This is a genomic window from Neisseria dentiae (assembly GCF_024580525.1).
Lineage (GTDB): Bacteria > Pseudomonadota > Gammaproteobacteria > Burkholderiales > Neisseriaceae > Neisseria > Neisseria dentiae_A.
Genome location: NZ_JANIKQ010000013.1, coordinates 1 through 57,541, shown reverse-complemented (window position 1 = coordinate 57,541; position 57,541 = coordinate 1). Strand labels below are relative to the sequence as shown.

General features: G+C 55.6%; 53 protein-coding genes and 1 pseudogene (1 of these 54 cut by a window edge). 19 read left to right on the top strand and 35 right to left on the bottom strand.

Features of this window, described 5'->3' with window-relative positions:
* Positions 1-275 carry the 5' portion of a transcription elongation factor GreB gene (greB, locus tag NQ012_RS08845; protein ID WP_257067243.1) on the bottom strand. It extends 217 nt beyond the left edge of the window, so the window shows 275 of its 492 coding nt (coding positions 1-275); it begins with the start codon at positions 273-275; its stop codon lies off the left edge, out of view.
* Positions 276-420: 145 nt separating this feature from the next.
* Here greB and NQ012_RS08840 point away from each other — a divergent pair, with 145 nt between their 5' ends.
* Positions 421-693, top strand: a complete 273-nt coding sequence (locus NQ012_RS08840) for a PepSY domain-containing protein (protein WP_257067242.1) — start codon at positions 421-423, stop codon at positions 691-693.
* Between the two features lie 208 nt (positions 694-901).
* Here NQ012_RS08840 and NQ012_RS08835 read toward each other — a convergent pair whose 3' ends face one another.
* From NQ012_RS08835 to NQ012_RS08820, 4 genes are all read right to left on the bottom strand, one after another.
* Positions 902-1,474, bottom strand: a complete 573-nt coding sequence (locus NQ012_RS08835; protein ID WP_257067241.1) for a DUF4126 domain-containing protein — start codon at positions 1,472-1,474, stop codon at positions 902-904.
* Between the two features lie 88 nt (positions 1,475-1,562).
* Positions 1,563-1,883, bottom strand: a complete 321-nt coding sequence (locus NQ012_RS08830; protein WP_257067240.1) for a rhodanese-like domain-containing protein — start codon at positions 1,881-1,883, stop codon at positions 1,563-1,565.
* A 136-nt stretch (positions 1,884-2,019) separates the two neighbouring features.
* Positions 2,020-2,670: a protein-L-isoaspartate O-methyltransferase family protein gene (locus NQ012_RS08825; RefSeq protein ID WP_257067239.1), complete on the bottom strand. Its 651-nt coding sequence runs from the start codon at positions 2,668-2,670 to the stop codon at positions 2,020-2,022.
* Between the two features lie 88 nt (positions 2,671-2,758).
* Positions 2,759-3,247 carry a GAF domain-containing protein gene (locus tag NQ012_RS08820; protein ID WP_257067238.1) on the bottom strand — a complete coding sequence of 163 codons (489 nt, stop codon included), beginning with the start codon at positions 3,245-3,247 and terminating at the stop codon, positions 2,759-2,761.
* A 359-nt stretch (positions 3,248-3,606) separates the two neighbouring features.
* On the opposite strand from NQ012_RS08820, the gene recJ reads away from it, so the two are divergent.
* Positions 3,607-5,328 carry a single-stranded-DNA-specific exonuclease RecJ gene (gene recJ / locus NQ012_RS08815; protein ID WP_257067237.1) on the top strand — a complete coding sequence of 574 codons (1,722 nt, stop codon included), beginning with the start codon at positions 3,607-3,609 and terminating at the stop codon, positions 5,326-5,328.
* A 211-nt stretch (positions 5,329-5,539) separates the two neighbouring features.
* Here the strand turns inward: recJ and NQ012_RS08810 are convergent, their stop codons facing one another.
* On the bottom strand, positions 5,540-6,223 hold the full coding sequence (locus tag NQ012_RS08810; protein ID WP_085366221.1) for an OmpA family protein: 684 nt from the start codon (positions 6,221-6,223) through the stop codon (positions 5,540-5,542).
* Between the two features lie 196 nt (positions 6,224-6,419).
* The gene (locus NQ012_RS08805; RefSeq protein ID WP_257067236.1) at positions 6,420-7,274 is read right to left on the bottom strand and encodes a YoaK family protein; all 855 of its coding nucleotides are present in this window, start codon (positions 7,272-7,274) and stop codon (positions 6,420-6,422) included.
* Positions 7,275-7,504: 230 nt separating this feature from the next.
* Between NQ012_RS08805 and copM the strand changes: the two genes are divergently transcribed.
* Positions 7,505-8,200 carry a CopM family metallochaperone gene (gene copM, locus NQ012_RS08800; RefSeq protein WP_257067235.1) on the top strand — a complete coding sequence of 232 codons (696 nt, stop codon included), beginning with the start codon at positions 7,505-7,507 and terminating at the stop codon, positions 8,198-8,200.
* Between the two features lie 342 nt (positions 8,201-8,542).
* On the opposite strand, the gene moaA is transcribed toward copM, so the two are convergent.
* The 5 genes from moaA to NQ012_RS08775 form a co-directional block, all read right to left on the bottom strand.
* Entirely contained in the window at positions 8,543-9,517 is a 975-nt protein-coding gene (gene moaA, locus NQ012_RS08795; protein ID WP_085366219.1) for a GTP 3',8-cyclase MoaA, read from the bottom strand.
* Between the two features lie 166 nt (positions 9,518-9,683).
* A complete protein-coding gene (locus tag NQ012_RS08790) occupies positions 9,684-10,379 on the bottom strand; it encodes an LrgB family protein (RefSeq protein ID WP_257067234.1) in 696 nt (231 codons plus the stop codon).
* Complete coding sequence (locus NQ012_RS08785; RefSeq protein ID WP_257067233.1) at positions 10,376-10,714, bottom strand: CidA/LrgA family protein; 339 nt, start codon at positions 10,712-10,714, stop codon at positions 10,376-10,378. Before NQ012_RS08785 ends, NQ012_RS08790 begins: the two co-directional genes overlap by 4 nt.
* Positions 10,715-11,237: 523 nt before the next feature.
* Positions 11,238-11,456, bottom strand: a complete 219-nt coding sequence (locus NQ012_RS08780) for a hypothetical protein (RefSeq protein ID WP_085366216.1) — start codon at positions 11,454-11,456, stop codon at positions 11,238-11,240.
* Positions 11,457-11,466: 10 nt separating this feature from the next.
* Positions 11,467-12,039 (bottom strand): C40 family peptidase, encoded by a 573-nt coding sequence (locus NQ012_RS08775; RefSeq protein ID WP_257067232.1) that lies wholly within the window; start codon positions 12,037-12,039, stop codon positions 11,467-11,469.
* 275 nt (positions 12,040-12,314) lie between these two features.
* Between NQ012_RS08775 and NQ012_RS08770 the strand changes: the two genes are divergently transcribed.
* Entirely contained in the window at positions 12,315-13,964 is a 1,650-nt protein-coding gene (locus tag NQ012_RS08770; RefSeq protein ID WP_257067231.1) for an ABC1 kinase family protein, read from the top strand.
* A gap of 332 nt (positions 13,965-14,296) precedes the next feature.
* Here NQ012_RS08770 and NQ012_RS08765 read toward each other — a convergent pair whose 3' ends face one another.
* The 3 genes from NQ012_RS08765 to pyrE all read right to left on the bottom strand — a co-directional run bounded on the left by NQ012_RS08765 (position 14,297) and on the right by pyrE (position 16,633).
* The gene (locus NQ012_RS08765) at positions 14,297-14,860 is read right to left on the bottom strand and encodes a pilin (protein ID WP_306440835.1); all 564 of its coding nucleotides are present in this window, start codon (positions 14,858-14,860) and stop codon (positions 14,297-14,299) included.
* Between the two features lie 158 nt (positions 14,861-15,018).
* A complete protein-coding gene (locus NQ012_RS08755; RefSeq protein WP_257067230.1) occupies positions 15,019-15,513 on the bottom strand; it encodes a pilin in 495 nt (164 codons plus the stop codon).
* Positions 15,514-15,991: 478 nt separating this feature from the next.
* Positions 15,992-16,633, bottom strand: a complete 642-nt coding sequence (gene pyrE, locus NQ012_RS08750) for an orotate phosphoribosyltransferase (protein ID WP_257067229.1) — start codon at positions 16,631-16,633, stop codon at positions 15,992-15,994.
* A gap of 139 nt (positions 16,634-16,772) precedes the next feature.
* On the opposite strand from pyrE, the gene NQ012_RS08745 reads away from it, so the two are divergent.
* Both NQ012_RS08745 and NQ012_RS08740 read left to right on the top strand, forming a co-directional pair.
* Positions 16,773-17,549, top strand: a complete 777-nt coding sequence (locus NQ012_RS08745; RefSeq protein WP_257067228.1) for an exodeoxyribonuclease III — start codon at positions 16,773-16,775, stop codon at positions 17,547-17,549.
* Positions 17,550-17,630: 81 nt separating this feature from the next.
* The gene (locus tag NQ012_RS08740; RefSeq protein ID WP_257067226.1) at positions 17,631-18,164 is read left to right on the top strand and encodes an alpha/beta hydrolase; all 534 of its coding nucleotides are present in this window, start codon (positions 17,631-17,633) and stop codon (positions 18,162-18,164) included.
* Between the two features lie 439 nt (positions 18,165-18,603).
* Here the strand turns inward: NQ012_RS08740 and bamC are convergent, their stop codons facing one another.
* Positions 18,604-19,737: an outer membrane protein assembly factor BamC gene (gene bamC / locus NQ012_RS08735; protein WP_257067225.1), complete on the bottom strand. Its 1,134-nt coding sequence runs from the start codon at positions 19,735-19,737 to the stop codon at positions 18,604-18,606.
* A gap of 17 nt (positions 19,738-19,754) precedes the next feature.
* Positions 19,755-20,630, bottom strand: a complete 876-nt coding sequence (dapA, locus tag NQ012_RS08730; RefSeq protein WP_257067224.1) for a 4-hydroxy-tetrahydrodipicolinate synthase — start codon at positions 20,628-20,630, stop codon at positions 19,755-19,757.
* Positions 20,631-21,071: 441 nt separating this feature from the next.
* Between dapA and NQ012_RS08725 the strand changes: the two genes are divergently transcribed.
* The 9 genes from NQ012_RS08725 (at position 21,072) to NQ012_RS08685 (ending at position 32,369) form a co-directional block, all read left to right on the top strand.
* Entirely contained in the window at positions 21,072-22,463 is a 1,392-nt protein-coding gene (locus NQ012_RS08725) for a nucleobase:cation symporter-2 family protein (protein WP_257067223.1), read from the top strand.
* A gap of 111 nt (positions 22,464-22,574) precedes the next feature.
* Positions 22,575-23,156: an azurin gene (azu, locus tag NQ012_RS08720; RefSeq protein ID WP_257067221.1), complete on the top strand. Its 582-nt coding sequence runs from the start codon at positions 22,575-22,577 to the stop codon at positions 23,154-23,156.
* A 168-nt stretch (positions 23,157-23,324) separates the two neighbouring features.
* The gene (locus tag NQ012_RS08715; protein WP_257067220.1) at positions 23,325-25,643 is read left to right on the top strand and encodes a NosR/NirI family protein; all 2,319 of its coding nucleotides are present in this window, start codon (positions 23,325-23,327) and stop codon (positions 25,641-25,643) included.
* A 66-nt stretch (positions 25,644-25,709) separates the two neighbouring features.
* Positions 25,710-27,668: a TAT-dependent nitrous-oxide reductase gene (gene nosZ / locus NQ012_RS08710; RefSeq protein WP_257067219.1), complete on the top strand. Its 1,959-nt coding sequence runs from the start codon at positions 25,710-25,712 to the stop codon at positions 27,666-27,668.
* 65 nt (positions 27,669-27,733) lie between these two features.
* Positions 27,734-29,017, top strand: a complete 1,284-nt coding sequence (locus NQ012_RS08705) for a nitrous oxide reductase family maturation protein NosD (protein WP_257067218.1) — start codon at positions 27,734-27,736, stop codon at positions 29,015-29,017.
* Positions 29,018-29,025: 8 nt separating this feature from the next.
* A complete protein-coding gene (locus NQ012_RS08700; RefSeq protein ID WP_257067217.1) occupies positions 29,026-29,919 on the top strand; it encodes an ABC transporter ATP-binding protein in 894 nt (297 codons plus the stop codon).
* Positions 29,916-30,746: an ABC transporter permease gene (locus NQ012_RS08695; protein ID WP_257067216.1), complete on the top strand. Its 831-nt coding sequence runs from the start codon at positions 29,916-29,918 to the stop codon at positions 30,744-30,746. The genes NQ012_RS08700 and NQ012_RS08695 overlap by 4 nt, the downstream gene beginning before the upstream one ends.
* 15 nt (positions 30,747-30,761) lie before the next feature.
* Complete coding sequence (locus NQ012_RS08690; RefSeq protein ID WP_257067215.1) at positions 30,762-31,310, top strand: nitrous oxide reductase accessory protein NosL; 549 nt, start codon at positions 30,762-30,764, stop codon at positions 31,308-31,310.
* Between the two features lie 63 nt (positions 31,311-31,373).
* Entirely contained in the window at positions 31,374-32,369 is a 996-nt protein-coding gene (locus NQ012_RS08685; protein WP_257067214.1) for an FAD:protein FMN transferase, read from the top strand.
* 177 nt (positions 32,370-32,546) lie between these two features.
* Here NQ012_RS08685 and rpoH read toward each other — a convergent pair whose 3' ends face one another.
* The 4 genes and pseudogenes from rpoH to NQ012_RS08665 all read right to left on the bottom strand — a co-directional run.
* Positions 32,547-33,407 carry an RNA polymerase sigma factor RpoH gene (gene rpoH, locus NQ012_RS08680; RefSeq protein ID WP_085366224.1) on the bottom strand — a complete coding sequence of 287 codons (861 nt, stop codon included), beginning with the start codon at positions 33,405-33,407 and terminating at the stop codon, positions 32,547-32,549.
* A gap of 267 nt (positions 33,408-33,674) precedes the next feature.
* Positions 33,675-35,219 (bottom strand): apolipoprotein N-acyltransferase, encoded by a 1,545-nt coding sequence (gene lnt, locus NQ012_RS08675; RefSeq protein WP_257067213.1) that lies wholly within the window; start codon positions 35,217-35,219, stop codon positions 33,675-33,677.
* A gap of 64 nt (positions 35,220-35,283) precedes the next feature.
* Entirely contained in the window at positions 35,284-36,162 is an 879-nt protein-coding gene (locus tag NQ012_RS08670) for a DUF808 domain-containing protein (RefSeq protein WP_257067270.1), read from the bottom strand.
* Positions 36,163-36,219: 57 nt separating this feature from the next.
* Positions 36,220-36,357 (bottom strand): annotated as a pseudogene (locus NQ012_RS08665) (lipoprotein signal peptidase); the annotation flags it as partial.
* Between the two features lie 153 nt (positions 36,358-36,510).
* Here NQ012_RS08665 and NQ012_RS08660 point away from each other — a divergent pair.
* Positions 36,511-38,241, top strand: coding sequence for a potassium/proton antiporter (locus tag NQ012_RS08660; RefSeq protein WP_257067211.1), 1,731 nt, complete (start codon positions 36,511-36,513; stop codon positions 38,239-38,241).
* A 449-nt stretch (positions 38,242-38,690) separates the two neighbouring features.
* On the opposite strand, the gene NQ012_RS08655 is transcribed toward NQ012_RS08660, so the two are convergent.
* The 4 genes from NQ012_RS08655 to NQ012_RS08640 all read right to left on the bottom strand — a co-directional run bounded on the left by NQ012_RS08655 (position 38,691) and on the right by NQ012_RS08640 (position 43,807).
* Positions 38,691-40,181 (bottom strand): anion permease, encoded by a 1,491-nt coding sequence (locus NQ012_RS08655; RefSeq protein WP_257067210.1) that lies wholly within the window; start codon positions 40,179-40,181, stop codon positions 38,691-38,693.
* An 88-nt stretch (positions 40,182-40,269) separates the two neighbouring features.
* Complete coding sequence (locus NQ012_RS08650) at positions 40,270-41,526, bottom strand: complex I 51 kDa subunit family protein (RefSeq protein ID WP_257067209.1); 1,257 nt, start codon at positions 41,524-41,526, stop codon at positions 40,270-40,272.
* Positions 41,523-43,163 (bottom strand): FAD-binding protein, encoded by a 1,641-nt coding sequence (locus tag NQ012_RS08645; protein WP_257067208.1) that lies wholly within the window; start codon positions 43,161-43,163, stop codon positions 41,523-41,525. Before NQ012_RS08645 ends, NQ012_RS08650 begins: the two co-directional genes overlap by 4 nt.
* Positions 43,160-43,807 carry a 4Fe-4S dicluster domain-containing protein gene (locus tag NQ012_RS08640; protein ID WP_257067207.1) on the bottom strand — a complete coding sequence of 216 codons (648 nt, stop codon included), beginning with the start codon at positions 43,805-43,807 and terminating at the stop codon, positions 43,160-43,162. The genes NQ012_RS08645 and NQ012_RS08640 overlap by 4 nt, the downstream gene beginning before the upstream one ends.
* Positions 43,808-44,293: 486 nt before the next feature.
* On the opposite strand from NQ012_RS08640, the gene NQ012_RS08635 reads away from it, so the two are divergent.
* On the top strand, positions 44,294-45,817 hold the full coding sequence (locus NQ012_RS08635) for a fumarate hydratase (protein ID WP_257067206.1): 1,524 nt from the start codon (positions 44,294-44,296) through the stop codon (positions 45,815-45,817).
* 78 nt (positions 45,818-45,895) lie between these two features.
* Here NQ012_RS08635 and fumC read toward each other — a convergent pair whose 3' ends face one another.
* The 9 genes from fumC to hppD form a co-directional block, all read right to left on the bottom strand.
* Positions 45,896-47,284 carry a class II fumarate hydratase gene (gene fumC / locus NQ012_RS08630; protein WP_257067205.1) on the bottom strand — a complete coding sequence of 463 codons (1,389 nt, stop codon included), beginning with the start codon at positions 47,282-47,284 and terminating at the stop codon, positions 45,896-45,898.
* Positions 47,285-47,636: 352 nt separating this feature from the next.
* Positions 47,637-48,818, bottom strand: a complete 1,182-nt coding sequence (locus NQ012_RS08625) for an acetyl-CoA C-acetyltransferase (protein ID WP_257067204.1) — start codon at positions 48,816-48,818, stop codon at positions 47,637-47,639.
* A gap of 91 nt (positions 48,819-48,909) precedes the next feature.
* Positions 48,910-49,539 carry a 3-oxoacid CoA-transferase subunit B gene (locus tag NQ012_RS08620; protein ID WP_257067203.1) on the bottom strand — a complete coding sequence of 210 codons (630 nt, stop codon included), beginning with the start codon at positions 49,537-49,539 and terminating at the stop codon, positions 48,910-48,912.
* Between the two features lies 1 nt (position 49,540).
* A complete protein-coding gene (locus tag NQ012_RS08615) occupies positions 49,541-50,239 on the bottom strand; it encodes a CoA transferase subunit A (protein ID WP_257067202.1) in 699 nt (232 codons plus the stop codon).
* A 71-nt stretch (positions 50,240-50,310) separates the two neighbouring features.
* Positions 50,311-50,952: a maleylacetoacetate isomerase gene (gene maiA, locus NQ012_RS08610; protein ID WP_257067201.1), complete on the bottom strand. Its 642-nt coding sequence runs from the start codon at positions 50,950-50,952 to the stop codon at positions 50,311-50,313.
* A gap of 80 nt (positions 50,953-51,032) precedes the next feature.
* Positions 51,033-52,427 carry a Na+/H+ antiporter NhaC gene (nhaC, locus tag NQ012_RS08605; protein ID WP_257067200.1) on the bottom strand — a complete coding sequence of 465 codons (1,395 nt, stop codon included), beginning with the start codon at positions 52,425-52,427 and terminating at the stop codon, positions 51,033-51,035.
* Positions 52,428-52,556: 129 nt separating this feature from the next.
* Positions 52,557-53,558 (bottom strand): fumarylacetoacetate hydrolase family protein, encoded by a 1,002-nt coding sequence (locus NQ012_RS08600; protein ID WP_257067199.1) that lies wholly within the window; start codon positions 53,556-53,558, stop codon positions 52,557-52,559.
* An 84-nt stretch (positions 53,559-53,642) separates the two neighbouring features.
* Complete coding sequence (locus NQ012_RS08595; protein ID WP_257067198.1) at positions 53,643-54,188, bottom strand: VOC family protein; 546 nt, start codon at positions 54,186-54,188, stop codon at positions 53,643-53,645.
* 77 nt (positions 54,189-54,265) lie between these two features.
* Positions 54,266-55,345, bottom strand: a complete 1,080-nt coding sequence (gene hppD, locus NQ012_RS08590) for a 4-hydroxyphenylpyruvate dioxygenase (RefSeq protein ID WP_257067197.1) — start codon at positions 55,343-55,345, stop codon at positions 54,266-54,268.
* Between the two features lie 165 nt (positions 55,346-55,510).
* On the opposite strand from hppD, the gene NQ012_RS08585 reads away from it, so the two are divergent.
* Together NQ012_RS08585 and NQ012_RS08580 are read left to right on the top strand one after the other, a co-directional pair.
* On the top strand, positions 55,511-56,407 hold the full coding sequence (locus NQ012_RS08585) for a LysR family transcriptional regulator (RefSeq protein ID WP_257067196.1): 897 nt from the start codon (positions 55,511-55,513) through the stop codon (positions 56,405-56,407).
* 222 nt (positions 56,408-56,629) lie between these two features.
* A complete protein-coding gene (locus tag NQ012_RS08580) occupies positions 56,630-57,343 on the top strand; it encodes an SIMPL domain-containing protein (RefSeq protein ID WP_257067195.1) in 714 nt (237 codons plus the stop codon).
* 24 nt (positions 57,344-57,367) lie between these two features.
* Here NQ012_RS08580 and NQ012_RS08575 read toward each other — a convergent pair.
* The coding region (locus tag NQ012_RS08575; protein ID WP_257067269.1) for an integrase core domain-containing protein at positions 57,368-57,541 on the bottom strand (174 nt) is incomplete at its 5' end.

Sequence of the window (57,541 nt, the reverse complement as noted above, 5' to 3'; positions counted from 1 at the left end):
CCGAAAAACACTTGGTCGGTGGCTTCGCGGGTTTCCGGATCGACCACTTGCGCCGCTTCCAAACGCTTGGTCAGAAAACGGATGCGGCGGTCGATTTCGCGCATACGGCGTTTGCCGTAAAGGTAATCGCCGTTTTCGCTGCGGTCGCCGTTGCCCGCCGCCCAATTCACAATCTGAACGATTTCGGGGCGCTCTTTGTTAACCAGGCTGTATAGCTCGTCTTTCAAAGCCTGCCAGCCTGCGGGGGTGATGTAGTTGGGAGTGTTGCCGCTCATGTTTGATGCCGTCTGAAATGTGCAAAGGTGCATTTTAACCGATTGCCGAGCTTTTTTCAGACGGCCTTAGCACACCCTAATTCGCTGCTAAATCAATTCCGATAAAATTTGTTTCGTATTCCCTATCATCATTTAAGGAACCGTCATGAAAAAAACGTTAACCCTGCTGGCCGCTGCAACTGTGATGCTCGCCGTTGCCGCGCCTGCCGCTGCTCGAACTTATATTTCAAGCAAGCAGGCGGTGGCTGCCGCCAAAGCCAAAGTGGCCGGGCGCGTTACCGATGTAGATGCCGAGTTTGATTCGCGCCGCCCGCATTACGATGTGGATATCTATTCCAAACGCGGCCGCAAACACGAAATCAAAGTAGATGCGCGCACCGGCAAAGTGTATGCAAACCGTATCGACTATGATGATTGATATTACGGAATAAATTTTTTCGCGGCTCAAAATTCGGCGGATTAAACCCAATTTAAAGCAGAGTTTGCCCGCCTTATCCCAAGCCAAATTGCATCCGCCAAACAGGGCTGAACTTTGCAAAAATCTCAGGCCGTCTGAAAACGCTTTCAGACGGCCTCTATACAATCTGCTGCAATAAAAAAGCAAACGGCCGTATCTGCTGTTACCGCTATGCCTGCACCCGGCCGCGCCGGTAGGCCGCATATTTTCGGTATAGCCACACGGACACAAACACCACCACGAATACGGCCAAAACCGGCAGAAACAGGCTGAGCAGCGTCATCACCACGGCCGTGCCGGTTTCCAAAACCGAAAACACGGGATTGGCCGTGCCGCCCGTGGCGGCGGTGCTGGCTGCGCGGGTGGTGGCGTTCACGCCTTTGATGGCCGCCGCTGCGCCGCCGCCTGCGATAATCGCCAGCGCCCACGTTACGGCGGGGCTTAAATCGGCGGCGGTCGAGGCCACCACGGCCGTGCCCGCCAGACCAGCCAACGGCACGGCGAGCGTGTCGAGCAGGTTGTCGATAAACGGCACCAGATAAGCCAGCGATTCGGTGATGGCGGCGATGCCGAGAATAATCAGCGCGTTGGTGCTGCCCAGCCACTGCCAGCTTTCGTTCAACGGCCACATGCCGAAATAAGCCGATACGCTCAGGGCAAACAAAGGCAGAAAGACACGAAAGCCCGAGCTGGCCGCCAGGCCGATGCCGAGCGCGATGCTGATAAGCGTTTCAAAGTTCATGATTTCAATCGGAAATATAGAAAACGCGCATGATACTGCAATCTTGCGCGTTTGGCGGCAGATTTACGATTAGGGGCAACCCGGCCAATCAATATCTCGGCACGGTAGGGTCGGCCTGCAACGACCAAGCGTCGATGCCGCCTTGCAGGTTATACAGTTCGTCGAAACCTGCGTCGGCCAGATACATGGCGGTGTGCAGGCTGCGCACGCCGTGGTGGCAATACACCACAATCGGGCCTTCGTCGGGCAACTCATTGTGGCGCAGCGGAATCAGGTTCATCGGAATATGCACATGGCCGGGCAGCGCGCAAAAGGCGACTTCTTCGTCGGTGCGCACGTCGAGCAGGGTTAACGGTTTGCCTTCGGCAAGCCATTGCTGCAATTGTTGGGGCGTGATTTGCGGAATCATAACGTGTGTGTGTGGCGAGGCCGTCTGAAATGAGTTCAGACGGCCTCAAACTTTACAAAATCAAATCCGCGCCGGCTGGGCAGGTTGGGTGTTTCCGATGCGGGCCGGCCGCGCGGAAGATTCGGCCTGTTTGTTGTTAAAACTGAAATTTACCGGCGGCTGCGGGGGCATTCAGATAAGGGATATAAGTGTCGAACAGCGTGTGTTCGGTAAAGCCTTCGCCGTGGCGGGTAATCAGCAGGGCGCGCTGAACGGGTGCGCTGCCCACCACCACCACCATGCGGCCGCCGTTTTTCAATTGGCTTTTCAAGGCTTCGGGCACAACGGGCACGGCACCGCCGATATAGATGGCATCAAACGGAGCGCTTTCCGAAACACCTGCCAGGCCGTCGCCGGTTTGGTAGGCCACGTTGCTAAAACCAAGCTCGTTGAGCACGCTTTGGGCGCGCTGTTGCTGCGCGGCGTCGATATCAATAGTGGTTACGCTGCCGCCCAGCTTGTGCAGCAGCGCGGTGGCATAACCCGAGCCGGTGCCGACCTCCAGCACGCGCTCGCCTGCTTTCAGGGCCAGCCCCTGAATCAGGCGGGCAACGATTTTCGGCTCCAGCATGCTGCCGCCGTTAGGCAGCGGCAGCGTCATATCGGCATAGGCATAAGCCTGCTGCGCTTCGCCCACAAAACGTTCGCGCGGCACTTCGGCCAGTGCGTCTAAAACATCGAAATCCAACACATCCCAGGGGCGGATTTGTTGTTCTACCATATTGAAACGTGCTTGCTCAAAGTTCATGCCTTGCTCCGTGGTGGTTTGGTGTTTGGTTTAATCTTCGGATTATACGGTGTTTTATGTGGGCATCACAATGTTTCAGACGGCCTGTTTAATCATGGCGGCGCGTGATGATTTCGGCCAGCCTGCCCAGATAATGGGCGTCGGTGCCGTCGAAACAACCCACGGTTTCGGCATCGGCATCGAGCACGGCGGCGAGGCGGCGGGTTTTGTCCCACACGGGCACAACGATTTCGGATTGCGACAGCGACGAGCAGGCAATGTGGTCGGGGTGGCGGTTTACGTCTTCCACCACGATGGTGGTGCCTTTTTCCCACGCTTGGCCGCACACGCCGCGTCCGTAGGGAATGCGCGTGCAGGCCAGCGGCCCTTGGAACGGCCCCAACACCAGCTCGCGGCGGTTATGATCGGCCAGATAAAACCCCACCCACAGCCAGCCGAATGCTGCTTTCAATACTGCGCTGATGTTGGCGAGATTGGCGGTTAGATCGGGTTCGCCCCGGATCAGGCTTTCGATTTGCGGCAGGATTTCCTGATAAATTTCCACTTTGGTGGTGCCGCCGGTTTGGATGGTGTGCATGGTGCGGGCTGCTTACGGTAGATGAAACAGCCGTCATTGTTGCCACAGCAGCCCGACAGGTCAAGCATTGCGGGTAAAATTAACGGTAATTAAACTTTTTTGTATATTGTTTTTCAAGCCGCAGCCCTTTTGCACCAGCTGCGGCCGTCTGAAAAATATCCCGTTGCGCGTTACAGCGGAACAAAATAAAAAGAGACAAGGCGACGAAGCCGCAGACAGTACAGGTAGTACGGAACCGATTCTGTTGCCGCTTCAGCGGCTTACAAAATCGTTCTCTTTGAGCTAAGGCGGGGCAACGCCGTATCGTTTTTATTTTGTTTTGCTATACAATACGGTTTTTCCCACCTTCCCGCCGTTTCATGTCTGCCAAAATCCAAACCCGCCCGTTTAACCAAACCGTTTGCCAAAGCCTGATCGAAGCCGGTGCCGACCCTTTGCTGGCGCGCCTGTGCGCCGCGCGCGACGTGGCCTCCCCCGCCGAACTCGAAGACAAACTGGCCGCGCTGCTACCCTATCAGAGCCTGAAAAACTGCACCGCGGCGGCGGTGCGCTTGGCCGACGCGGTGCAGCGTCGCGAAAAAATCCTGATTGTGGCCGATTACGATGCCGACGGCGCCACCGCCTGCGCCGTCGGCATGAAAGGTTTGGCCGCAATGGGCGCGGCGGTGGATTTTCTCGTGCCCAACCGTTTCGAGCACGGCTACGGCCTCACGCCCGAGCTGGCCGAAATCGCCGCCGCCCGGGGCGTAGATTTGCTGGTTACGGTGGATAACGGCATCGCCAGTCTCGCCGGTGTAGCGCGCGCGCAGGAACTGGGCATCGACGTTTTGATTACCGACCACCACCTGCCCGCCGAGCGCGTGCCCGACTGCATTATCGTCAATCCCAACCAGGCGGGCTGTACGTTTGCCAGCAAAAGTTTGGCGGGCGTGGGGGTGATTTTTTACGTGTTGATGGCCTTGCGCGCCGAATTGCGTGGGCGCGGCTATTTCAGGCCGTCTGAAAACGCCAATCCGGTTTCAGACGGCCTGCCCGAACCCAATTTGGGCGAGCTGCTGGATTTGGTGGCGCTGGGCACGGTGGCCGACGTGGTGCCGCTCGACCACAACAACCGCATTCTCGTGTCGCAGGGTTTGAAGCGTATGCGTTCGGGCAAAATGCGCCCCGGCATCCGCGCCCTGTTTGACGTGGCGCGGCGCGACTGGCGCAAAGCGCAGCCTTTCGACATGGGCTTTGCGCTGGGGCCGCGCATCAATGCCGCCGGCAGGCTCGACGATATGTCGGTGGGCATCGCCTGCCTGCTGGCCGACAGCGACGCCGAAGCGCAAACCCTCGCCGCACACCTGAACGATTTGAACATCGAGCGGCGCGAAATCGAACAATCCATGCTGCAAGACGCGCTCAATGCCTTTCCCGAATCGCTGCCGGCAAACCAAACCACGCTGGTAGCCTACCGCGGCGATTTCCACCAAGGCGTTATCGGCATTGTTGCCAGCCGCCTGAAAGACCGCTTCTACCGACCCACCATCGTGTTCGCTCCTGCCGACAACGGCGAAGTGCGCGGCTCCGGCCGCTCCATTCCCAACCTGCACCTGCGCGATGCTTTAGACTTGGTGAGCAAACGCCACCCCGATTTGATTTTAAAGTTCGGCGGCCACGCCATGGCGGCCGGTTTGAGCATACGAGAACACAATCTCGCCGCGTTTCAGACGGCCTTTGAAAACGTGGTGCGCGAGCTGGTTTGCGAAGACGACTTATCGCAAACCTACATCACCGACGGCAGCCTGCCCGCCGCCGAACTCACTCTCGCCCAAGCGCAGAACCTCGCCCGCCAGGTGTGGGGGCAGGGTTTCGCGCCGCCGAGCTTTACCGACGAATTCGCCGTTGTCCGCCAGCAGCCCATGGGCGTGAACCACAAAAAAGTGTGGCTGCAAAAAGACGGCCTCGAATTCGAAGCCATGTTTTGGCGCTGCACCGAAGAAATCCCCGCGCGCGTGCGCACGGTTTACCGCCCCGTGGCCAACGAATGGCGCAACAATATCGAATTGCAGCTTTATATCGATTATTGGGAAGCGGCTTGAGACCTTTGCAAAATTGCTTTGGACATCTTCCCCCCTGCGTCATGCTCGGGCTTGAACCGAGCATCTTTTTGTTTCAAAAGAAATACCAGATACTCGGGTCAAGCCCGAGTATGACGGGATACAAATAAATTCAGGATTAAAACAGCTTTTTGCAAAAGTTTCAGGCCGTCTGAAAATATTCAGACGGCCTGTTTATATATCAGCCCGATGCTTATTGTTGCTGCTGTTGCGCCGCACGCACGGCGTTTTGGTCGGGGTTGATCAGGATTTCCACGCGGCGGTTTTTGGCGCGGCCTTCGGCGGTGGCGTTAGACGCAACCGGCTGGCGAGAACCGTAACCGATGGTGCTCAGGCGCGAAGTGGCCACGCCGCGTTGGTTCAGGTAAGAAGCCACGGCTTGCGCACGGCGTTTCGACAGCGGCTCGTTGATGGCGTCGGAGCCGGTGTTGTCGGTGTGGCCGGCCACGGTTAAGGTGGTGTCGGGGTATTGCACCAGGGTTTCGGCCGCTTTGTTCAGCGCGTCCATCGCATTGCCGCTCAGGCTGGCGCTGTTGGTGGCGAAGGTTACGCTTTCGGGCATCACCAGTTTGATCTGGTTGCCTTGGCGCTCTACTTCAACATTGGTGTTGGCCAGGCTCTCGCGCAGTTTTTTCTCTTGGTAATCCATATAGCCGCCGATACCCGCGCCTATTGCACCGCAAGCCAGCGCAGAGTTGCGCGCGCCTTTGCCGCCGTGGGTCAGGGCGCCGACGATGCCGCAGGCAGCCGCGCCGCCCAAGCCATACATAGCGGTTTTGCTGGCTTTCTGCTGGCCGGTAACGGGATCGGTTACGCAGCCTGCCAATACCATGGCGGAAGCGGCAGCCAAAACGGTTAAGGGTTTCAACATTTTCATGGGTTTCCTTTCAAAATCATTCGATATGCGGCAAGCGCCCCGGCGGGGTTTGCCCTGATGCAAACTATATAGAACATCGGCACGGCATAACAGTTTGCTTAACTTGATATTACACGCGGCAGCGGTTCATTACTTTCCGCACGGCGCAAAGGCCGTCTGAACGCCGAAAGCGTATCTTTTGCGATACAGGCCGCGCTTATCTGCCGCGCGCGTGCTGCTGCAAACGGCGCACCAGCTTCAGCTTGAGGCGCAGTTTCACGTCGTAGCCCACCGAGCCGGAACCCAACACAAACAGCACCACCGACACCGGCAACGCGAAATAATGGCCGGCGCTGTGGTAGCCCCACGCGCCGATCAGCCCGCCCGCCAAAAAGGCGGCCAACAGCCCCGCCAGCAGCTTGGCTTTGGGTTTGTTGGTGTGGATGTGCGGCAGTTTGGGGTTGTCGCTGCGGTGGTAATACAGCATTTTTGAAATTTCTATGCCCAAATCGGTTACCGTGCCCGTCATATGGGTGGAGCGGATGGCACCGCCCGACAACACCGTCATCACGGTGTTGTGCATACCCATGATGAAACACAACAGCAGCATGGCCGCAACGGGCAGGCTGCCGCTGTGCCAGTCGGCCACGATGGCGCCCACCGCGCCGAACAGCAGCAGATATACCGCCTCCAGCCACATCGAAAAACCGAAACCACCGCGGAAGCGGTGCCGTTTCGCCCACAGAATCACCCAGCTCGAATGCGCTGCGCCCAAAATAAAAAACACCATGCCAGCAAAAGCGATCAGCGCCAGCCGCCATTCGCCCAAATATGCCATATCCGCCGCATACGACATTTCGCCGGTAACGTGCGAGGTGTAGCGCGCCACGGCAAAAAAACCGCCCGCGTTGATTGCGCCCGCCAGCATGGCCATCAGATAGCCGAGCAGGCGGAAGCGCGCATCGCTGATGTTGTGTTCGTGCAGATAGGGTTTGTCGGCCTGCCAGAACGGCGGCGCGTGTTTGCGGCTGCGGCGCGGATGGGGCGCGGGGCGGGCGTGTTGGTTTTCCATACGGCAACGGGCGGAGCAGACGGGTTGATGCCGGTATTGTACAAGGCCGTCTGAAAAAATATAAGGGCATTGCGCCGCTTTGCTTTTTGCCCAAACAGACCGGTAACACCTATGCCTGATTTTTCAGACGGCCTGATGAATATTGGCAAGATTGAGCTTGACCTTTACCCAAGGTTAAAGTTTATAGTTTGCCACACCTTATCATTAATGACCTATTTAAGGAGTTTGTTATGAAGCTAATTGGTAAAAGTTTAGTAGCTGCTGCTTTACTTGCGGTATTGGCTGCGTGTAATCAGGCAGAGACACAAAAATCACCATCTGAGGAGCAGGTTTCCACCGCATCGTCTGCACATGATATGCATGCCATACATGGCAATAATACAAAAATGCCGTCTCATTCGGCGGAATATATGCAGTCTATGGGCAAAATGCACGATGAGATGGTGAAAGCTGCGCAAAAAGCAGATGCCGATGTGGCTTTTGTAGAAGGTATGATTCCCCACCATCAAGGTGCGGTAGAAATGGCCAAGATTGAATTGAAATATGGCCGCGATCCTGCCATGAAAAAATTGGCTCAAGAGATTATTGATGCACAACAAAAAGAAATCGGCTTCATGCAAAACTGGTTGAATAACGCGGCTAATAAAGAACAAGTTAATTCGCAGAGCGAACACGCCAAGGCTTATTTGGCCGATATGAGTATGCACGATAAGATGATGGCAGGCGTTCATCATGAAAATGCTGATGCTGCTTTTGCATTGAGTATGATTCCGCATCATCAAGGGGCAATCGAAATGGCAAAGATAGAACTCAAATACGGCAAAGACAAGCAAATTAAACAACTTGCACAAGCTATTATCAATGCCCAAGATCCAGAGATTCAATTGATGACAAATTGGTTGAAAGCACAAGGTATTCAGCCGTAATCAGCATTAATTCTCTAATGGCATGTCATTCACATTAAACTTTAGGCCAAGATCTTTGCAAAAACCCAATTCAGATCTGAAAACGTTTATGTCTCGTCATTCTCGCGCAGCGGGCTTGCGAAGCTAATGACGACAATTGGATATTTCAAACGGTCTAAATGAATTTTTTAAAGTTATCAGGCCGTCTGAAAATATTTCAGACGGCCTGTCGAAAAGGTGCATCCCCTTTCTGACTACTATTATAGAGAGAGATACCCGGGGCAAGCCCGGGTATGACGCAAGTGTTTTGGAATTTGCGGTGAGTGTTGCCAAGCACGAAGCCCGAACCTGCCGCCCCAACGTTCAGCCGCCGGTTAACGCCATCACGCGGATGATTTTTTTCGGGTTTTCAACAAATTCGTGTTTTTCGGGCTTTTTCTGCACGGCATCGCGTATGGCCTGCTCCAGCTCGGCGTCGGTGCAGCCTTCGCGCAACAGCGGGCGCAGCGGCACTTTGTCTTCCTGCCCCAAACACAGGTGCAGGTTGCCGGTGGCGGAAAGGCGCACGCGGTTGCAGGTGGCGCAGAAGTGCTGGCTCATCGGGGTAATCAGGCCGAGGGTGAAATCGCCGCTGCCGCTTTGCCAGTAGCGCGCGGGGCCGCCGCCGATTTTGCCTTCGAACGGCGTGAGGTTGAATTTCTGCTGCAATTGCGCCAACACGGGTTGCAGGCTCACCTTGGCATGCGCCTGGCCGGTGGCGCCCATGGGCATGGCTTCGATTAAATTGAGGATAAAGCCGTTTTCGATACAGAAGGCGACCATATCGTCCAAATCGGTGTCGTTCACGCCTTTGAGCGGCACCATATTGATTTTGATGCGCTCGAAGCCGGCTTCTTTGGCGGTTTTGATGCCGTCGAGCACTTGGGGCAGGCAGTCGGTGCCGGTGATGTCTTTCACGCAGTCGCCGCGCAGGCTGTCGAGGCTGATGTTCAGGCGGCGCACGCCCGCTTGGCGCAGCTCGTGGGCGTGTTTGCCCAATTGCGTGCCGTTGGTGGTGAGGGAAATGTCTTCGACGCCGGGTTGGCGGTTGATTTCGGCGGCCAAACCGGCCAAGCCTTTGCGCAGCAGCGGTTCGCCGCCGGTAAGGCGGAAACGCTTGGTGCCCAACCGCGCGAATGCGGCCGCCACACGCGCCAGTTCTTCGAGCGTTAACCAGTCTTTGGGCACGGCAAAGCCTTTGAATCCTTTGGGCAGGCAGTAGGTGCAGCGCAAATCGCAACGGTCGGTTACGGATATGCGCAGATAATCTACGGTGCGGCCGAATGCGTCGGTTAACATGGTGTGGTGCTCGCGCTATGTGGTGTGTGTTGATTGTAGGGCCGCGCACGCTTTTTGTTGATGATGCGTTGTGGTTAGCGGCTAGTTATTTCGGCGAATATACAGGCCGTCTGAAAGAATAACAAGCATAGGCTGTTATTCTTTCAGACGGCCTGTTGCAGCTATATCAAACGCCCATCAGCGGAACCAGCACCGGCACCAGCGCGGCGGTAAGCACACCGTTGAAAATCAGCCCGAGGCTGGCATAAGCTGCGAGTTTGCGGCTGCGGTCGAGCGATGCGGCGATGCCCATCGCGTGCGAAGCCGCCCCCATCGACATCCCCTGCGACGTGGGCAGCTTGATGGTGCTGGCGCTCATCAGCCTGAAGCCGACCATCTGCCCCATCATGCCCGCCAGAATCACGGTGGCGGCGGTGATGGCGGGAATGCCGCCGATAGCGCGGGTGATTTCGATGGCAATCGGGTTGGTAACCGATTTGGCCGCCAGCGACAGCACCACTTCGCGCCCCGCGCCCATCCACTTGGCGATATACACGCCGGTAACGATGCCGGTTACGCTGCCCGCCGCCTGCGACACGATAATCGGCAGCCACTGGCTGCTGATTTTTTTCCAGTTGAGATAAAGCGGCACCGCCAGCGACACCACCGCCGGTTTCAGCCAAAAATCGATAAACGCGGCCGCTTCGTGATAGGTTTCATAATCAATGCCGACGGTTTTCAGATAAACAATCACCGTGGCCGAACTCAACACCACGGGGTTGCACAGAAAACTGCCCGTGCGGGCGCGCAACACATTGGCCACCCAATACACGGTTACCGTGATAAACAGCAGCAAAGCCGGATGCGCGAGCATTTCCATCACCAAAACCTCCGCATCAGCTCGTGCACCTTGCCGGTAACGAACATCACCAGAAACGTGCTTACCAGCGTGGCGGTGGCGATGGAAAGCAAATCGCGCCCCACCACATCGAGATAGCTCATCACCGCCACGCACGGCGGCACCAGAAACAGCGACAGGTTGCCCATCAAAACGTCCACCATCTGCTGCAACCAAGCGGTTTTCACCCAGCCCATATGCAGCGCGGCAAACAAAAAGCCCATGCCGACAATGCTGCCGGGCAGCTTGATGCCGGTGAAATGCACCGCCGCCTCTCCCACGGCCAAAAAGCCGAAAATAATGCTCAACGCTCTAATCATGGTTCGGTTTCTCCTGTGCGCTTTATTTATTATTGTGCCGGCGGTTTTCAGACGGCCAAAAAACCGTGCAAAATCCGCAGTGATCGAAATATCGAATTTTCCGTTTGCCCACCCGGGCAGAAACGGCGGAAAACAGAAATGTTGAGACAGGGTTTCGGGTTTTGCAACAACCCGGGGCAGGCACCTGATTAAGGCTGGTTGGAAGCGTATTTCTTTAAATTATTAACTAATCGGAATCATACTCCCGCACAGGCCGTCTGAAAAGACAGGCGGCGGTTTTCAGATAAGCACTTTTTCGCAGCAGGAACAGCATCGGCAGGAGCGTAGGTTGGGTTGAAAACCCAACATAAATTCATTTCATTGTTTCAAGAGTTTCAAGATGTTGGGTTTTGCAACCCAACCTACCGCTCAACATATTTATTCAATTTATTCAGATAAGCACTTTTTCAGACGGCCTGAAACCTTTTTTCCGCAAACAAAAAACGGAACCCTTTCGGATTCCGTTTTCCATTCTGCATCACCCTCAGCTTTTGCGGTAAGGGTTTTCCACGCCGTCTATCAAGCGGTGCAGGTATTCGCGCAGCTGTGCTTCGCCGCAGCCCATCAGCAGCGCGTCTTCAAAAGCATCTTGGGCGGCTTGGTAAAGCTCGGTCATGTTTTCCGTCATCACCTTGATTTTTTCGGTGCAGGAAACGATTTCGCCGTTGTCGCTATACCATTTCGGCATTTCGGGCATACTCATCATAACAGCCTTAATTCAAAAAGCGCGAAGGATCGTTTTTCTTCACGCGGCGGGCGGTGGCGTATTTGGCGTTCCAATATTTGTTGTTCAGGCTGGTAATCTCGATGCGCTTGCCCGCCCTCGGAGCGTGGATAAAGCGGTCGTTGCCGATATACAGCCCCACATGCGAGATGCGGCCGCCGCCCATCGTGCGGAAAAACACCATATCGCCCGGCTGGAGGTTGCTGCGGCTCACATACTCGCCCGTTCTGGCCTGCTCGGCCGACGTGCGCGGCAGGCTGATCTGCATACTGCGGCTGAAAATATGCTGCATAAAGCCGCTGCAATCGAAACCCGTCCGCGCAGACGAACCGCCGTAGCGGTAGGCCACGCCGAGCAGGCCCATCGCGCTGCCGATCAAATCGTCGGCATCGCTGCGGTTCGCGGGCTGGCTGCCGCCGCCCGACGTGCCGATAGGCGCATACTGCGGCGCCTGCAAGCGGATAAGGTTTTCCAAATCATCGGCCTGGGCCGCGCCCGCGCCCGACAGCATCAGGCAGAAAGCGGCCAGCGCCGCCGAAAAAAATCGTTTGAAATTTGCCATAGGTGATTCCGTTGTTTGCCGTCCCGCCCGCAGGCGGCCGGAGTGCAATCGGTTTTCAGACGGCCTATGCCGCCCTGATTATGTTATTCTGTGTGCCACGCCGCAGATTTGCAGCCAATAATAAGGCCGCTATGCTGTCGAAAAACAGATCGAAACATAGCGGAATATGCGCCGTTTGCCGCGTGCGGTTGCCGCCCGGCAGGCGGCAAGGCTCGATTTTCACAGTAAAAACCCGTTCGTGCAAGGCATGAACCCTGAAAAATACTGCAAAAACCATGATGATTCCCACACTACTGGCCATGCGCGACTTTGCGCGTATGCGCGAGATTATCGCCATTTTAACCAAATACGGCCTGGGCGAATTCGTGCAGCGCATCAAGCTGTCATACCAGCACAGCACCGACGCCGAACCCGCGCCCGAAAGCCGCTATATGAGCACGCCGCGCCGCTTCCGCATGGCGTTTGAAGAGTTGGGCCCCACATTCGTGAAGCTCGGCCAAGTGCTTTCCACCCGCGTTGATATTTTCAGCGCCGAGTGGATAGAAGAATTCGAGCGGCTGCAAAGCAACGTGGCGCCGATACCCAGTGCTGACATCCGCGCCTTAATCGCCTCGCACCTCGGGCAGCCGGTGGAAAACGTGTTCAAACACATCGACCCCAAGCCCATAGGCAGCGCCTCGATTGCGCAAGTGCACCGCGCCGAGCTTGCGGGCGGCCAAACCGTGGCGGTGAAAATCAAACGCCCCGACATCGAGCCGACCATACAGGCCGACCTGCGCATTCTAACCCATCTGGCCAACCTGATCGAATCAGAGATTCCCGAAACCCGCCGCTACCAACCCGTGCAGATGGTGCAGTATTTCGCCAGAAGCCTGGCCAAAGAAACCGATTTATCGGTGGAGCTGCGCTATATGCAGCGGTTTGAAACCACCTTTGCCGGCCACGGCTTTATCCATATCCCCAAGGTTTACCAAGAATATTCCAACCGCCACATCCTCGTGCAGGAATACATCAGCGACACCCTGCTCAAAGACATGCCGTCTGAAAGCCTCGACGCCGCCACCCGCCGCACGCTGGCCGGCCGTATTACCGACACCCTGTTTACCATGATTCTGAAACAGGGCTTTTTCCATGCCGACCCCCACCCCGGCAACATCTTTCTCAACAGCGAAGGCCGCATCACCCTGATTGATTTCGGCCTCGTCGGCCACCTCAGCAACACCCGCCGCCGCGAAATCATCGAGCTGATTACCGCCCTCAGCCGCCACGACCAATTCAGCATGCAATATGTGCTGATTAACTGGGCGCAGGGCGAATTGCCCGACGAAAACCTGCTCGGCGCCGACGTGCTCGAAATGCTGCTCAACTACGAACACACCCCCATACGCGACCTGCGCATCAGCCAAGTGATTAACGACATCACCCAAATCATGCGCCGCCACGGCCTCACCCTGCCGGGCGACCTCGTGATGCTGTTCAAAACCCTGATTACCCTCGAAGGCGTGGTGAAACGGCTCGACGGCAGCACCGAGCTTTTAGAGCAGGCCAAACCCATCGTGGCCGAAGTGTATGCCGAACGCGCCTCGCCCGAACACATTTTGCGCAAAAGCAAAATGCACGCCCAAACCATCGTGCAGGCGCTCGACGAATTGCCGCAAAACCTCTTCCGCCTGAGCCGCCGCCTGCAAAAAGGCCAAGTCGGCCTCAACATCGACTTCAAACACTTCGACCACTTCAGCCACCAACTCGACCGCGCCACCAACCGCCTCACCATGGGCATCGTAACCGCCGCCCTCATCATCGGCTCATCGATCGTGATGAGCATAGAAACCGGCCCCAAATTCATCGGCTTTCTCGGCTACCTGCTCGCCTTTGCCAACAGCGTGTGGATTATCTGGTCGATTTGGCGCTCGGGAAAACATTGATAACAAGCGGCTTGTATGCACCGCATTGGCCGTCTGAAAATATTTTTTAAGATTAGCTTGGATTGCCCCCTGAAACAATAAAACGGGTTTAGGTTGGTTTTTTCACCCCAACCCGTTGGCAGCCTCTGGTAGGTCGGGCATTTATGCCCGACACAATCCACGCCCAAGCAAACGTCGGGCATAAATGTCCGACCTACTTTTGAAACAAAAAGATACCCGGGTCAAGCCCGGGTATAACGTGAATAAACCAACGGCAGGTTGGGTTACCAAACCCAACACCTTGAAATAATAAAACGGGTTTAGGTTGGGTTTTCAACCCAACCTACGGCTACTCAAGAATCAACAAAAGAACAAGTATCCACATTAATATCAGTTACATTGGTTTTTGTTGCCAATACAATTTGGCATTGCCATGTGCCATCAATAGAATCACGAAGTAATCGGATAATAGAACCGTTAAGTATGGTACTGCTATCTTTACCCATAACGGCTTCTATACCGCCAAAACTGTTACCGTTATTGGTAATACGAGCCGAACTGATAAGGTTAGAAGCAGGATTGCTGCCATTCAACTGAATATATTTATAAGTAGAACCGCCCGGGTAGTTCCTCCCTTGCTCGGCGGGATCCATCGTTGGAAAGCCACCTTCGTTAAGAATGCTGTCAATACTGGCTTTAGCAGCAGACAATTCGTAAACCACACGGGTAAGTTGGGTTTTAGCGATATATCTTTGATATATCGGTAGAGCAAGTGCACTCAAGATGCCGATAATAGACAATACAATCATTAATTCGATTAGCGTAAAGCCACGCATTCGGTTATTTTTTATATTCATTGTCATTATTAAACTGTCTGCACGAGCAGAACCGTTTACCCCATGTAAGTGTTTAAACAAGCAAAGGGAAGCCTTTGCGTAAAATCCAAATCATTTCAATAGAAATAATAATTTCATATCAATACACAACAATCTAAAATACAACAGACTATTTTTTATTGAAAAAAAAGCGTACTGCAAAGAACAATACGCTTTTATCATTTACATCAGGCTTAATATTACGGGCTAGGAGTCGCAGCAGCGGTAGGACAACCGTTAGCCGCATATCGACCGTCAACAGTAGTAGCGCAAGTCCAAGTGCCAGAATTATCACGTGACCAAGTCAATGTTTTTGTGCTCAATGCAGCTGCGGCACCGTTACCAAAGGTTGCTACAATGGTAGCAGTATTGTTTGCGGCATTAATAGTAACTTGCGGCACACCGGTACCTGTTGCTACAGCAGTGCTGCCATCCTGTTTGGCACCAGTCAACAAAGTAGAGCCGGTTGCACCTAAAGAACATTGGGTTGCGCCTTGACCCAAGGTAGTACGGCCATTCAACATACAACTTTCAATAGTGGTTTTCAGGTTGCCGGACTCACCCATTACGCGGGTTACTTGAGAACGGGCGATGTAATCTTGGTACATCGGCAACGCAATCGCAGCCAGAATACCGATAATCGCGATAACGATCATCAACTCGATCAGGGTAAAACCTTTTTGAATAGCTTTCATGTTTAAAACTCCAGTTAAAAATTTAAAAGTGAATAAAGTTATTTAATAGTTATAAAAACCGTAATGTGCTTGGCACGTTTTTTTACTGCTTGTTACTGCAACCAAAAGAAGAAGGAATTTACAGCTTGCCGCTTGGGTTTTGCTTTCTGCCTGAGCTTCGGCTTGGTCTCTCGCGGTTGCAAGGTATCAAGCAAAGGCCGTGCCACCGCGAAAAATTTTGGCTTTATTTTCTATATTTTATTGATTTTGTTATGGTTTAATTTTATGACTTTGTTTTGTTAATGCTAAAGCAATTATTCAAACAAATTGTTAACTTAACTTAACATGACGATTTTCGGCAGCAGGGTGCCGTATTTGCGAACATAACGGTTATTTTTTTGTCATGCGCCGTTTTTTGTCAGTTGGCCGGTATGAAAAGGAAAAGGCCGTCTGAAATATTTCAGACGGCCTGAGATCTTTTTATCGGGAAACAATCCAATCATGCCACGCCGTAGCGTTCGCGGTAGGCGCGCACGGGTTCGAGGTAGCGGCCGAATTCGGCGTGGTTTTCGAGCAGCGAAAGCAGGTCGCGCAGGTTGGCGATGGCCACCACGGGCAGGCCGTATTGCTGTTCTACTTCCTGCACGGCTGATTTTTCGCCCGTGCCTTTTTCCATGCGGTCGAGTGCGATGGCTACGGCGGCGGGCGTTGCGCCTTCGGCTTCGATCAGTTTCACCGATTCGCGCACGGAGGTGCCGGCGGAAATCACGTCGTCGATAATCAGCACGCGGCCTTTGAGCGGTGCACCCACCAGCACGCCGCCTTCGCCGTGGTCTTTGGCTTCTTTGCGGTTGTAGGCAAACGGCACGTTGATGCCTTTTTCGGCCAGCATCATGGCGGTGGCGGCGGCGAGAATGATGCCTTTATAGGCGGGGCCGAACAGCATATCGAACCGGATTTTGCTTTCGATAATGGCTTGGGCATAAAACCGCGCCAGCGCGAGGGTGGAGGCGCCGTCGTTAAACAGCCCGGCGTTGAAAAAATAAGGCGATTGGCGGCCGGCTTTGGTGGTGAATTCGCCGAACTTCAATACGTTTTGCTCGAGCGCGAATTTGAGGAAATCTTGGCGGAAATCAGACATTTAAAGGCTTTCTTGAGTGGGGTTGGAAATTGCGCCGATTATAGCAAACCTGCGGCGGCGGCAAACGGGCTTTCTGCGGAATAACGGTATTTCGGGTAAAATGCCCGCTTCTGTTATTCTCATTTGATCACACATTTTTATGCTGAAAATTATTTCTGCCAATGTAAACGGCATCCGCTCTGCTTATAAAAAGGGTTTTCACGAATATATCGCCGCATCGGGCGCGGATATCGTGTGCGTGCAGGAATTAAAAGCGCAAGAGCCTGATTTATCGGAAGATATGAAAAACCCTCACGGTATGTACGGCGTGTGGCATTGCGCCGAAAAACGCGGTTACAGCGGCGTGGCGGTATATAGCAGGCAGCGCCCCGACAATGTTCAGATCGGCATGGGCATCGAGGAATTCGACCGCGAAGGCCGTTTCGTGCGCGCCGATTTCGGCAACCTGAGCGTGATTTCGCTTTATCTGCCTTCGGGCACCAGCGCGCCGGAGCGGCAGGAGCTGAAATACCGCTTTCTCGATGCTTTCTACCCCATGCTGGCCGAGATGAAAGCGGCGGGGCGCGATATCGTGGTGTGCGGCGACTGGAACATCGCCCACCAAAACATCGACCTGAAAAACTGGAAAGGCAACCAGAAAAATTCGGGCTTTCTGCCCGAAGAGCGGGCATGGATAGGCAAAGTTATCAATGATTTGGGCTGGACGGATATGTGGCGCACGCTCTACCCCGAAGAGCCGGGCTACACTTGGTGGAGCAACCGCGGCCAAGCCTATGCCAACAACGTGGGGTGGCGTATCGACTACCATATGGTTACGCCCGATCTGGCCGCCAAAGCCGTTCGCGCCCATGTTTACAAAGATGAAAAATTTTCCGACCACGCACCGTTGGTGGTGGAATATGATTATGCGCTTTAATCTCCCACCGATACGCAATATGTTTTCAGACGGCCTCTTGCCCGCGATAAGGCCGTCTGAAAACCAATAAAAACACAAACCATGCAAAGCCAAGAACTCGAAGACTTAACCCTGCTGCTGATACGCGATGCCGACGAAGCCGAAATGTGGATAGACCGCTGGGCGGTGAGCTACCCCACCGTGCGCACGGCGGCGGTTTCGCGTGGCCAACCTATCGCCGAATGGCAGCGGATTGTCGGCGCGGCGGTGGCCGGCATCCACAGCCGCAATATCGCCGCCGTCGCCCACGGCGCAGGCGTTTCGGGCTGGCTGGCATGGCTTTATCTGGCCGATGTGAATATGCAGAAACGGGTGCGGAACATGATATTGGTGTCGCCCCGCCAAGATGCGCTGCCCGACGATGCGGTGCACACCCTGCAACGGGTGCGCTGCCATTGCCCGGGCGCGCTGGTTATCGGCACCAGCGATCCCGAATGCCCGCAGGAATGGGCGCAACAGCAAGCGCAGCTTTGGGGCGCACGCCTGCTGACCGCCCCGCAAACAGGCCGTCTAAACGGCCATCTGCACGGCTGGCAATGGGGAATGAAGCTGTTGCAGGAAATGTTGTTGAAGTAAAAGGGTGTTTGGCATAAACGGCAGGCAGAGACTTTTCCAGGCTGAGACCTTTGCAAAATTAAAAAGCCATCACAAAAATTTATTTCCCGTCATTCCCGCGTAGGCGGGAATCCAGTCGTTTTTTCATAAGTTATTGAAATAAAATACTTGATGGTTTTAAGGCTGGATTCCCGCCTACGCGGGAATGACGGAATCTAAGCATTTCAGACGGCCTCAAGGTATTTTTGCAAAGGTCTCAGGCTCACCAAGGCCGTCTGAAATACCCAACCGTCGTCATACCCGGGCTTGACCCGGGTATCTTTTTGTTGTGAGAGAAATAACAGATACTCGGGTCAAGCCCGAGTATGACGCAGGTGCTTTAATTTGAAATAATCAGGCCGTCTGAAAAATATTTTTCAGACGGCCTGTTGTTATTCGCTGCTTGCTGCGGGAATACGTGTTAGCGCAATTCGGTATGCAGGCGGCTCAACCATGCGGAAGCGTCGCTGCCCTGATAGGCGCTGCCGTCGCGGTTAAGCAGGCGGATGCGGGCGCCGTTGTTTACCGGCTCCACATACACAATCAGCTCGGGGCGGGCTGCGGCCGTAGCGGTAGTGTCGGTTTTGCCTTTGCCGAACAGGCGTTTGAAGAAACCGGGCTTTTTAGTGGAAACGGCCGCGCCTTCCTGCGGGGCGGGTTGCACCAAGAAAGCGTGGCGCTCGGGGTTTTGGCCGAGCACGGTCAGGCCGATGCGGTCGAGCGCCAGCGCGGTGCGGCGCCAGTTGCGGTTGTAGTCGCCGCTTACCAAAATGGCATCACCGCTGATAGAGGCCAAATCGCCGCCGCTGCGCGCGGCGGGGGCAACGCTGTTGCCCAAAGCGTTTTCGGCCTGCCGGGCATCTACGCCCAAATATTGCATAAAGCGGGCGAGGAACGCGGCTTCAAGGTTGGGGTCGTTGGGGCGGGGCTGCCACATGGTGGTATCTTTGTTTTTATCGCCATACACTTCCTGCATACCTTTGTGGGCGAAGAAAACGTCGGTGGTGCCGTTGCGGCCGCGTTCTACGCGGATAATGAATTTATCGCGCTCACTGGTGGAATAAATACCGCCCAGGCCCACTTTTTCAAACAGGCGGCGCAGGCCGTCGCCGGCGATTTTGGCACGGTTTTCGGCCCATTCGGTTTCCATTTGGCCGATGGCAGGCTCTTCCGATTTGATTTCAAAACCGTTTTCCTGCCAGAACACTTTCAGCAGCGGCCAGATTTCGGCGGGCTGTTTGCCCTCCACCACCAGCCAGCGCTGGCTGCCGTCGCGCTCGAGGCGCACGCCTTTCACATCTTGCAGCACGGCTTGGTTGGCGGGCTGCTGTGCGCCGTTGCGGCGTGCCATATCGCTGGCGCGGACTGCGCCCGAACCGGCGGGAATCTGATACATATTGCCTTGGTCGGGATTGGTCAAATCGGGCGGAACTTCAAGATTCACCACTTTGCGGTTTTGGGTTTGGTAGTCGAGCTTGGGCTGTTCTTTGCTGCCCGAACAGGCGACGAGGCCGACAAGGGCGATAAGGGATACTGCCGTTTTGATGCGGTTCATTAGCGGGATTCCTCCGGTTAAATCAGTTGGGCGCTTTTCAGCGCGCTGCGTACTTTGTCTTGGCCGTCTGAAGAAAGTTCAATAATCGGCAGGCGCACATGGGGTTGGCACAGACCCAGTTGGGCAAGCGCCCATTTGGGGGCGGCGGGGCTGGGTTCGCAAAACATCACGTCATACACGGGAATGAGCTTTTTGTTCAGCTCGCGTGCAGCGGGAATATTGCCGGCGATGGCTTCGCGGCACATATCGGCAAACAGTTTGGGGGCAACGTTAGCGGCCACCGAAATCACGCCGTCGCCGCCGCAGAGCATAAACGCCATGCCGGTGGGGTCGTCGCCGGAATAAACGGCGAAGCCTTCGGGTGCGCGGTTGATCAGGTCGGTTTCGCGGGCGATGTCGCCGCTGGCTTCTTTCACACCGACGATATTGGGGATTTCGGCCAGGCGCAGAATGGTTTCGTTGTTCATATCCACCACGGTGCGGCCGGGCACGTTATAGATAATCATGGGGATGGCGGTAGCCTCGGCGATGGCTTTGAAATGGCGGTAAATGCCTTCCTGCGAGGGTTTGTTGTAGTAGGGAACCACCGACAGGGTGTAGTCGGCGCCCAAACGCTCGGCGGCTTTGGAAAGCTCGATGGCTTCTTCGGTGCTGTTGGCGCCGGTGCCGGCAATCACGGGCACGCGCTTGTTAACGTGTTTGACGGTGGCCTCCACCACCGCCAGATGCTCCTCTGCCGGCAGGGTGGCGCTCTCGCCGGTGGTGCCTACGGCCACGATGCCGTCGGTGCCGTTTTCGATGTGCCAGTCGATCAAGGTGCGAAGTTCGCCGTAATTAACGCTGCCGTCTGCATTCATGGGTGTGATCAGGGCAACCAAACTGCCTTTTAACATGGTAAAACCTTTATTTCTCGAACGTTCGGTAAAGTATAGTGGATTCACACATTTTCGATACAAGGCAGCAAGCCGCAGACAGTACAGATAGTACGGAACCGATTCTGTTGCCGCTTCAGCGGCTTACAAAATCGTTCTCTTTGAGCTGAGGCGCGGCAACGCCGTAGCGGAAGTGTGTGAATCCACTTCAGGCCGATTGTAGCCTACTTTGAAATAGATGGGAAATGCTGATTACACGCGCCCTGCAAAGGTTTGCAAAGGTTTTTGAGGCCGTCTGAAAACGTTTCGGCGGCTTTTCAGACGGCCTGTTTTTATGCGGTTATGCTGAAAGGCGCGGTTTTCCAAACCGAACCTGCCGCTTTGAAATTGAAGTTAACGCTCGAATTGTTTACAATCCGCGCTTACAAATTTTATCGTTCGGTTACATATAAGGAATTTACGATGGCAGCCCCCCTCTCCCGCAAGGGCGATGCGCCCGATTTGGTTTACCGCCTCGAAGACAAACCGCCCTTCCCCAACGCGCTTTTAAGCGCAATCACCCACCTTTTGGCAATTTTCGTGCCGATGATTACCCCCGCGCTGATTGTGGGTGGTGCGCTGAAACTGCCGCCGGAAATGACGGCCTATCTGGTGTCGATGGCGATGGTGGCCTCGGGCATCGGCACTTATTTGCAGGTTAACCGCTTCGGGCCGGTGGGTTCGGGCATGCTGTCGATCCAGTCGGTCAACTTTTCGTTTGTGGGCGTGATGATTTCGCTGGGCTTGGGCATGAAAGAACAGGGGTTGGACGAACACGCCATGCTCTCCGCCCTGCTCGGCGTGGCGTTTGTGGGCGCATTTCTGGTGGCCGGTTCGGCATGGCTGCTGCCCTATTTGAAAAAAGTGATCACCCCCACCGTGAGCGGCGTGGTGGTGATGATGATCGGCCTGAGCCTGATCAGCGTGGCGATTACCGAATTCGGCGGCGGCTATGCGGCCATGGGCAACGGCACGTTCGGCGCTTGGCAAAACATCGCGCTGGCGGCTTTTGTGTTGGCGGTGGTGCTGTTTTTCAACAGCCTGAAAAACCCGCTCTTGCGCATGAGCGGCATTGCCGTGGGCATGATTGCGGGCTATGTGGTGGCGCTGTTTTTGGGTATGGTGGATTTTTCGGTGTTGGACAACCTGCCGCTGGTTACCGTGCCCGTACCGTTCAAATACGGTTTCGACTTCCAATTCATTCCGTTTCTGGTGGCAGGTTTGGTATATCTGCTGAGCATTTTTGAAGCGGTGGGCGACTTAACCGCCACGGCGATGGTGTCCGGCGAAGATTACGAAGGCGAAGAATTTCAAAAACGCCTTCGCGGCGGCGTGTTCGCCGACGGCTTGGTGTCGGTGATTGCCACCGCGCTAGGTTCGCTGCCTTTGACCACGTTCGCACAAAACAACGGCGTGATTCAGATGACCGGCGTGGCCTCGCGCCATGTGGGCAAGTATATCGCCGCCATTTTGGTGCTGCTGGGGCTGTTTCCCGTGGTGGGCCGCGCGTTTACCACCATTCCCAGCCCGGTTATCGGCGGTGCGATGGTGCTGATGTTCGGCCTGATCGCCATTGCCGGCGTGCGCATCATCATGACCAACGGCATCAACCGCCGCGAAGCCGTGATTGCCGCCACTTCTATCGGCTTGGGTTTGGGCGTGAGCTTCAAACCTGAAGTGTTCGCCCTTCTGCCTGTGAAAGAGCTGTTCCAAAACCCCATCTGCATGGGCGGCACGGCGGCGCTGCTGATGAACCTGATTATGCCGCGCGACGAAGGCGAAAAGGTTTATCTGAGCGATGAGTTGGATATTTAAAGCAAATACCCTAAACTAAAATTTGATTTATATCAAAATTAAACCCAAGTAAAAAATGGATAATAAATGAATGTTTTAATAATCCTTTGAATCCGATACGGAGTTGTTCACATGAAAATCTATTTCGCTTTAATCTCTGCCGCCGCTTTATCATTAAGTGCCTGCGGCGGGCAACAAGAAACTGCTGCTCCTGCCGCCGTTTCGGAAGCACCTGTCGCTGCCGCTTCTGAGGCGCCTACCGAAAACACCCCGGCAGAACAAGCCGCGCCGGCTTCGGCAGGAAGTGCTGCTGCACCTGCTGAAGCCGGTGAGTGTGAAACCGTCGTGAATTCGGACGACCAAATGAAGTTCGACAAGCAAGAGCTTGAAATCAAAAAATCTTGCAAAGAATTCAAGATTGTATTGAAACATACCGGCAAAATGCCTGCCGCTGCCATGGGACACAATCTCGTTATTTCCAAAAGTGAAGACGCATCGGGTGTGGTGGGCGACGGCGCAGGGGCAACTGCTGCAAATGATTTTGTGAAACCCGGTGATACGCGTGTGATTGCCCACTCTAAATTAATCGGTGGCGGTGAGGAAACCACGTTTACAGTTGATCCGAGTAAGTTTGCCGAAGGCAGCCAGTATGAGTTTTACTGCACTTTCCCCGGACACTACGGTTTGATGCACGGCACGGTTAAATTAATTTAAAATCTATTGCGTTTTCCACCTTTTCAGACGGCCTGTTTCAGGCCGTTTTGATTTTGACGGCCGAAGCTGGCAATTGCTGCTGCTGTTGATGTATATCAAATTTTACCGTCTATTAGATTCATATAATATTCATCAATTTATTGGAATATTATTGTTAGGTAGAAAAATATGTCCGGCCTGCACTTCAAAGAAAAAATCAACCACCTGTGTTCGGGCATCGCGCTTTTTGTTCTTCTGCCGCTTCTTCTGATCACCGTACCGCTGCTCGCCCGTGCGGAACGTCTGCCCGAGTTTCTATCTAAAAGCCCGCCTGCCGAAATTTTCCCCGGCGCCGACCGTATCGGCGAACCGGAGGGTAAGCCTATGGTTGCGCGTGCCTATAAAGGAAATGAACAACTGGGTTTTGTTTATCTGACTACTGATATTGTGAACACCCGCGGTTATTCCAGCAAACCTATCGATATGCTGGTGGGCCTTGCCAACGACGGCACCATTCGGGGGGTGAAACTGGTGGAACACCATGAGCCGATTGTGTTAATCGGTATCCCGCAAGCCAAAGTCGATGCCTTTATCCGCCACTATATCGGTTTGAATTTCATTAAGAACCCGCCCAAACCGGGTAAAGCGCCGGCCGATATTATCAGTGGGGCCACCGTTACACTGATGGTGATTAACGACAGTATGCAACGTTCGGTTAATGCAATCGCCAAACAATATAAAGTCGGCACAGCTCAAGTTAACACCGGAAACGATTCAGACGGCCAAAGCAAAGCAGCACAAACCCGCCCTCGCCGCAAGATTAACGAAAGTAAGCAGGACATTCAAAGCTGGACTGAGCTGTTGGCACAAAAAGCTATTGGCCATCTGCATATGACGGTTGGAGATGCCAATAAGTCTTTTGAAGCCAACAGCGGCGGCGAGGCGGCCAAACACCCCGAACCGGGCAAACCTGAAGATACGTTTATCGATTTATATACCGCAGTAGTCAGCCAGCCTTCTATCGGTAAAAGCCTGTTGGGCGAACCGGGTTACAGCCGTCTGAAACAATCGCTCAAGCCCGGTCAGCAGGCGGTTATGGTGGCAGGAGAAGGTCATTATTCGTGGAAGGGGTCGGGTTATGTGCGCGGCGGCATTTTCGACCGTATCGAAGTGATTCAGGGGGCAACAAGCTTCCGCTTTACCGATCAAAACCACGAGCGGTTAATTGCACTCGCACCGCAAGACGCACCGAAATTCAAAGAGGTGTCGCTGTTTACCGTGCCTGAAGGAATAGAGTTTGATGCAGCCGAACCGTGGCGCTTACAGCTGATGATTCAGCGTGTGCTGAATGTGAAAGACAAGGCTTTTGTAACCGCCGACCTCAACTATCACCTGCCCGCTGCATACAGTGAAGACGACCCGAAAGCCGAACCGGTGGAAATCACGGTTGAAACGTCTGCCGCACCGAATGAATCTGCGCCCGATGCCGCCGCGGAAAATCAGGTGCAAAACGGCCTGTGGAAGCAGGTTTGGCGTGGCAAACGCTGGCAAATCGGCATAGTTGCATTTTCGCTCTTGGTATTAATCGGCATATTTTTCTTTCAAGACACGCTCACCAAATACCCTGTTTTTTATGACCGCTTCCGCTTGGTGTTTCTCGCTTTCAGCCTGTTTTATATCGGCTGGTATGCACAGGCGCAGTTATCGGTTGTGAATGTGCTGACCTTCACTACCGCGTTGCGCACGGGCTTCAGTTGGGAATATTTCCTGATGGATCCGCTGGTATTTATTTTATGGTGCGCCACCGCGATTTCGATTTTGTTTTGGAACAGAGGGGCGTTTTGCGGCTGGCTCTGCCCGTTCGGTGCTTTGCAGGAGCTGCTCAACCGTGCGGCGAAAAAAACGGGTATCAGGCAGATTGCCGTACCCCACGGCATGCACACCCGGTTGGCGGCATTGAAATATGTGATTTTTATGGTTTTGTTCGGCGTTTCGCTTTACGAATTGGGCTTGGCCGAAAAACTTTCCGAAGTGGAGCCTTTTAAAACTGCCGTCATTTTAAAGTTTGTCCGCGAATGGTGGTTTGTTTTGTTTGCCGTTGTATTACTGGCGGCAGGGCTGTTTATCGAACGTTTTTATTGCCGCTATCTCTGCCCGCTCGGTGCGGCATTGGCCATTCCCGCCAGACTGCGTGTGTTTGACTGGCTGCGCCGCTACCCGATGTGTGGCAATCCCTGCCAGCGTTGCGCCCACGACTGCCCCGTGCAGGCCATACACCCCGAAGGCGATATCGATCCCAACGAGTGTATCCAATGTTTGAACTGCCAAATGCTCTATCACCACAATACCCTTTGCCCGCATTTGGTGCAGGTTAACCGCAAAAAGCAGAAACAGGCGGCGGCCAAAGCGGAACTTGAAAGGCAAAATGCAACACCGGCAACCGAACAGGTTGTGCACTTTATCCCGCAACACGGCAAAACCGGCTCTTCCCGAACCGGCGAGCATTGATTTTATTCATTTTCCCACACGGTAAAACGTTTTTGGCGCAATACCGGATTTTATTAGGAGAGTATCATGTCTGAAGAAGATAAAAAATTAAGCTCCGGCGGTTTGAGCCGCCGCTCGTTCCTCGGCACGGCAGCCGCTTCCGGGGCCGGGTTGGCCGGTATGGGTCTGTTGGGGCTGGCCGGCTGTTCTGAAAACGGCAAAGGCGGTGCAGGTGGTGCGGCTTCAGGAGCAGCTTCTTCATCTGCCGCCACCGCCGAACATAAAGACTACGTCGGCCCCGGCGAGTTAGACCAATACTACGCCTTCAGTTCGGGCGGACAATCGGGGGAAATCCGTGTGTTGGGGCTGCCTTCTATGCGCGAGCTGATGCGCATTCCCGTGTTCAATATGGACAGTGCTACCGGCTGGGGACGCACCAATGAAAGTTTGCGCATCTTAAACGAACACAACACGCCTGAAACCAAAGAGTTTTTAAAACGGAGCAATATGCCTTGCCTGCCCAACGGCGATTTGCACCACCCGCATATGTCGTTTACCGACCAAACCTATGACGGCCGCTATATTTACGCCAACGATAAAGCCAACAACCGTGTTTGCCGTATCCGCTGCGATGTGATGAAAACCGATAAAATTGTGGAAATACCCAATGTTTCGGGCGTTCACGGCCTGCGTCCGCAACGTTATCCGAAAACAGGGTATGTGTTTGCCAACGGCGAGCATATTATTCCCGTGGGAAGCGAAGGCAAAATAAACGACCCGAAAACCTGGTGGTCGGTTTACACCGCCGTAGACGGCGAAACCATGCAGATTGCCTGGCAAGTGATGGTTGACGGCAACCTCGACAACGGCGATGCCGACTATCAAGGCAAATATTCTTTTTCAACCTGCTACAACTCTGAGCGCGCACTTGATGTTCAAGGCGCATCGGCCAACGAACAAGACTGGTGCGTGGTGTTCAACCTGAAAGCGATTGAAGACGGCATCAAGGCAGGTGATTTCAAAGAAATCAACGGTGTGAAAGTGTTGGATGGCCGCGCCCAAGCCAAGTCGGCCTATACCCGCTATATTCCCGTACCCAATTCGCCCCACGGCTGTAATGCTTCGCCCGACGGTAAATACATCATGCTCAACGGCAAGCTCTCGCCCACCGTAACCGTGTTGGATGTCAGCAAACTCGATGATTTGTTTGCCGGAAAAATCCAGCCGCGCGATGTCGTGGTTGCCGAACCGCAATTAGGTTTGGGGCCGCTGCATACCGCATTCGACGGCCGCGGCTTTGCCTATACAACGCTGTTTATCGACAGCCAGATGGTGAAATGGGATATTGCCAAAGCCATTCAGGCATACAAAGGCGAAAAAGTGGACCCCATCGTGCAAAAACTGGATGTCCACTACCAACCCGGCCACAATCACACAACCATGGGCGAAACCAAAGAGGCCGACGGCAAATGGCTGGTTTCATTAAATAAATTTTCAAAAGACCGCTTCTTGAACGTTGGCCCGCTGAAACCTGAAAACGACCAGTTGATTGATATTTCCGGCGACGAAATGAAACTGGTACACGACGGCCCGAGTTTTGCCGAACCGCACGATATGCTCTTGGTGGCCGCTTCCAAAATCAACCCGCGCCGCACATGGGACCGTAACGATCCATGGATGTGGCAAGATGCTTTGGAGCAGGCCAAAAAAGACGGTGTCGAGCTGGAAAAGGCTGCAAAAGTGATTCGCGAAGGTAAAAAAGTGCGTGTTTATATGACCGCCGTTGCGCCGGTATTCAGCGTTCCCCAGTTTGAAGTGAATTTGGGCGACGAAGTAACGGTTTATGTAACCAACACCGAAACCATCGACGATTTAACACACGGCTTTACACTGGAGGGATACGGCATTGCCATGGAAGTGGCGCCGCAGGCCACGGCATCGGTTACTTTCACCGCCAACCGACCGGGCGTGCATTGGTATTATTGCCAATGGTTCTGCCATGCGCTGCATATGGAAATGTCGGGGCAGATGATTGTGAAGTCATAAAACGGTGCAACAGCAGCAGGCCGTCTGAAAGCACCGCCTGCTGCTTTCCGATATATTGAATGAAAATGAATAATACGATACGCCTTTTCTTATTGTGCTTATTCTGCTGCACCTTTCAGACGGTCTCTGCCGCCATAATCGATGTGGCTGCGGGCAGCGATTTGCAGCAGGTTGCGGCACGGGCGCAACCCGGTGATATTTTGCGGCTGGCGCGCGGCAGATATGCGGGCAACATTCTGATAGACAAACCGCTTACCATCGAAGGCCCCGCCGACCGTTCCGCCGTTATCGAGGGCCGCCGCAACGGGCGCACTATCGAAGTGCGCGCCCCGAACGTTACTTTGCGGCAGCTCACCGTTACCCTTTCCGGCTTGAGCCTGCCGCAGATGGATGCGGGAATTTATTTGGAAAACACCGCTGCAAAAGCCTTGGTGGAGCATAACGATATTTTGGAAAACTCCGTCGGTGTTTATATTCACGGCGCGCCCGATGCTATGGTCAGAGGCAACCGCATTGTCGGCGACACCAAACTGCGCGTTAACGAACGCGGCAACGGCGTTACCGTGTGGAACGCGCCCGGATCGCAGGTTGTCGGCAACCGTATTTCTGAAGGACGGGACGGCATCTTCTCCAACACCAGTACAAAAAATATTTATAAAAACAATTATTTCACCAAACTTCGCTACGCCGTTCATTATATGTATACCAACGACAGCGAAGTGAGCGGCAATATTTCGGTGGGCAACAATATCGGCTATGCCATCATGTTTTCCGATCGCTTGAAAATCAACGGCAATATCGCTTTAAACAGCCGCGACCAAGGCCTGATGCTCAATTATGCCAATCATTCCGAAATACACGGCAACGCAATCGATAAAGCCGAAAAATGCGTGTTTGTTTACAACGCCAACTATAACCGCATCACCGGCAACCGTTTTGAGAACTGCGCCATAGGCATTCATTTCACCGCCGCCATCGAAGGCACGAAATTAACCGGCAACGCCTTTATCGGCAACCAAAACCAAGTGAAATATGTGAGCACCCGTTTTCTCGACTGGGCAGAAGGCGGGCGGGGCAACTATTGGAGCGACAACAGCGCATTCGACCTGAACGGCGACGGTTTCGGCGACAATGCCTACCGCCCCAACGGCATTACCGATCAAATCATTTGGCGCACGCCTGCGGCCAGACTGCTGATGAACAGCCCTGCCATGACCATAGTCAAATGGGCGCAGTCGCAGTTTCCCGCCTTGCTGCCCGGAGGCGTGATAGACAGCAAGCCGTTGATGAAACCCGATTCCGTGCCCGCATGGGAGAAACTGCATGCCGTTCGGCAAAAACAAAGGTAAGGATAAGCATGAATACGCCCCCCGTGGTATTGAGCGGTATAAGCAAGCAATACGGCAGCAGGTTTGCAGTCAGGCAGCTTGATTTAATGCTGGAATCCGGCCAATGCACAGGTTTGGTCGGCCATAACGGAGCAGGAAAATCCACCATCATCAAATTAATACTCGGCCTGATTGCCCCCACCGAAGGCAGTGTCAGCCTGTTGGGCGGCAGTGTGGCAGGCAGGGATGGCGTACAAACCCGCAGCCGAATCGGCTATCTGCCGGAAACGGTTGCCTTGCACCCCACGCTGACCGGTAAGGAAACTTTGGATTTTTACGCCAAACTGAAGAAGCAGCCGCCGGGGCGGAATGCCGACTTATTGGCGCGCGTCGGCATTGCCCAAGCCGCCGGCCGCCGGGTCGGCACTTATTCAAAAGGTATGCGCCAGCGTTTGGCTTTGGCGCAAGCCTTGCTCGGCAACCCGAAAGTGATGCTGCTCGACGAACCGACCACCGGGCTGGACCCTGCATCGCGGCAAATGTTTTACGGCATTATCCGCGAGCTGAAAGAATCGGGAACCACGGTTTTGCTCAGCACCCATGCCTTATCGGAGCTTGACGGCCATGCAGACCGTATCGTGGTGATGAAAAACGGCAGCAAAGTGGCCGACGGCAGTATCGGCGAATTGCAGATACAGAGCGGCCTGCCCGTTTCAATAGATGTTACGCTCAAACACAATACCCCACTCTCCCCGCGCTGGCAGCCGCAAGGTGGATTGAGTTACCGAACCGAATGCCGTACCGAAGAAAAAATGGGGTTGCTGTATGAGTTGGGCGGCATGGACAACATCGCCGATATTCATATCCACACCCCCGCCTTAGACGATATGTATGCAGAATTTTTAAAAAGGGAAGACCGATGAATCCCGTATGGATTATCAGCAGTAAAGAAGTGCGCGACAGCCTGCGCAACCGCTGGGTTCTCGCCGCAGCCCTGTTGCTGGCCGCATTGGCCTTGTCGCTCGGTTTTCTCGGCAGCGCACCCACCGGCTCGGTGAAAGCCGATCCGTTAACCGTTACCGTTGTCAGCCTTTCCAGCCTGTCGATTTTTCTGATTCCGCTGATTGCCATGCTGCTTTCCTACGATGCGCTGATCGGTGAAATCGAGCGTGGCACGATGGCACTGTTGTTGAGTTACCCCGTATCACGCCGCCAAATTCTGGCCGGAAAATTCATCGGCCATCTGATTATTCTCGTGCTGGCAACCTGCGCAGGCTACGGGTTGGCCGGCATTGCCCTGCAACTGTTCGGCGGCGGCCTCGATTTTGCCGCATGGCAGCCCTTTTTGCTGCTGATTGCGGCCAGCATTGTTTTGGGTGCTTCGTTTTTATCATTGGGCTATTTAATCAGCGCAAAGGTGAAAGAGCGCGGCACGGCTGCCGGCATTGCCATCGGTGTGTGGCTGTTTTTCGTGGTGATTTTCGATATGGCCTTGTTGGGCATACTCGTTGCCGACACGGAGCAGGTTATTACCGCCCCGATACTGGAGGCCGCTTTGCTGCTCAATCCCACTGATATTTACCGTCTGCTCAACTTAACCGGTTATGAAAACACATCGATTTATGCCGGCATGGCCGGCTTGAGCGAACAGCTTGCCTTAAGCAAGGGCACTTTGATTGCCGCCCAAATTTTATGGGTGGCGGTTCCACTGGCATGGGCCGGATACCTGTTCGGCAAACGTGAGATTTAAACAGGAGGATAATTGATGAGCAAAACCTTACGCACCATCTTATCGGCAGGCATACTCTCGCTGCTGTTGGCAGCTTGCGGCAGCCAAACCGAAACCCCAAGAGCGCCGCAGCAGTTTACCGGGCAAACGGTCGGCCATTATTGCGGTATGTATCTCAACGAACACGACGGCCCCAAAGCACAAATCCAACTGAAGAGCAAACAGGAACCGGTGTGGTTTTCAACCGTTTTACAGATGCTCAGTTACACCAAGCTGCCCGAAGAACCCAAAGACATCGCCGCCATTTATGTGAACGATATGGGCAAGGTTGCCGATTGGAGCAAACCCAATGCCGACACGGCATGGGTGGATGCCAAGCAAGCCTACTATGTTATCCGCAGCGGCTTTATCAGCAGCATGAAAACCCAAGAAGCCATTCCCTTTGCGCGACAAGCCGATGCCGAAGCCTTCGCGGCTAAAAACGGTGGGGAGATTGTGCGTTTTGACAACATCCCTGACGACTATATTTTCCAAACCGGCGCCCAATCCTCCATGCCGCAAGGCCACCGGCACGGCAGCCATTAACAACAAAAGCATCCCAAGGCAGCCGTAAATTTCCAAACAGGCCGTCTGAAACGGAGAGCCTCCATGAACAAACCCCTTACCCGCCGACGCTTTATCGGCATCAGTGCAGCCGTTGCCGGTGCTGCCGCCTTGCCGTTCTGTTTGTCTTCCCGCAATAAAAACCTGCCTCAAGCAACAGAATGGCACGGCATTGCCTTAGGTGCAGACGCACACTTGCGTCTTTACCACCCTGATTCCCGTTTTGCACGCAATCTGATTGAAAAAGCCGTTGCAGAAGTTGACCGGCTCGAAAAAATCTTCAGCCTCTACCGCAACGACAGCCTGTTGGTCAAACTCAACCAAACAGGCCGTCTGAACAACCCGCCTGCCGAGATGCTGGCCGTATTAAGCATCAGCCGCTATGTCCACCGTCTCACACAGGGCGCATTCGATCCCACTATCCAACCCCTGTGGCAGGCTTATGCCGACCACTTCACCCGCAGCCCCGGCAGCCGTAACATACCCGGCCACGCCGTATCACGCGCACTGTCGCGGGTCGGCTTTGAACACATCGTATTCGATAATCGCGCCGTATGGTTCCGCAAACCCGGCATGGCGCTTTCTTTCAACGGCATCGCACAAGGTTATATCACCGACCGTATCACCGATATGCTCCGCGATGCAGGGTTGGAGCAAGCATTGGTCGATATGGGCGAAATCCGCGCCTTGGAAACGCAGCACCGTCATATCTGGCGGGCAGGTATCCGCCACCCCGAGCAAGAACACACCCTGCTTGCCACCTTGCCGCTGCAAAACCAGGCGCTCGCCACCTCGAGCGGCTACGCCACACCGTTCGACGAAGCCCGGCATTTCACCCACCTGTTCCACCCCCGAAGCGGCCTCAACCAGCCGCGCTACCGAAGCATCAGCGTGATGGCTGAAAACGCCGCAACCGCCGATGCCTTTTCCACTGCGTTTGCCGTTAGCAGCAGCGCACTCATACGGCAAACTGTGGCGCAAGAAAAAAACCTGAAAGTCTGGCTGTTGCCGCTGCAAGGCAAACTGGAAACCATCGTGTGATATGGCGGGTAAGCTTAGCAATAGAGTAAAGCCACTTATTCAGCAACCATTCCGCCATACTCACACTTAACTGAAAAAGTGTGTCAGAAATAAGTTTACCTGCATATAGCAAAAGGCCGTCTGAAACATTTCAGACGGCCTTTTTGATTGTTGGTTTTTACCGGCAAGCAGCCCCGCTTAAACGGCTTCTGCCTCTTCGGCAAGGAAACCGCGCAGTTTCTGCATGGCTTTGGCTTCGATTTGGCGGATGCGCTCGGCGGATACGCCGTATTCCGCGGCCAAGTCGTGCAGGGTCAGCCCGCCGTCGTCTTGCAGCCAGCGGCTTTCGACGATGCGGCGGCTGCGGTCGTCCAATTGCGCCAGCGCGTTTTGCAAACCTTCGGTTTGCAAGGCGTAGTGGGCTTTTTGGGCGATTTGGCGGGTCGGCTCGGTGTCGTTGTCGGCCAGCCAGTCGATGGGGGCGAAGCTGTCTTCATCGTCGCTGTTGTCGGCCATGATGCCGATGTCGCGGCCGGTCATGCGCTGTTCCATCTCAAGCACTTCGGAAAGTTTCACGCCCAAATCGTCGGCGATTTCCTGCGCTTCTTTGGGGCTTAAGGCATTGAGGTTTTTACGCATGCTGCGCAGGTTGAAAAACAGTTTACGCTGCGGTTTGGTGGTGGCCACGCGCACCAAGCGCCAGTTGCGCAAGATGAATTCGTGGATTTCGGCCTTAATCCAATGCACGGCAAACGAAAACAGGCGTGCGCCGCGGGTAGGCTCGAAACGTTTCACCGCCTTCATCAGGCCGATGTTGCCTTCCTGAATCAGGTCGGCCTGGTTGAGGCCGTAGCCGTCGTAGCCGCGCGCAATCGATACGACAACGCGCAGGTGCGAAAGAATCAGTTGCTTGGCGGCCTCGAGGTCGCCTTTCTGTTGGCGTTCTGCCAGCCGGGTTTCTTCTTCGGCAGAAAGCATGGGAATATTGTTTACGGTATGAATGTACTGCTCCAAGCTGCCGTGACCGCTGGGTACGGGTAATGCGAAGGCGTTATTCATGGTCATTGATTGGCTTTCCTTATGTTGTGCGGAGCCGGTTTCGGGTTTGCTGCACCGGCCTTGCTTATTAAACTCGTTTCTCTGTATGGTTTCAATACTTAATAGGTAAACTTTTGTATTTTTAAGTTTTCGATTGATTTAAAATATTTGAGTGTTTTTATCGGAAATAGTTCCCTATTAAAACACAGTTTCGGTTTATTGTGGGGCTTTATTCTTAAGTCTTTATTAGTGCTGGAAATTTTTACGCCGAGGCCGTCTGAAAACCGCTTAGCGGCGGTATCTGCCCCACACAAACAAACCGGCGGCCAACACGCCCAACAGGATAACGAGCGGCCACGAACCGCCGAGCTTCATATACGGGGTTTCGCCGGTATAGCCTTCGATGCGCCCTTCCAGCACGGCGGCGGTGTCGGGGGCGGCCAGCGCGGCGATGCGGCCTTTCGGATCCACGATGGCGGTGGCGCCGGTGTTGGTGGCGCGCACCATATAACGCCCCAGCTCCAGCGCGCGCGCCTGCGACTGCTGCAAGTGTTGGAACATGGCGTTGGATTTGCCGTACCACGCCATATTGCTGGCATTGGCCAGCAGCGTGGCCTGTTTGGCCGAAGCGATTAATTCGTCGCCGAAGCCGTCTTCATAACAGATGTTGAAAGCCACTTTCTGATTGGCCATCTGAAACGGCGCTTGGGCGACGCCGCCGCGCTTGAAGTCGGCCAGCGGCATATTCATCATTTGGTAGAGCGGCTCGGTGAGCCACGGCAGCGGTTTGTATTCGCCGAAGGGCACCAGGTGGTTTTTGGCGTAATACGGAATGTGGTCCGGCGCTTCTTCGCTGTAATGCGAGAGATTGATAACGGCGTTTTCGTAATCGCGGCCGTCCGAGGTGTATTGGCTGATGCCTATGGCCAATGCGCTGCCGTTCTCTTTGGCCTGCCAGGCAAACTGCGCCAGCAGACCCTGCGGCAAATCTTGGCGCATCAGCGGGATGGCGGTTTCGGGCAGAATCACGATGTCGGCGCGGCTGCCCGCCACTTGGGCGTAATAACGCTCGACCGTGGGGGCAAAATGTTCGGGCGTCCACTTCAGCGTTTGCGGGATATTGCCCTGCGCCAATGCCACGGTGGCGGTGCTGCCGTCGGGGCGGGTGAAGTCGGTGTGTTTGGCGGCAAAACCGGCGGCGGCCAACAGCACGATGCCGCCCAACGCCACCGCGCGCTGTTTCAGACGGCCTGAATTATCCACCAGCAACACCAGCCATGCGCCGATGCAGGCGGTGGCGAGCGTAACCAGATGGATGCCGCCCAACGGGGCGAAACCGGCCAGCGGGCTGTGGTCGGTGATTTGCGAATAGCCGAGCGCGCCCCAGGCAAAACCGGTGAGCAAGCGTTCGCGGGCGAATTCGGCAAGCGTCCACAACAGCGGCAGCGCCGCGCCGATGCGCCAAGCACGCGGCAGGTTGAATTTTTTCAGCAGCCAGAAAGCAGCGGCGGGATACAGGGCGAGAAACGCGGGCAGCAGAAAAGTGAGCGGCACGGCGTAAAGGTTGGGCAGGCCGGAAACGGTGTGCAGCGCGGTGTGTATCCAATAAAACTGCGCGGCATAACCGATCAGGCCGAACAGATAGGCGCTTTTCACGGCGTGCTGCGGGCGCAGCTCGGTCAGGCGGATTAACGCGCCAAACAAGAGCGGCATCAGCCAGAAATGGTAATACGGCGCAAACGTTAACGGTGTTGTGGCGGCAATCACCAGCAGCAGCGGCCAGTAACACAGCGGCTTCTGCCAGAGTTGTTCGAGTTTTTGAATCGGGTTCATAAGCGGGTTTGCTTGATAAGGCCGTCTGAAAAGCATTTGTTTGCTTTCAGACGGCCTTACGGTGTTAATGCGCTTTTTTCTTGCTGAATAATTTCATCACCGGCAACACCACCGCGCACACGGCCGCGCCGGTTAAAACGCCGACCACCAGCGTGGCGAGCTGTCCGATCAGGCCGGAATCCCAATGCAGGGCGTGCAGGAAGTCGTGCACAAAGCCGACGTTGTGGGCGATGATGCCGCCGCCCACCAAAAACATCGCCAGCATACCCACCACGCTCAGGGCGCGCATAAACCACGGCATAAACAAAATAATGCCCTTGCCCAACGCGCGCGCGGCGGAAGAAGGCTTGTTCATCAGCCACATGCCGAAATCATCGGCCTTCACGATACCGGCCACCAGGCCGTACACAACCACGGTCATGCCGATGCCGATGGCCGACATCACCAGCGATTTGGTGAGCAGCCCGTAAGCACCCACCACGCCCAGCGCGATGATGATGATTTCGGCCGACAAGATGAAATCGGTGCGGATGGCGCCTTTGATTTTGGTTTTTTCGTCGACGATTTCGTCGCTGGCGGCATGGTGGCCGTCGTCGCCGCTGTGTTTGTTTAAAAATTTGTGCAGCAGTTTTTCCACGCCTTCGAAACACAGAAATGCACCGCCAATCACCAACAGCGGCGTAATCAGCCACGGCAGGAACACCGACAGCAGCAGCGAAAACGGCACCAGTATCACTTTATTTATCAGCGAACCTTTCGCCACCGCCCACACAATCGGCAGCTCGCGGTCGGCGCTCACGCCGGTTACCTGGTTGGCATTCAGCGCCAAATCATCGCCCACCACGCCGGCGGTTTTTTTGGCGGCCATTTTGGTCATCACCGCCACATCGTCGAGCACCGAAGCAATATCGTCGAGCAAAGTAAAAAGAGAGGCAAAAGCCATAATATTCCTATAAATGGTTCCGGACAGACCGTGCATTATAGCCGATTTCGCCACATTCTGAGACCTTTGCAAAACCCCCAGATGTGGATGCAGTTCAAGGCGTAGCAGCGCAGCGAGCGCAGACATAACATAGAGTTAGGCAAGCGAGCGAGCAGCGCACAACGCAGAAATGCGCCGCAGATGGAGGTTTTGCAAAGGTCTCATTCTTTCAGACGGCCTCCCGAAAGGCGGCAAGGCCGTCTGAAAGAATGTGGCGAAACCGCCGCTCTTCATTAAGAAACAAGCGTTTTCATGCTAAAATGCGCACGTTTCTTTCATTTCACAAAACACACACATTCACAAAAAATTATGGACGGACTCAACAGTTTATTCGTACTCTGCGGGCTGCTGCTGTTTCTCAGCGTGATTTCCACCACGCTGTCGGCACGGCTCGGCATGCCGCTGCTTTTGATGTTTTTGGTCGTGGGCATGTTGGCGGGCGACGAAGGCATAGGCGGCATCGAGTTCGACAACTTTTTCACCGCCACCGCCATCGGCCAGCTGGCTTTGGCGGTGATTCTGCTCGACGGCGGCCTGCGCACCAAGCTCGACAGCTTCCGCATCGCTCTCAAACCCGCCGCCGTTTTGGCAAGCTGGGGCGTAATCGCCACCGTGGCGCTGTTGGGTGTGTTCGCCACCTGGTATATGGGTTGGGACTGGCGTTTCGGCATATTAATGGCGGCCATCGTCGGCTCCACCGATGCCGGCGCGGTGTTCAATCTGCTGCGCAACAGCGGCGTGCGGCTTAACGAGCGTGTGCAGGCTACCCTCGAAATCGAATCGGGCGCCAACGACCCGATGGCGATTTTCTTGGTAACCGCGCTGATTTCGCTCACGCTCACTCCCGAAAAATCGGGCGTGTTGTCTTTTTTATGGATGCTGCTGCTCCAGCTTGGCTTCGGCCTGGCCGCAGGCTTTATCGGCGGCAGAATCCTGTCGCGGCTCACACGCCGTCTAAACTTGGCCGAGGGCCTGTATGCGCTGATGATTGTTTCGGGCGGCCTGCTGATTTTCGGCCTCACCAACCTGATCGGCGGCAGCGGCTTCTTGGCCGTGTATCTGGCGGGCATCATCGTCGGCAACCGCCACAGCCACGCCACCGAACACGTTTTGCGCGTGATGGACGGCCTGGCCTGGCTGGCACAAGCCAGTATGTTTGTGGTGCTCGGCCTGTTGGTTACGCCCCACCGCCTGTGGGAACAAGGCTTGGACGCCCTGGCCATCGCCGCCTTTCTGATGCTGGTGGCCCGCCCGATCGCAGTAGTGAGCGGCATTTGGAAGTTTCACTACAGCCGCCGCGAAATGGCCTATATCAGCTGGGTGGGGCTGCGCGGCGCGGTGCCGATTACCTTGGCCATGATGCCGCTGGTGATGGGCGTGCCCAACGCGCGCCTGCTGTTCGACGTGGCTTTTGCCGTGGTGATACTGTCGCTGCTGATTCAAGGCACCACCATTCCCGTGGTCGCGCGCTGGCTGAAAGTAACCGTGCCGCCCAAACCCGAACCGGCCGACAGCCGCGAAATCTGGCTTTCGGAAAGCGAATCGGTGCCGCTTCTGGCCTATGAGGTGCTGGCCGACTCAGACGCCGAAGGCATGCACCCCGACGAAGTGGCGCAGGATTTGGATTTGCTCTCTACCCGCTGTTTCGCCCTAATCCGCAACGGCAAACGCGAAGAGCTGGGCTTGGACACCCGCTTGCAGGCAGGCGACATCGCCTGGTATATCGTGCCGCCCGAGCATGTGGAAACCATCGCCAAACGCTTTGCCGAAACCGGCAACTCCGTGCGCATAAACTTCAATTTCTTCGGCGAGTTTGTGGTCAACCCTTCCAGCATGGCGGGCGACTTGGCCGACGCCTACGGCTTGCAGCTTAACGAAGAAGAACGCAACCTGACCCTGCGCGGGCTGTTTAAAAAACGCTTCGAGGGCAACCTGCCGGTGGAAGGCGACCGTATCCACATCGGCGACTTCATCCTCACCGTGAAGGAAACCGATCACGACGGCTCGATGAAATGGCTGGGCCTGAAATGCCCGAGTTAGGATTCGGGTCGAACCGTGTCCGGATATATCGTTAAATCAACCATTTAATAACCATTTCGTCATACTCGGGCTTGACCCGAGTATCTTTTTTGTTACGGAAGGAACGGGAGATACCCGGGTCAAGCCCGAGTATGACGTGTGCTTTTTATCAAGTTAGTTGGCTATATAGTGAATCCAATTAATTTTAGGTACAAGACAGCAAGCCACAGACAGTACAGATAGTACGGCAAGGCGCAACAACGCTGTAACGGAAATTAAGTGGATTTACTATAGTGGTGTCAGATTAAAATACCAACGAGGCCGTCTGAAAATTTTCAGACGGCCTTATTCATGGTTTTTGCCAATATCGGACGGCTGCTTCCGATTCCAGCCTGAAAACAAAAATACCCGGAACAAGCCCGGGTATTTTTCAAATAAAGTGTTGCTGCGAAGTAGCACCTTCCTTATTCCTACCAATAACCCAACACCTTCCACCACATCACGCCGACGGTGGCGAAGATGATGATTTCGATCACGCTCATGATAAAACCGGCTTTCCACCATTCGGTCATGGTAACGTAGCCTGAGCCGTAAATCACGGGTGAAGAGCCGGAGGCATAGTGGGTCAGCGACATCATGATGCTGGTGGAGGCGGCCAACACCAGTGCATAGAGCATGGGCGGCGCGCCCAGCGCAAGGCCGGCGGCGTAGAATGCGCCGAGCATGGCGGTAACGTGGGCGGTGCCGCTGGCAAACATATAGTGCGAATAGATATAGGCCAAGGTGAGCAGCCCGCAGCCGGCCACCCAGTTTAAACCGAGGCCGGAAATACCGCTTTCCAACACGCCTGAAAACCAACCGATCAGGCCCAATTTATTGAGGAAGGTGGCCATCATCACCAATGCGGCAAACCACACCACGGTATCCCATGCGCTTTTTTCTTTGAGCACGTCGTCCCAAGTGAGCACGCCGGTGAGCAGCAGCAGGCTGAGGCCGATAAAGGTGGTGGTGGTGGCATCCACAGCAGCAGCCTTACCGAAAATCATGGCGGGGATGCCTGCCCACAACACCAGCAGCAAGCCGAAAATGCCGAGCATAATCCATTCGTTGCGGCTCATCGGCCCCATTTCTTTGAGCTTTTCTTTGGCCAGCTCGGTGGCGTTGGGGGTTTGTTTGATTTCGGGCGTGTAGAGCCAAAACAGAATCAGCGGCATCAATATCATTGCCACCAAGCCGGGAACAACCATGGCGACAAACCAAGTGCCCCAAGTGATGGAAATATCGGAATTGGTGGCTTCGGCAATCAGCTTCACCACCAGCGGGTTGGGTGCGGTGGCGGTGATGAACAGCATGCAGGAAATAATATTGGCGTGGTAGTTAACCAAAGCCAGGTATTTGCCGATTTTGCCTTCCGTGCCGTCTTCGGGGTCGGAGCCGAAGCTGGCGGCAATCGCGCGCATCACGGGGTGCACGATGGCGCCGCCGCGGGCGGTGTTGCTGGGAGTAACCGGCGCGAGAATCAGATCGGAAATCACCAGGCTGTAGGCCACGCCGAGGGTGCGTTTGCCCCAAATAGCGATAAACATATAGCCGAAACGGGTACCGAGACCGGTTTTCAGCAGGCCGCGCGAAATCATAATCGCCACACCGATCATCCAAATCAGGGTGTTGTTCAGGCTGCTCAACGCATCTTTGGCTGCCTGTGCGGCGGGGTTGGCGATGGCTTTGCCGGTTTCGGGATCGACTTCGGGAACGGTGATGCCCAAGAGCGCCACCAGCGTCATGGCGATAATGGCCACTGCGCCGATGGGCATGGCTTTGCCGATAATGGCGGCGATAATGCCCACAAACAATGCCAGCAGGTGCCAAGCCTGCGCCGAAACGCCTTCGGGCACCGGTATGAACCAGATAACCAGTGCCAGCGCCAGCGCAACCAGCGTGGGGATAGGTTTGAAACCCATGATAAAACTCCTCTTGGTTTAAGGGTATTTGGAAATATTTTTGTTTTTCAGACGGCCTCAAGCTGCAAATAGGCCGTCTGAAAACGTATTACTGCGCTTCTTCGCTTTCCAAGCCGTATTCCTGCGGAAACGTACGCATCGAGCTTTGCGTTACCGTTACCGCACCGTCTATCAGGGCGCAGCGGCCGCTGCCGGGCAGCAGGCGGCACAGGCTTTGCAGGGCGCGCAGGTCGTCTTCGGTGCTCACGCCGCTGTCGATGCGGTTGAGCAGACGGGCAAGCTGGAACGTGCCGCCCTTGCACGGCGGACATTGCCCGCACGAATTGGTGGCGAAAAATTCCACATACTCGGCCACTTTGCGCACCACGCTCGTGCCTTCCGAAATCACAATCATCGCGCCCGTACCCAAGCTGGAATGACGCGCGCGCACCGAAGCGAAGTCGAGCGGCACATCCAAATCGGCGGCGGTGAGCAACGTGTTGGAAGGGCCGCCGGTAAACACGGCCTTAAAGGCGCGGCCTTCGAGCATACCGCCGCCGTGCACGAAAATCAGATCGTGCAGGGTCGTGCCCATCGGCAGCTCGTAAAGGCCGGGGTTGAGCACGTCGCCCGAGAGCGAATAGAGCTTGGTGCCGGAAGCCTCGCCCTTGCCGAGATTGCGGTACCACTCGGCGCCGTTGCGCAGAATGTGCGGCACGTTGGCGAAGGTTTCGGTGTTGTTGATCAGCGTGGGCTGGCCGTCTACCCCGCTTTCAGCGGGATACGGTGGTTTGCGGCGCGGAAACGGGAATCCGCCGTCGAGCCAGGAAACCACGGCTGTTTCTTCGCCGCCGATATAGCGGCCCGACGTTTGCACCAGCTTCAAATGCACGGGCTTGCCGAGAAAGGATTCCAGCTTGCCCATCAGGCCGCTGCCCTGCCATTGCGTGATGGCGGCGGAAACGGCGGCGATGGATTCGGTTTGGTGCGGGTTGATATACAGCACCACATGGTTGGCGCCTACCGCGGCGGCGGCAATCAGCATGCCTTCGATTACCTGATGCGGCGTGTGCGCCAGCAGGTAGCGGTCTTTGAAAGTGCCGGGTTCGTCTTCGTTGCCGTTGCACACGATGTATTTGTCGCCCTTGGAGCCGGCGGCAGCCGCGGCGGCCTCCCATTTGCGCCATGAGGGGAAACCCGCGCCGCCCATGCCGGCAAGGTTGGCATCGCGCAAGGTGTTGATGATGTTGCCTGCGTTTGCCAATGCGGCCAGCAGCCCTTCGCCGCCGCCCACTTTAATCCACGCCTGCAAGTCGGCACCCACCGAGCGCGAAGGGTGCATCAATAAGGTGTTGGCTTCGCTCATTTCGCGCCCTCCTGAAGTCCTGCGTGTTCACGCAAATCGAATGTGCCGTAGTTGGGATAAAGCACCGGCGCCTTGGTTTCGCTTTTGATACCCGCGCGCGTTAATTCGCGTTGCAGGTTATACACATGGGCGAAACCGCCGCGCTTTTTCTGGAAGGGATGGTCGGAACGGACGATGCCTTTTGCCGCCGCCTCACCGGCACGGCGGCCGAAGCTGATGATGTCGAGCAGTGCGTTGCCCATCAGGCGGTTGCGGCCGTGGATGCCGCCGGTTACTTCGCCCGCACCATACAGGCCGGGAATGGAAGTGGCGCCGTTGCCGTCGATTTCCATGCCGCCGTTTTGGTAATGCAGGGTCGGGTGGATCAGCATGGGTTCGACGGCGGGGTCGATACCGCATTTGTGGGCAACGTGCGCGAGCGATACCAAGCGTTTGAGCACGTCGGGGTCTTTGGCAATCAGGCGCGGCGTATCCAAAAACACGCCCACCTGCTTGCCGCGCACCACGCCGCGGCCTTCGGCCACTTCGCGCAGAATCGCCGCCGCCACCACATCGCGCGGTTGCAGCTCGTCAACAAAACGTTCGCCCAAACCGTTCACCAAATGCGTGCCTGCCGAACGCACGGCTTCGGAAATCAGCACGCCCACCAAATGGGCAGGATAGGCCACGCCGGTCGGGTGGTATTGGAAGGAATCCATATCGCGCAGTTTCGCCCCCATGCGGTAGGCCATCACCAAACCGTCAGCGGTGGCGCCGTAGTGGTTGGAGGTGGCGAAACCCTGCAAGTGCAGGCGGCCGCTGCCGCCGGTAGCCAGAATCACTGCCTTGGCGTGCGCCACCAGCAGTTTGCGGCGTTCCAAATCGTATAAAACCGCGCCGACGCAATGGCCGTGTTCGTCGGACAACAACTCGACGGCCGGGCAGCGGTTGAGCTGGGTGATTCTGCGCTCCAACTCCACCGCTTCGCGCAGCACGCGCATCAGCTCGAGGCCGGTAAAGTCGCGGTAGCACAAGATGCGCGGAATCGCCGTGCCGCCCGCGCGTTTGCGTTGCAGGCGTTTGCTGTTGCCTTCGTCTTTCACCATATCGAAGTTCATGCCGATGCCGATCAGCCAGCGGATAACCGAAGGGCCGTCTGTAACCATTTGCGCAATCAGCTCTTTGTTGCCGGCATGGTGGCCACCTTTGAGGGTGTCTTCATAGTGCTGTTGCAGGCTGTCTTCTTCGCCGATGGCCGCCTGAATGCCGCCTTCTGCCATCACGGTGTTGCTGTCGCCGATGCGCAGTTTGTTGGCGATAATCACGGTGGCACCCGCTTCGGTGGCCGCCAGTGCCGCCGCTGCGCCTGCACCGCCGCCGCCGATTACCAACACATCGGTGTCAAGGTGTTCGGCACCGGCCAAGTCGAAATCATCAATCAACGGGCGGCTCAGCAGCAGCTTGGCCAATTCGGGATGGCAGTCGCTGCCTGCGTTGGCACCCACGGGCAGTTTCACCCGCGCATCGGTGCGGTAGTCGGGGTGGTAGCCGTTGAGCAGCATTTCTTTAGGCGGCAGATCGCCGCGCATTTCCAGTTTGGAATCGCGCAGCGCTTGCAGGGCCTGTTCGTAGGCAATGCCGTTTACGTTAGGGTTCATGGCTGCACCTCCCCGTCGGCGTGGATATCCACTTTCATCGCACCGCTGTTGATTTGCTGCAAACGGCGCATCAGATCAACCGGACGCAACGTGCGCGCGGCACGCATCCGGCGTGCAAACAGCCCCACGTGGTTGGGGCGGATGTTTTCCGGGCAGGCCAGCGTGCACAGGTTGCACATCACGCATTCGTCGAACGTGATGGTTGCGGCCGAAAAGTCGCCCGCCACCACTTGCGCCACGCCGATTTCCACCTGCAAGCCTTTCGGGCAGGCGCGGTTGCAGCCGCCGCAATGGCGGCAGTGGGCGGCTTCGGGGAAAAAGCGCGCGGTGTCATCGAGCCTGCTCCAGCCGTCGCCCATATCTTCCATATCGTAGTAGTGGACGTGTTCGGGCATGAAATAATCCATAAAACTCACCTGCATACCCTGCTCCACTTTGGTTTCGCAGCCCAATGCGGTGGTTACTTCGCGCTCGCCCTCCCTGCGCATCATGCAGCGGCACGAACCGCATACGCCCTGCCCCATGCAGCCCACGTTGGCCGTTAACACATGGCCTGAACGGGCATAGGCCTGAATAATGGAATGCTCGGGCGAAGCCTGTATCTCGCGCCCGTCGATAATCAGGCTCAAAGATTCTTCACTCATGTTTGTGTTCCTGTAATAAATTTTCATTTTTCTGCCATCCAAGCCCGCCGAACCGTGCGGTTTTAGCAGCGGCTTGCAGCATTTTGAAAATTCTTCTTATTAATCAACTATCGGTTGCGTAATTTTATTCCAATAAGAAACCGCACATCGGTATTTAAATGTGTTATTTGACTACAATCAAATGTATCCCGAGTAAGCACCCGCCCCGTTCAAATCAAGATTTTGTTTTATATAACGATAATACAATGTAATCAGATGTTGTCTTTTCAGACGGCCTGCCTGTCTGCCGTTGTTTCCGGCCCAATCCGTACCATTTTTCTGTAACTTTATAACCGGATTTTACTGCGCTAAATCAAGCGGAATAGACAAGCCCTGCTTGCTAACACAAATTAACATTACAAACCTGTATGCTTTAGCCGATAAAACCGGCCGTCTGAAAGCCCTGCGGCAAAGTTTCGGTAAAACAAACCCAAAAGGAACACAACCATGACCGTTATCAAACAGGAAGACTTTATCCAAAGCATCGCCGATGCCTTCCAATTCATCAGCTACTACCACCCCGTCGACTACATTCAAGCCCTATATAAAGCGTGGCAGAAAGAAGAAAACCCCGCCGCCAAAGACGCGATGACGCAGATTCTGGTTAACAGCCGCATGTGTGCCGAAGGCCACCGCCCCATCTGCCAAGACACCGGCATCGCCACCGTGTTTCTGAAAGTGGGCATGAACGTGCAATGGGATGCCGAATTGAGCGTGCAGGAAATGGTGAACGAAGGCGTGCGCCGCGCCTACACCCATCCCGACAACACCCTGCGCGCATCGGTTTTGGCCGACCCTGCCGGCAAGCGCACCAACACCAAAGACAACACCCCCGCCGTGGTGCATATGGAAATCGTGAAAGGCGACAAAATCGAAGTTACCTGCGCGGCCAAAGGCGGCGGCTCCGAAAACAAAACCAAAATGGCCATGCTCAACCCCTCCGACAGCATCGTCGACTGGGTAATCAAAACCATTCCGCAAATGGGTGCCGGCTGGTGTCCGCCCGGCATCTTGGGCATCGGCATCGGCGGCACACCCGAAAAAGCCGCCTTAATGGCTAAAGAAAGCCTGATGGGCCATGTTGATATTCAAGAACTGCAAGAAAAAGCCAAATCCGGCGCCGAACTTTCCACCACCGAAGCGCTGCGCCTCGAACTTTATGAAAAAGTGAACGCACTGGGCGTGGGCGCGCAAGGTTTGGGCGGCCTCACCACCGTGTTGGACGTAAAAATCCTCGACTACCCCACCCACGCCGCCTCCAAACCCGTGGCCATGATTCCCAACTGCGCCGCCACCCGCCACGTCGAATTCGAGCTGGACGGCACAGGCCCCGTGAAACTCGACCCGCCCAGCCTCGACGACTGGCCCGACATCACCTACAGCCCCGACAACGGCAAGCGCGTTGATGTAAACAACCTCACCAAAGAAGAAGTGGCCACCTGGAAAATGGGCGACGTGCTGCTCTTAAACGGCAAAATCTACACCGGCCGCGACGCCGCCCACAAACGCATGACCGATATGCTCAACAAAGGCGAGCAGCTGCCGGTGGATTTCACCAACAAGCTGATTTACTACGTCGGCCCCGTCGATCCCGTGCGCGACGAAGTGGTCGGCCCCGCCGGCCCCACCACCGCCACCCGCATGGACAAATTTACCCGCCAGATGCTCGAACAAACCGGCCTGTTGGGCATGATCGGCAAATCCGAACGCGGCGCCGAAGCCTGCAAAGCGATTGCCGACAACCAAGCCGTGTATCTGATGGCCGTGGGCGGTTCCGCCTACTTGGTTGCCAAAGCCATCAAAGCGGCCAAAGTGGTAGCTTTCCCCGAATTGGGCATGGAAGCGATTTACGAATTCGAAGTCAAAGATATGCCCGTTACCGTGGCCGTGGATTCCAGCGGCAAATCTGTGCACGCCATCGCGCCGAAACAATGGCAGGAAAAAATCGGCATTATTCCGGTAGAGGCATAACCGCCGTTTGTTCAACCGCATCATGTAATCAGGCCGTCTGAAAACTTTCAGACGGCCTTTATTCAACAATCCCGATAATCAGCGCGGCGCCACCATATCTTCCGGTTTCACCAATTCGTCGAACTCTTCGCTGCTCAACAAACCCAGCCCGATGGCGGTTTCGCGCAGCGATTTATCGTTTTTATAGGCGGTTTTCGCCACTTTGGCGGCGTTTTCATAACCGATCTTACGGTTTAACGCCGTTACCAACATCAGCGAATGGTGCAGGAAATAATCGATTTTTTCCGGCACAGGCTCGATACCCACGGCGCAATGTTCGTTGAAGCTGTTGCAGGCATCGCCCAGCAGACGCACGGATTGCAAAAGATTGTAGGCAATCACGGGCATATACACGTTCAGCTCGAAATTGCCCGACGCGCCCGCCATACCGATGGTAACGTCATTGCCGAACACCTGGCAGCACACCATGGTCATCGCTTCGCACTGGGTCGGGTTGACCTTGCCGGGCATGATGGACGAACCGGGTTCGTTTTCGGGGATTTTGATTTCGCCCAAACCGCAGCGCGGGCCGGATGCCAGCCAACGGATATCGTTGGCGATTTTGTTCAAACTGGCCGCCAGTGTTTTCAACGCACCCGAGGCATACACGCAGGCATCGCGGCCGGCCAAGGCTTCGAACTTGTTCGGCGCGGTAACAAACGGTAGCCCGGAAAGCGCGGACAGCTTGGCGGCGGCGGTTACCGCATAATCGGGGTGGCTGTTCAAACCCGTGCCGACGGCGGTGCCGCCCAAAGGCAGCTCATACAAACCTTGCAAGGCATCGTTCAGACGACCCAAGCCATGATCAAGCTGCGACACATAGCCTGAAAACTCCTGCCCCAAGGTAAGCGGCGTGGCATCTTGCAGGTGGGTGCGGCCGATTTTCACAATCGGCTCAAACGCTTTCGCCTTGGCAGCCAGCGTATCGCGCAGGGCGGTTACGGCCGGAATCAGCAGGCGGTTGATTTCGATGGCGGCCGCCACATGAATGGCGGTGGGAAAAGAATCGTTGGTGGATTGCGCGTGGTTCACATGATCGTTGGGGTGAACGGGTTGGTAGGCCGCCAAGCCCGTTCCCGCCAATTCGTTGGCGCGGTTGGCCAACACTTCGTTCATGTTCATATTCGACTGCGTACCCGAGCCGGTTTGCCACACCACCAGCGGAAACTGGCCGTCGAGCCTGCCGGCCAACACATCATCGGCGGCACGGGTAATCAAATCGGCCTGCTCGGGCTTGATGCGGCCAAGCTCGACATTGGCGGCGGCGGCGGCTTTTTTCACCAACGCCATGGCGTGAATCAAGGGCTTGGGCAGGGTTTCGCCGCCGATTTTGAAATTGTCGCGGCTGCGCTGGGTTTGCGCGCCCCAATAAGCATCGGCGGGCACTTCCACATTGCCCATCGTGTCGTGTTCGGTGCGGGTGGTCATTTTGTTTCTCCTATTTGTAAGTTAAACAAACGCAGATGTTTTATTATGGCACAAACCCAGAGTAAATGATAATTAAAATCAAATTTAGAGATTTGAATACTGCTGCAATGTCCGAAGGCCGTCTGAAATATTTTCAGACGGCCTGTTTGTTTGTAAAAAACCAATTCAAACCTGAAAACGTTTGTGTTTTGCCATTTCCGCCTGCGCGGGGCGAGCAGCGGACTTGCGAAGCTCATGACGGTGGTCGGGTATTTCAGACGGCCTAAGCAACTTGCAAAGGCCTTGGTCTGAGTCGGGCAGGTTTTGCAAAAGCACCGGAAACCGCTTTTACCACGGCGTTGCCGGGCGGCCGTCAAACCCGTTCCACCGCCACGGCCAAGCCCATGCCGCCGCCTACGCATAAGGTGGCAATGCCTTTGGCTTTGCCGCTGCGGTTCATTTCGTGCAGCAGCGTGACCAAAATACGGCAGCCCGATGCGCCGATGGGGTGGCCGAGCGCAATCGCGCCGCCGTTCACGTTCACTTTTTCAGACGGCAGCCCCAGCTGCTGCGCCACGCCCAAAGCCTGGGCTGCAAAGGCTTCGTTGGCTTCGAAGAGATCAACCTCGCCAATCTGCCAGGCGGCTTTTGCCAGCGTTTTCTGCACCGCGCCCACAGGCCCCAACCCCATGATTTCGGGGGCGATGCCGGTGGCGGCATAAGCGCGGATAACAGCCAGCGGTTTTAAGCCCAGTTCGGCGGCTTTATCGGCGCGCATCACCACCACGGCAGCGGCGCCGTCGTTGATGCCCGAGGCGTTGCCTGCGGTAACCGTGCCGTTTTGTTTAAATGCGGGGCGCAGTGCGGCCAGTTTTTCGGCGGTGCTGTCGGCTTTGATGTATTCGTCGGCAGCGACAACCAGCGGTTCGCCCTTGCGTTGCGGCACGGTTACGGGGGTGATTTCGGCGGCGAACCGGCCTTCGGCGCGGGCGGCGGCGGCCTTGTGTTGCGAGGCCAGGGCGAAAGCGTCTTGCACTTCGCGCGTGATGGCGAGCCGTTCGGCAATGTTTTCCGCCGTGATGCCCATGTGGTAGCCGTGATAGACGTCGGTGAGGCCGTCTGAAACCATGCTGTCGGTGAGTTTGGCATCGCCCATTTTCACGCCGCCGCGCATTTGGATAAAGTGCGGGCTTTGCGACATGGATTCCTGTCCGCCCGCAATCACGATTTCGGCATCGCCGCAGGCAATTGCCTGTGCGGCCATCTGCACGGCTTTCAGGCCGGAACCGCACACCACGTTGACGGTGGCAGCGGGGGTTTCCACGGGCAGGCCGGCCAGCAGCGCGGCTTGGCGGGCGGGGTTTTGCCCCACTCCGGCGGTGAGCACGTTGCCCATAATCACTTCGCTGATTTGTTCGGGTGCCAGTTTGGTTTCGGCCAACAGGTCTTTGATAACCGCCGCGCCCAGTTCGGGCGCGCGCAGGGCGGAAAGTGCGCCCGAAAAGCTGCCGATAGGGGTGCGCTTGGCGGCCACGATAACGATTTCTCGGTTCATGTTTTTCCTTTGCGGGATAAGGTTTTCAGACGGCCTCAAGATAGTTTTCAAAAGCTTCAGGCCGTCTGAAAGTTATTTCGGCAAAAACAGGTTACGGCAATACTTTCACGCCGGTTTGGTTTTGCAGTTCCTCAAAGCTCACGCCGTCGGCCAGCTCCACCAGTTTCAGGCCGTCTGAAGTTACATCAAGCACGCCCAAATCGGTGATGATGCGGTGCACCACTTTTTTGCCGGTAAGCGGCAGTTCGCATTGCGGTTTGATTTTGAACGCGCCGCCTTTGGCGGTGTGTTCCATCAGCACGATCACACGCTGCACGCCGGCCACCAAATCCATCGCGCCGCCCATGCCTTTGACCATTTTGCCCGGAATCATCCAGTTGGCCAGATCGCCTTGCTCCGACACTTCCATCGCGCCCAAAATCGCCAAGTTCACTTTGCCGCCGCGTATCATGGCAAACGATTGCGAGCTGGAAAAAAAGCTGGCGCCGGTGGCGGCGGTAACGGTTTGTTTGCCGGCATTGATCAAATCGGCGTCGATTTCGCTTTCGGTGGGAAACGCACCGATGCCGAGCAGGCCGTTTTCGGATTGCAGCATCACGTTGACACCGGCGGGAATATAGTTGGCCACCAGCGTGGGCAGACCGATGCCGAGGTTGACATAAAAGCCGTCTTGCAGTTCTTTTGCGGCGCGCTGCGCCATTTGTTCGCGTGTCCAAGCCATGTTATGCCTCTCTGACGGTGCGTTGTTCGATGCGTTTTTCGGGGTTGGCATTCACCACGATGCGGTGCACATAGATGCCGGGCAGGTGGATGTGGTCGGGATCAAGCGCGCCGGTTTCCACCAATTCTTCCACTTCAACGACGGTGATGCGGCCTGCGGTGGCCACGTCGGGGTTGAAGTTGCGCGCGGTTTTGCGGAACACCAGATTGCCGGTTGGGTCGGCCTTCCAAGCTTTCACCAGCGCCACATCGGCGGTGAGTGAGTGCTCCATTACATATTCTTTGCCGTTAAACTCGCGTGTTTCCTTGCCTTCGGCCACTAAGGTGCCGACGCCGGTTGCGGTGAAAAAAGCGGGAATGCCCGCGCCGCCCGCCCGCAGTTTTTCGGCCAGCGTGCCCTGCGGGGTAAGCTCCACCTCCAGCTCGCCCGATAAAAACTGGCGTTCGAATTCTTTGTTTTCGCCCACATAAGAGGCAATCATTTTTTTGATTTGACGGGTTTCGAGCAACAGGCCGAGTCCGAAACCGTCGACACCGGCGTTATTGCTGATGCAGGTTAGGCCGTTCACGCCGCTGTCGCGCAGGGCGGCGATCAGCGCCTCGGGAATGCCGCACAAGCCGAAGCCGCCTACGGCAACGGTTTGGCCGCTTGCCACCACGCCTTCAAGCGCGGCTTGGGCGCTGGGATAAACTTTGCTCATGGTTTTCTCCTGAATGTTTGTGTGTTTGTATATGCCTGTCTGAAAATTCTTCAGACAGGCATATCGCATGATTAGGCTGCGTCCGGCTGGTTTTCCGGTGCGGCGGCGGCAAATTCGGGCAGGCGCATACATTCGGCGTTGATGCGGCTGATTTCGGGATAGGCGCCCAAATCCACCTTGAACCGTTGGGCGTTATACACTTGCGGCACTAAGCAGCAGTCGGCCAGCGTGGGGGTGTCGCCGTGGCAGAAGCGGCCGGTTTGCGGCGATTGCAAGAGTTGTTCCAATGCGTCGAAGCCTTCGCTGATCCAATGGGCATACCAGGCGTTTTTTGCGGCTTCGTCGGCTTGCAGGTGGTTTTGCAGATATTGCAGCACGCGCAGGTTGTTGAGCGGGTGGATGTCGCAGGCCATCAGCTGTGCAATGGCGCGCACGCGGGCGCGTTCGGCGGCGGTGGCCGGCAGCAGCGGTGTTTCGGGATGGGTTTCTTCGAGGTATTCGATGATGGCGAGCGACTGGGTGAACACGCCTTCTTCCGTGGCCAGCGCGGGCACCAGCTTTTGCGGGTTTAAAGCTGCATACGCCGCGCTGCGCTGTTCGCCGCCATTTTTCAGCAAATGTACGAAATCCGTTTCGTGGGGTATTTTTTTCAGATTCAATGCAATCCGCACCCGATAAGAGGCGGAGCTGCGGAAATAAGAATACAGTTTCATGATGGTTCCTTTTTATTTCAATCAGGCCGTCTGAAAGGAAGCGCATTTCAGACGGCCTTTAACGGATTCCGCTTTAATAATTAAGATGTCTGCTCCTGCGGCAGCCGGCTGATGGTAAAGCCGGTGAAGCCGTAAATCAGGGTGAGGATCAGGCTTAAATAGCAGAAGAAGGCATAGGGCACATAATCCACCACCGGCACGCCGAGGATGCCGGCGAGAAACACGCCGTACACGCCCCACGGCACCAGCGGGTTAATCACCGTGCCCGAATCTTCGATGGTGCGGGCAAGGTTGCGCAGGTGCAGATTCAGGCGCTCATACAGCGGCTTGAAAGTGTTGCCGGTGAGCAGCAGGCTCAAATATTGTTCGCCGATTAAAAAATTGATGCCGAAGGCGGTGGCGGCAGCCGCAGCGGTGGCGCGGCCCACGCCGGTGAGCAGGTGGGTAACGCCGGCAAGCAAGGCGGGCAGCACGCCCAAACCTTGCAGCAGGCCGCCCAAACTCAAGGCGAGAATCACGATGGTTTGGCTGAAAAACATGCTTTCCATGCCGCCGCGCGACACCAGTTTGCCCACCGTGCCCAAATCCAGCCCTTCGGCCGGTTTGTAGCCGCTGAAAAACCAGCCGCCCAGTTGCCCCAGCGTGGGGCTGCTGTGGATATAGGTAACGGCAATGGCGGTGAAAATGGTGGCGATGATGGTGTAGATGGCGTTGACTTTGCGCACCGCCAGCACAATCAGCACCGCAAACGGCAACAGGGCATAGCCGTGCACGAGGCCGCTGGCCAAGAGTTGCTGCTGCATGGCGGCGATGTTCGACAAATCGGCGTCGGCCACGTTGCCGGTGAGCAGCCACAGAAAGATTGTGGTCAATATCCAGGCGGGAATGGTGGTGAACATCATGTTGCGGATGTGGTCGAACAGATCCACGCCCACAATCGAAGCGGCGATGGTGGTGGTGTCGGACAGAGGCGACATTTTGTCGCCGAAGAGTGCGCCCGAAACCACTGCGCCGGCCACGATGGCGGGGTTGGCATCAAACGCTTCGGCCATGCCCAAAAAGGCCACGCCGGCGGTGGCGCAGGTGGTGAAGCCGCTGCCCAGCGAAATGCCGATAACCGAGCAGAGCACAAACGCCGAAATATAGAAAAAATGCGGTGAAATCAGATCGAAACCGTAATACATCAGGGTGGGAATCGCGCCCGACATCATCAACGCCGCCACCAACAGGCCGATATAGAAAAACAGATAAATTGCACCGATGCCAGACACCACGCCTTCGGCCATACTCTTTTGCATCACATCGAAGCCCGCGCCTTTAAACCTGCCGTAGGCAAACAGGCCGCACATCACCAGCACGATCGAAATATGCGGCACCCAGCCGAAACCGATCATGGTGACGCCCATCACCGCCACAATCAATAGTGCGGTAAACAACGCCTCGCGCGGGCGCATGGTAATTAAAGGTTCGCTCATTTTCCTCATCCTTCGTGTGTTGTTAAACGGAACAGTTGTATCTTATCTTTTTTATATGCCGTGCGGAAAGTTGCCAGAAGGCCGTCTGAAAGCGAAGCCCGTGTTTTCAGACGGCCTTCGGGCCTGTTTTTAATACTGCGTGTTCACGCGGTTGATGATGGTGCCGAAAATATTGTTGCCGTTTGCATCGAGCATTTCCACCTCCACCACGTCGCCGTGATCCATAAACGGCGTTTGCGGCTTACCGCCCTCGATGGTTTCGTACATCCGCACTTCGGCCAAGCAGCAGTAACCCACGCCGCCGTGTTCCACCGACGAGCCGTAGAGGTCGTTTTGCTTGTTGGAAACGGTGCCCGAACCGACGATGGTGCCGGCTTCCGCATCGCGGGTTTTGGTGACGTGGGCGAGCAGTTGGCCGAAGTTGAAGGTCATGTCTTGGCCGGCGTTGGGGTAGCCGAACGGTTGGCCGTTCAGTTTCACACGCAGCGGCAGGTGTACTTTGCTGTCCCGCCAAGCATCACCCAATTCGTCGGGCGTTACCGCCACCGGGCTGAAGGCGCTGGCCGGTTTGCTTTGGAAAAAGCCGAAGCCTTTGGCCAATTCGTCGGGAATCAGGCCGCGCAGCGAAACGTCGTTCACCAGCATCACCAAACGGATGGCTTGGGCCGCCTCCTCGGGCGTGGCGCCCTGTTTCAAATCGCCGCTCACCACCGCCACTTCGGCTTCAAAATCAATGCCCCATTCGGGTTGGGCGAAAATCTCGTCGCGCGGGCCGATAAAGCTGTCGGAGCCGCCCTGATACATCAGGGGGTCGTGGTAAAACGAAGCGGGCACTTCGGAATGGCGCGCCTTGCGCACCAATTCCACATGGTTCAGATAGGCCGAACCGTCCGCCCATTGGTAGGCGCGCGGCAGCGGCGAATGGCATTGCCCGGGATCAAACGGTTCGCCTTTGCCGCCATTGGCGTTCAATTCGTCGTATAAGGCTTTCAGACGGCCTTGAGCCTGATCCCAATCGTCCAAAGCCTCTTGCAGGGTGAAAATTTCAGGCAGCGCATAACGGCTCAAATCGCGGCTCACCACCGCCAAACGGCCGTCGCGCCCGCCTTGTTTCAATGTGGCTAATTTCATATTGAATCCTGTTTGTTTATTTTGTTAGGTTTTCAGACGGCCTGAACGCCTGTCTGAACACAATCGGTTAAGGTGAAAACGTTTTCACACTTCCGGCGGCTCGGTGCCGTCGTGTATCCAGCGGGCATGCTGCGGGGCGCGTTTGGTTTCGGCCCATTCGTTGAGCATTGCCCATTTCACCTTATCCAGCGCACGGCTCATTTTCGGCGTGGTAACGTCGCAGGCCAATTCGAGGCGGTGGCCGTTGGGGTCGAAGAAATAAATCGAGTGAAACAGTGTGTGGTTAACCGGGCCCAGCACGTCCACGCCGCCGGCAATCAGCCGCTCTTTGGTTTGCAGCAGCGTTTCTATGCTGTCCACTTTCAAAGCCAGATGCTGCGTCCACAGCGGCGTGTTGGGATCGCGCCCCATTTCCGGTTGGGTGGGCAATTCGAAAAAGGCCAGAATATTGCCGCCGCCGAGGTCCAGAAAAATATGCATATAAGGATCAGGCTCGCCGGTTGAGGGCACTTTGTTTTCGGCAATCGCCAACACAAAGTCCATATCCAGATGCTTTTGATACCACTCAACGGTTTCTTTGGCATCTTTGCAGCGGTAGGCCACATGGTGCACGCCTTGAAGTAAAGCCATGATGTTGCTCCTTTGCTTTCGGCGTTTCAGACGGCCTGCCCGGTTTGCAGGCCGTCTGAAAAACGCATTTTTTGTTTTTATACTTCCAACGCACCGCGGCGGATTTGGTCGCGCTCCAGCGATTCGAACAAAGCCTTGAAATTGCCTTCGCCGAAGCCCTCGCGGTAGTCGCCCTTGCGCTGGATAAACTCGAAAAACACCGACCCCAGCAAGGTTTCGGAAAAAATTTGCAAAAGCAGGCGCGGCTGGCCGCCTTCGGTGGTGCCGTCCAGCAGAATGCCGCGCGATTGCAACTCGGCCACCGGTTCGCCGTGGCCGGGCAGGCGCTCTTCGAGCATTTCGTAATAAGTGTCTTTCGGGGCGGTCATCAGCGGAATGCCGGCGGCGCGCAATTGATCAATGGTGGCGGGCAAATCGTCGCTCAACAGCGCAATGTGCTGGATGCCTTCGCCGCCGAACTGCATCAGGTATTCTTCAATCTGGCCGCCGCCCTGCTTGGCTTCTTCGTTGAGCGGAATGCGGATTAAACCGTCGGGCGCGGTCATCGCGCGGCTGGTGAGGCCGGTGTATTCGCCTTTGATGTCGAAATAGCGGATTTCTTGGAAATTAAACAGTTTTTCGTAGAACTTGGCCCAATAATCCATGCGGCCGCGGTAAACGTTGTGGGTGAGATGGTCAACGATTTTCAGGCCGTAACCGAAGGGTTTGCGCTCTACATCGGGCAGAAACTCGAAATCGATGTCGTAAATCGACCGGCCTTCTTCAAAGCGGTCGATCAGATAGAGCGGCGCACCGCCGATGCCCTTGATGGCGGGCAGGCGCAGCTCCATCACCGAAGTGGGGATGTCGATGGGTTTCGCGCCCAATTGCAGCGCACGCTGGTAAGCCTGATGCGCATCACGCACGCGAAAAGCCATGCCGCAGGCGCAAGGTCCGTGCTCGGCGGCAAAATAAGCCGCTTCGCTTTTCGGCTCGCGGTTCACGATAAAATTAATCTCGCCCTGGCGGTAGAGCAGCACGTCTTTCGAGCGGTGGCGCGCCACCAATGAGAAGCCCATTTTTTCAAACAAAGGCTCCAAAACATCCGGCTCGGGCGAAGCGAATTCCACAAACTCGAAACCGCACAGGCCCATGGGGTTGTCGAATAAATCAGCCATCGTTATTTCTCCGTAGATTGTTGTCGGTTTCAGCGGCGGCAAAGTATGCCGTTTGAACCTTGCAAGAAATTTTTGTATTCCAGCAATCGGAACTTGCCATCATAATAAAATGGCCGCGATTTGTGAGACAATCAGTTTTTTATGATTGATTTATCGGAAAAGGCGATGAATATCACATTGCGCCAACTCAAGGCTTTCATCACCGTGGCTGACTGCGGCAGCTTTACCCGTGCCGCCGAAGCCCTTAACCTGACCCAGTCGGCACTCAGCGGCCTGATTAAAGAGCTTGAACAGAATTTGGAAGTGAAATTGTTCGACCGCACCACCCGCCAACTGCATTTGTCGGAAGCGGGCAGCCTCCTGCTGCCGCAGGCTCAGCGCATTTTCAACGAAGTGGCCCTGCTCGATACCGAAGTGCGCCACCTGAAAAATCTCAGGCAGGGTCAGGTGAAGATTGCCGTATCGCAGCAGCTGGCCGCTTCCGCCATGCCCTCGCTGATTGCGGCGTTCAACCGCGAATACCCCGATATCCGCGTCGGTTTGATTGATTGCAGCGTCGAGCAAGTGTTGCAGCGCGTGGAAGACAACGAAGCCGATTTCGGCATCGGCCCGGAGCGCAGCCACGGCAGCGACATCGAATCGGAATTATTGTGCACGCTGCCTTTTTATCTGGTGATGCCGCCCGGCCACCGCTTGGCCGGTCAGGCCGATGTTACTTGGGCGGATTTGGCGGGCGAAACCCTGATTACGCTCAGCGGCCCGTTCACCGACCGCTTGGCCGCCGGGCTTTCGGCCGATGCGGCAAGTTATATTCTGCACCCCGCCCACCGTGTGAATTTTCTTTCCACCGCGCTGGGTATGGTAAAAGCAGGGTTGGGCATCACGTTCTGCCTGCCTTACGCCGCCGACTGGGTTCGCCAGCACGGGCTGGAGATGCGGCTGTTAAACCGGCCGCAGGCCGAGCGGCGCTTTTATCTTTACCGGCGCCGCCACCGTTCGCTCTCAGCAGCGGCGCAAACCCTCAGCAACTTTGTGGCCGCTTATGCCGAAACGGCATTTTAAGGCGTGTAGCCGGAATGCTTGCGAAGCGGTTTTCCGCAGAAGCAGAGGGCAAAACCACCGCCCGCGCCGCCGCCCGACTGTCCGTTTCGGTCGCTCGGCAAAAAACAGTTTGAAAACACGCCGAAAAATGATAGTGTTCCAAGCATTGTGGCGGCATCGTGCCAACCCGTGCCGCCTTTTTTGCCAGATTACCGTAATGCTTTCACCGCAAAGGCCAAAACCATGCTGAAAACCCTATTGAAACCCGTTGCGCTGCTAACCGTTCTGCTCGGCAGCGCACTGCCCGTTTCTGCCGAAACACTTCATTACAATGTGGTCGAGTTTTCCGAAAGCGCCAGCGTCGAGCTTCTGCGTGACACCATGACGGCGCGCTTGCGCGTGCATGAAGAAGGCCGCAACCGCGAAACCGTGAGCGGCAATTTCGTGAAAAAACTCAACAACGTTACCCGCAAAGCCTCGGCTTCGCCGTTTAAATCCGAATTGCTGCACCGCAGCGCTTCGCCCCGCTACGAATACGACAGCAAAGGCAAGCGCACGCAAACCGGCTGGGAAGAGCAGGCGGTGGTGCAGGTGGAAAGCAAAAACTTCGAAGCCCTGAACAAGCTGATTGCCGAGAGCCAAAACGATGCCAATCTGGAAAGCCTCACGTTCAAGGTGTCGAAACAAAACCGCCAAGACGCTTTGGACGAAGTGAGCAAAGCCGCTTTAACCCGCTTTAAAGACCGCGCCGCCTCGCTCACCAAAGCCATGGGGTTCCGCAACTATAAAATCGTGCGTTTGGACTTCGGCCAAATCGGCAACCGCTCGATCGACAACGGCGTACAAATGATGCGCGCCGCCAAAGCCGCAACCGCCGAATCCGCCCCCGTGCCGGAGCACACCAGCCCGGGTACGGAGGAAGTCAGCATCACCGTGCGCGGCACAATACAGATGTAGTGATTGCAATGTTTTCAGACGGCCTTATATGTAGGAAATGGTCGGGTTGTTTACACAACAGGTTGGGAATGAAGCCTGTAAAACCTCAAAAGGGGTGTCGCCTTTCAGGCTCTTGTGGGGCTTGACGGTGTTATAAAAGTTAACAAAACGACATAACTCTTTTTGCCGGTGTGCCGAATCCTTAAACGGATGCTTGTC

Bases quoted from the DNA above. Each gene is read 5' to 3' on its own strand.
- NQ012_RS08660 (WP_257067211.1), top strand. From the start codon at position 36,511: ATGGACGGACTCAACAGTTTATTCGTACTCTGCGGGCTGCTGCTGTTT.
- NQ012_RS08705 (WP_257067218.1), top strand. From the start codon at position 27,734: ATGAATAATACGATACGCCTTTTCTTATTGTGCTTATTCTGCTGCACC.
- pyrE (WP_257067229.1), bottom strand. From the start codon at position 16,633: ATGTCTGATTTCCGCCAAGATTTCCTCAAATTCGCGCTCGAGCAAAAC.
- NQ012_RS08655 (WP_257067210.1), bottom strand. From the start codon at position 40,181: ATGGGTTTCAAACCTATCCCCACGCTGGTTGCGCTGGCGCTGGCACTG.
- NQ012_RS08650 (WP_257067209.1), bottom strand. From the start codon at position 41,526: ATGAGCGAAGCCAACACCTTATTGATGCACCCTTCGCGCTCGGTGGGT.
- NQ012_RS08645 (WP_257067208.1), bottom strand. From the start codon at position 43,163: ATGAACCCTAACGTAAACGGCATTGCCTACGAACAGGCCCTGCAAGCG.
- maiA (WP_257067201.1), bottom strand. From the start codon at position 50,952: ATGAAACTGTATTCTTATTTCCGCAGCTCCGCCTCTTATCGGGTGCGG.
- NQ012_RS08810 (WP_085366221.1), bottom strand. From the start codon at position 6,223: ATGAAAATGTTGAAACCCTTAACCGTTTTGGCTGCCGCTTCCGCCATG.
- NQ012_RS08580 (WP_257067195.1), top strand. From the start codon at position 56,630: ATGCTGAAAACCCTATTGAAACCCGTTGCGCTGCTAACCGTTCTGCTC.
- NQ012_RS08740 (WP_257067226.1), top strand. From the start codon at position 17,631: ATGCAAAGCCAAGAACTCGAAGACTTAACCCTGCTGCTGATACGCGAT.
- NQ012_RS08830 (WP_257067240.1), bottom strand. From the start codon at position 1,883: ATGATTCCGCAAATCACGCCCCAACAATTGCAGCAATGGCTTGCCGAA.
- NQ012_RS08820 (WP_257067238.1), bottom strand. From the start codon at position 3,247: ATGCACACCATCCAAACCGGCGGCACCACCAAAGTGGAAATTTATCAG.
- NQ012_RS08685 (WP_257067214.1), top strand. From the start codon at position 31,374: ATGAACAAACCCCTTACCCGCCGACGCTTTATCGGCATCAGTGCAGCC.
- NQ012_RS08805 (WP_257067236.1), bottom strand. From the start codon at position 7,274: ATGGAAAACCAACACGCCCGCCCCGCGCCCCATCCGCGCCGCAGCCGC.
- NQ012_RS08625 (WP_257067204.1), bottom strand. From the start codon at position 48,818: ATGAACCGAGAAATCGTTATCGTGGCCGCCAAGCGCACCCCTATCGGC.
- dapA (WP_257067224.1), bottom strand. From the start codon at position 20,630: ATGTTAAAAGGCAGTTTGGTTGCCCTGATCACACCCATGAATGCAGAC.
- NQ012_RS08835 (WP_257067241.1), bottom strand. From the start codon at position 1,474: ATGAACTTTGAAACGCTTATCAGCATCGCGCTCGGCATCGGCCTGGCG.
- moaA (WP_085366219.1), bottom strand. From the start codon at position 9,517: ATGTTAACCGACGCATTCGGCCGCACCGTAGATTATCTGCGCATATCC.
- NQ012_RS08615 (WP_257067202.1), bottom strand. From the start codon at position 50,239: ATGAGCAAAGTTTATCCCAGCGCCCAAGCCGCGCTTGAAGGCGTGGTG.
- NQ012_RS08670 (WP_257067270.1), bottom strand. From the start codon at position 36,162: ATGGCTTTTGCCTCTCTTTTTACTTTGCTCGACGATATTGCTTCGGTG.
- NQ012_RS08600 (WP_257067199.1), bottom strand. From the start codon at position 53,558: ATGAAATTAGCCACATTGAAACAAGGCGGGCGCGACGGCCGTTTGGCG.
- nosZ (WP_257067219.1), top strand. From the start codon at position 25,710: ATGTCTGAAGAAGATAAAAAATTAAGCTCCGGCGGTTTGAGCCGCCGC.
- rpoH (WP_085366224.1), bottom strand. From the start codon at position 33,407: ATGAATAACGCCTTCGCATTACCCGTACCCAGCGGTCACGGCAGCTTG.
- NQ012_RS08825 (WP_257067239.1), bottom strand. From the start codon at position 2,670: ATGAACTTTGAGCAAGCACGTTTCAATATGGTAGAACAACAAATCCGC.
- NQ012_RS08595 (WP_257067198.1), bottom strand. From the start codon at position 54,188: ATGGCTTTACTTCAAGGCGTGCACCATGTGGCCTACCGCTGCAAAGAT.
- NQ012_RS08640 (WP_257067207.1), bottom strand. From the start codon at position 43,807: ATGAGTGAAGAATCTTTGAGCCTGATTATCGACGGGCGCGAGATACAG.
- NQ012_RS08690 (WP_257067215.1), top strand. From the start codon at position 30,762: ATGAGCAAAACCTTACGCACCATCTTATCGGCAGGCATACTCTCGCTG.
- NQ012_RS08635 (WP_257067206.1), top strand. From the start codon at position 44,294: ATGACCGTTATCAAACAGGAAGACTTTATCCAAAGCATCGCCGATGCC.
- NQ012_RS08725 (WP_257067223.1), top strand. From the start codon at position 21,072: ATGGCAGCCCCCCTCTCCCGCAAGGGCGATGCGCCCGATTTGGTTTAC.
- NQ012_RS08770 (WP_257067231.1), top strand. From the start codon at position 12,315: ATGATGATTCCCACACTACTGGCCATGCGCGACTTTGCGCGTATGCGC.
- azu (WP_257067221.1), top strand. From the start codon at position 22,575: ATGAAAATCTATTTCGCTTTAATCTCTGCCGCCGCTTTATCATTAAGT.
- nhaC (WP_257067200.1), bottom strand. From the start codon at position 52,427: ATGAGCGAACCTTTAATTACCATGCGCCCGCGCGAGGCGTTGTTTACC.
- NQ012_RS08840 (WP_257067242.1), top strand. From the start codon at position 421: ATGAAAAAAACGTTAACCCTGCTGGCCGCTGCAACTGTGATGCTCGCC.
- bamC (WP_257067225.1), bottom strand. From the start codon at position 19,737: ATGAACCGCATCAAAACGGCAGTATCCCTTATCGCCCTTGTCGGCCTC.
- lnt (WP_257067213.1), bottom strand. From the start codon at position 35,219: ATGAACCCGATTCAAAAACTCGAACAACTCTGGCAGAAGCCGCTGTGT.
- NQ012_RS08745 (WP_257067228.1), top strand. From the start codon at position 16,773: ATGCTGAAAATTATTTCTGCCAATGTAAACGGCATCCGCTCTGCTTAT.
- NQ012_RS08715 (WP_257067220.1), top strand. From the start codon at position 23,325: ATGTCCGGCCTGCACTTCAAAGAAAAAATCAACCACCTGTGTTCGGGC.
- NQ012_RS08695 (WP_257067216.1), top strand. From the start codon at position 29,916: ATGAATCCCGTATGGATTATCAGCAGTAAAGAAGTGCGCGACAGCCTG.
- NQ012_RS08780 (WP_085366216.1), bottom strand. From the start codon at position 11,456: ATGAGTATGCCCGAAATGCCGAAATGGTATAGCGACAACGGCGAAATC.
- recJ (WP_257067237.1), top strand. From the start codon at position 3,607: ATGTCTGCCAAAATCCAAACCCGCCCGTTTAACCAAACCGTTTGCCAA.
- hppD (WP_257067197.1), bottom strand. From the start codon at position 55,345: ATGGCTGATTTATTCGACAACCCCATGGGCCTGTGCGGTTTCGAGTTT.
- NQ012_RS08700 (WP_257067217.1), top strand. From the start codon at position 29,026: ATGAATACGCCCCCCGTGGTATTGAGCGGTATAAGCAAGCAATACGGC.
- NQ012_RS08755 (WP_257067230.1), bottom strand. From the start codon at position 15,513: ATGAAAGCTATTCAAAAAGGTTTTACCCTGATCGAGTTGATGATCGTT.
- fumC (WP_257067205.1), bottom strand. From the start codon at position 47,284: ATGACCACCCGCACCGAACACGACACGATGGGCAATGTGGAAGTGCCC.
- NQ012_RS08620 (WP_257067203.1), bottom strand. From the start codon at position 49,539: ATGGCTTGGACACGCGAACAAATGGCGCAGCGCGCCGCAAAAGAACTG.
- copM (WP_257067235.1), top strand. From the start codon at position 7,505: ATGAAGCTAATTGGTAAAAGTTTAGTAGCTGCTGCTTTACTTGCGGTA.
- NQ012_RS08775 (WP_257067232.1), bottom strand. From the start codon at position 12,039: ATGGCAAATTTCAAACGATTTTTTTCGGCGGCGCTGGCCGCTTTCTGC.
- NQ012_RS08585 (WP_257067196.1), top strand. From the start codon at position 55,511: ATGAATATCACATTGCGCCAACTCAAGGCTTTCATCACCGTGGCTGAC.
- NQ012_RS08785 (WP_257067233.1), bottom strand. From the start codon at position 10,714: ATGATTAGAGCGTTGAGCATTATTTTCGGCTTTTTGGCCGTGGGAGAG.